The sequence below is a fragment of the Variovorax sp. Soil_C_26 genome (genome assembly GCF_057657075.1).
The window spans coordinates 115344-172058 of record NZ_JBDGJC010000009.1 but is presented as its reverse complement, the minus strand read 5'-3'; the positions used below and the strand labels follow the sequence as shown (position 1 = coordinate 172058).

52 protein-coding genes (2 of these 52 running past the window's edge) are annotated in these 56715 nt (G+C 67.9%); 27 read left to right on the top strand and 25 right to left on the bottom strand.

The genetic code is table 11. The features are described 5' to 3' along the window. From AC3A6G_RS22940 to AC3A6G_RS22880, 13 genes are all read left to right on the top strand, one after another. Positions 1-1523: the 3' portion of a 3-hydroxyacyl-CoA dehydrogenase NAD-binding domain-containing protein gene (locus AC3A6G_RS22940; RefSeq protein ID WP_487874648.1), read on the top strand. The gene continues 616 nt to the left of window position 1, outside the view; only the last 1523 of its 2139 coding nucleotides appear in the window; its start codon lies beyond the left edge, outside the window; its stop codon occupies positions 1521-1523. Between the two features lie 10 nt (positions 1524-1533). Then, positions 1534-2724, top strand: coding sequence for an acetyl-CoA C-acyltransferase (locus AC3A6G_RS22935; RefSeq protein WP_487874647.1), 1191 nt, complete (start codon positions 1534-1536; stop codon positions 2722-2724). A 12-nt stretch (positions 2725-2736) separates the two neighbouring features. Further along, entirely contained in the window at positions 2737-3945 is a 1209-nt protein-coding gene (locus AC3A6G_RS22930) for an acyl-CoA dehydrogenase family protein (protein WP_487874646.1), read from the top strand. Between the two features lie 9 nt (positions 3946-3954). Next, positions 3955-5094, top strand: coding sequence for an acyl-CoA dehydrogenase family protein (locus AC3A6G_RS22925; protein WP_487874645.1), 1140 nt, complete (start codon positions 3955-3957; stop codon positions 5092-5094). Next, on the top strand, positions 5091-5906 hold the full coding sequence (locus AC3A6G_RS22920; RefSeq protein WP_487861762.1) for an oxepin-CoA hydrolase, alternative type: 816 nt from the start codon (positions 5091-5093) through the stop codon (positions 5904-5906). Before AC3A6G_RS22925 ends, AC3A6G_RS22920 begins: the two co-directional genes overlap by 4 nt. A gap of 82 nt (positions 5907-5988) precedes the next feature. Further along, positions 5989-7197, top strand: a complete 1209-nt coding sequence (locus tag AC3A6G_RS22915; RefSeq protein ID WP_487861763.1) for a CaiB/BaiF CoA transferase family protein — start codon at positions 5989-5991, stop codon at positions 7195-7197. Positions 7198-7251: 54 nt separating this feature from the next. Next, positions 7252-8256 carry a Bug family tripartite tricarboxylate transporter substrate binding protein gene (locus tag AC3A6G_RS22910; protein WP_487861764.1) on the top strand — a complete coding sequence of 335 codons (1005 nt, stop codon included), beginning with the start codon at positions 7252-7254 and terminating at the stop codon, positions 8254-8256. A gap of 54 nt (positions 8257-8310) precedes the next feature. Next, the gene (locus AC3A6G_RS22905; protein WP_487874644.1) at positions 8311-10263 is read left to right on the top strand and encodes an acyl-CoA synthetase; all 1953 of its coding nucleotides are present in this window, start codon (positions 8311-8313) and stop codon (positions 10261-10263) included. 63 nt (positions 10264-10326) lie between these two features. Continuing rightward, on the top strand, positions 10327-11328 hold the full coding sequence (locus AC3A6G_RS22900; RefSeq protein WP_487874643.1) for a Bug family tripartite tricarboxylate transporter substrate binding protein: 1002 nt from the start codon (positions 10327-10329) through the stop codon (positions 11326-11328). A gap of 107 nt (positions 11329-11435) precedes the next feature. Beyond that, the gene (locus AC3A6G_RS22895; RefSeq protein WP_487861767.1) at positions 11436-12020 is read left to right on the top strand and encodes a TRAP transporter small permease; all 585 of its coding nucleotides are present in this window, start codon (positions 11436-11438) and stop codon (positions 12018-12020) included. Then, entirely contained in the window at positions 12017-13315 is a 1299-nt protein-coding gene (locus tag AC3A6G_RS22890; protein WP_487865371.1) for a TRAP transporter large permease, read from the top strand. Before AC3A6G_RS22895 ends, AC3A6G_RS22890 begins: the two co-directional genes overlap by 4 nt. Before the next feature lie 25 nt (positions 13316-13340). Continuing rightward, a complete protein-coding gene (locus tag AC3A6G_RS22885) occupies positions 13341-14378 on the top strand; it encodes a DctP family TRAP transporter solute-binding subunit (RefSeq protein WP_487874642.1) in 1038 nt (345 codons plus the stop codon). A 49-nt stretch (positions 14379-14427) separates the two neighbouring features. After that, positions 14428-15378, top strand: coding sequence for a nucleoside hydrolase (locus AC3A6G_RS22880; RefSeq protein WP_487865370.1), 951 nt, complete (start codon positions 14428-14430; stop codon positions 15376-15378). 49 nt (positions 15379-15427) lie between these two features. Here the strand turns inward: AC3A6G_RS22880 and AC3A6G_RS22875 are convergent, their stop codons facing one another. The 5 genes from AC3A6G_RS22875 to AC3A6G_RS22855 form a co-directional block, all read right to left on the bottom strand. Next, positions 15428-16165, bottom strand: coding sequence for an amino acid ABC transporter ATP-binding protein (locus tag AC3A6G_RS22875; protein ID WP_487861894.1), 738 nt, complete (start codon positions 16163-16165; stop codon positions 15428-15430). Positions 16166-16201: 36 nt separating this feature from the next. Continuing rightward, on the bottom strand, positions 16202-16867 hold the full coding sequence (locus AC3A6G_RS22870) for an amino acid ABC transporter permease (RefSeq protein WP_487861771.1): 666 nt from the start codon (positions 16865-16867) through the stop codon (positions 16202-16204). Between the two features lies 1 nt (position 16868). Then, positions 16869-17627: an amino acid ABC transporter permease gene (locus AC3A6G_RS22865; RefSeq protein WP_487861772.1), complete on the bottom strand. Its 759-nt coding sequence runs from the start codon at positions 17625-17627 to the stop codon at positions 16869-16871. A gap of 87 nt (positions 17628-17714) precedes the next feature. Beyond that, positions 17715-18608 carry a transporter substrate-binding domain-containing protein gene (locus AC3A6G_RS22860; RefSeq protein ID WP_487861773.1) on the bottom strand — a complete coding sequence of 298 codons (894 nt, stop codon included), beginning with the start codon at positions 18606-18608 and terminating at the stop codon, positions 17715-17717. Positions 18609-18920: 312 nt separating this feature from the next. Continuing rightward, positions 18921-19907 (bottom strand): LysR substrate-binding domain-containing protein, encoded by a 987-nt coding sequence (locus AC3A6G_RS22855; protein WP_487861774.1) that lies wholly within the window; start codon positions 19905-19907, stop codon positions 18921-18923. Between the two features lie 89 nt (positions 19908-19996). Here AC3A6G_RS22855 and AC3A6G_RS22850 point away from each other — a divergent pair, with 89 nt between their 5' ends. From AC3A6G_RS22850 to AC3A6G_RS22840, 3 genes are read left to right on the top strand one after another with little or no spacing between them, the layout of a single operon-like run. Next, the gene (locus AC3A6G_RS22850; RefSeq protein WP_487874641.1) at positions 19997-21448 is read left to right on the top strand and encodes an amidase; all 1452 of its coding nucleotides are present in this window, start codon (positions 19997-19999) and stop codon (positions 21446-21448) included. A gap of 45 nt (positions 21449-21493) precedes the next feature. Beyond that, positions 21494-22888, top strand: coding sequence for a Trk system potassium transporter TrkA (trkA, locus tag AC3A6G_RS22845; RefSeq protein WP_487874640.1), 1395 nt, complete (start codon positions 21494-21496; stop codon positions 22886-22888). A 22-nt stretch (positions 22889-22910) separates the two neighbouring features. Continuing rightward, positions 22911-24368, top strand: coding sequence for a TrkH family potassium uptake protein (locus AC3A6G_RS22840; RefSeq protein ID WP_487861777.1), 1458 nt, complete (start codon positions 22911-22913; stop codon positions 24366-24368). Positions 24369-24385: 17 nt separating this feature from the next. Here AC3A6G_RS22840 and AC3A6G_RS22835 read toward each other — a convergent pair whose 3' ends face one another. Together AC3A6G_RS22835 and AC3A6G_RS22830 are read right to left on the bottom strand one after the other, a co-directional pair. Then, a complete protein-coding gene (locus AC3A6G_RS22835; RefSeq protein ID WP_487874639.1) occupies positions 24386-25324 on the bottom strand; it encodes a 2-hydroxyacid dehydrogenase in 939 nt (312 codons plus the stop codon). A 43-nt stretch (positions 25325-25367) separates the two neighbouring features. Next, positions 25368-27209: an ABCB family ABC transporter ATP-binding protein/permease gene (locus tag AC3A6G_RS22830; RefSeq protein ID WP_487874638.1), complete on the bottom strand. Its 1842-nt coding sequence runs from the start codon at positions 27207-27209 to the stop codon at positions 25368-25370. A gap of 41 nt (positions 27210-27250) precedes the next feature. On the opposite strand from AC3A6G_RS22830, the gene AC3A6G_RS22825 reads away from it, so the two are divergent. After that, positions 27251-27679, top strand: a complete 429-nt coding sequence (locus AC3A6G_RS22825) for an acyl-CoA thioesterase (RefSeq protein WP_487861780.1) — start codon at positions 27251-27253, stop codon at positions 27677-27679. Between the two features lie 27 nt (positions 27680-27706). Here AC3A6G_RS22825 and AC3A6G_RS22820 read toward each other — a convergent pair whose 3' ends face one another. The 12 genes from AC3A6G_RS22820 to AC3A6G_RS22765 all read right to left on the bottom strand — a co-directional run bounded on the left by AC3A6G_RS22820 (position 27707) and on the right by AC3A6G_RS22765 (position 40184). After that, entirely contained in the window at positions 27707-28810 is a 1104-nt protein-coding gene (locus AC3A6G_RS22820) for an ABC transporter substrate-binding protein (RefSeq protein ID WP_487874652.1), read from the bottom strand. Positions 28811-29010: 200 nt separating this feature from the next. Beyond that, positions 29011-29775, bottom strand: a complete 765-nt coding sequence (locus AC3A6G_RS22815) for an enoyl-CoA hydratase (RefSeq protein WP_487874637.1) — start codon at positions 29773-29775, stop codon at positions 29011-29013. A gap of 50 nt (positions 29776-29825) precedes the next feature. Continuing rightward, positions 29826-30419, bottom strand: a complete 594-nt coding sequence (locus AC3A6G_RS22810) for a DsbA family protein (RefSeq protein ID WP_487874636.1) — start codon at positions 30417-30419, stop codon at positions 29826-29828. Positions 30420-30428: 9 nt separating this feature from the next. Beyond that, complete coding sequence (locus AC3A6G_RS22805; RefSeq protein WP_487874635.1) at positions 30429-31265, bottom strand: acyl-CoA thioesterase; 837 nt, start codon at positions 31263-31265, stop codon at positions 30429-30431. Positions 31266-31293: 28 nt separating this feature from the next. Beyond that, entirely contained in the window at positions 31294-32205 is a 912-nt protein-coding gene (locus AC3A6G_RS22800) for an alpha/beta hydrolase family protein (RefSeq protein WP_487874634.1), read from the bottom strand. Between the two features lie 5 nt (positions 32206-32210). Further along, positions 32211-33407: an acetyl-CoA C-acyltransferase gene (locus tag AC3A6G_RS22795; protein WP_487874633.1), complete on the bottom strand. Its 1197-nt coding sequence runs from the start codon at positions 33405-33407 to the stop codon at positions 32211-32213. Continuing rightward, complete coding sequence (locus tag AC3A6G_RS22790; RefSeq protein WP_487874632.1) at positions 33404-33853, bottom strand: endonuclease domain-containing protein; 450 nt, start codon at positions 33851-33853, stop codon at positions 33404-33406. The genes AC3A6G_RS22795 and AC3A6G_RS22790 overlap by 4 nt, the downstream gene beginning before the upstream one ends. A 13-nt stretch (positions 33854-33866) precedes the next feature. Then, a complete protein-coding gene (locus tag AC3A6G_RS22785) occupies positions 33867-36266 on the bottom strand; it encodes a 3-hydroxyacyl-CoA dehydrogenase/enoyl-CoA hydratase family protein (RefSeq protein WP_487874631.1) in 2400 nt (799 codons plus the stop codon). Between the two features lie 39 nt (positions 36267-36305). Next, positions 36306-36743 carry a DUF2147 domain-containing protein gene (locus tag AC3A6G_RS22780; protein WP_487874630.1) on the bottom strand — a complete coding sequence of 146 codons (438 nt, stop codon included), beginning with the start codon at positions 36741-36743 and terminating at the stop codon, positions 36306-36308. Positions 36744-36750: 7 nt separating this feature from the next. Beyond that, on the bottom strand, positions 36751-38547 hold the full coding sequence (locus AC3A6G_RS22775) for an acyl-CoA dehydrogenase C-terminal domain-containing protein (protein ID WP_487874629.1): 1797 nt from the start codon (positions 38545-38547) through the stop codon (positions 36751-36753). A gap of 69 nt (positions 38548-38616) precedes the next feature. Then, the gene (locus AC3A6G_RS22770; RefSeq protein ID WP_487874628.1) at positions 38617-39303 is read right to left on the bottom strand and encodes a TetR/AcrR family transcriptional regulator; all 687 of its coding nucleotides are present in this window, start codon (positions 39301-39303) and stop codon (positions 38617-38619) included. A gap of 122 nt (positions 39304-39425) precedes the next feature. After that, positions 39426-40184 carry an SDR family oxidoreductase gene (locus tag AC3A6G_RS22765; RefSeq protein ID WP_487861791.1) on the bottom strand — a complete coding sequence of 253 codons (759 nt, stop codon included), beginning with the start codon at positions 40182-40184 and terminating at the stop codon, positions 39426-39428. 106 nt (positions 40185-40290) lie between these two features. On the opposite strand from AC3A6G_RS22765, the gene AC3A6G_RS22760 reads away from it, so the two are divergent. Further along, complete coding sequence (locus tag AC3A6G_RS22760) at positions 40291-41178, top strand: LysR family transcriptional regulator (RefSeq protein ID WP_487874627.1); 888 nt, start codon at positions 40291-40293, stop codon at positions 41176-41178. 25 nt (positions 41179-41203) lie between these two features. Here AC3A6G_RS22760 and AC3A6G_RS22755 read toward each other — a convergent pair whose 3' ends face one another. Genes AC3A6G_RS22755 through AC3A6G_RS22745 form a run of 3 tightly spaced genes read right to left on the bottom strand, consistent with a single transcriptional unit; the run spans position 41204 to position 43561 of the window. Continuing rightward, positions 41204-42052 (bottom strand): fumarylacetoacetate hydrolase family protein, encoded by an 849-nt coding sequence (locus AC3A6G_RS22755; RefSeq protein ID WP_487861793.1) that lies wholly within the window; start codon positions 42050-42052, stop codon positions 41204-41206. Between the two features lie 31 nt (positions 42053-42083). Further along, positions 42084-42830, bottom strand: a complete 747-nt coding sequence (locus AC3A6G_RS22750) for an SDR family NAD(P)-dependent oxidoreductase (protein WP_487865367.1) — start codon at positions 42828-42830, stop codon at positions 42084-42086. Beyond that, the gene (locus AC3A6G_RS22745; RefSeq protein ID WP_487861795.1) at positions 42827-43561 is read right to left on the bottom strand and encodes an SDR family oxidoreductase; all 735 of its coding nucleotides are present in this window, start codon (positions 43559-43561) and stop codon (positions 42827-42829) included. The genes AC3A6G_RS22750 and AC3A6G_RS22745 overlap by 4 nt, the downstream gene beginning before the upstream one ends. Before the next feature lie 141 nt (positions 43562-43702). Between AC3A6G_RS22745 and AC3A6G_RS22740 the strand changes: the two genes are divergently transcribed. From AC3A6G_RS22740 to AC3A6G_RS22715, 6 genes are all read left to right on the top strand, one after another. Continuing rightward, on the top strand, positions 43703-44410 hold the full coding sequence (locus AC3A6G_RS22740; protein WP_487865366.1) for a FadR/GntR family transcriptional regulator: 708 nt from the start codon (positions 43703-43705) through the stop codon (positions 44408-44410). Positions 44411-44453: 43 nt separating this feature from the next. Beyond that, positions 44454-45449, top strand: coding sequence for a sialic acid TRAP transporter substrate-binding protein SiaP (locus AC3A6G_RS22735; RefSeq protein ID WP_487865365.1), 996 nt, complete (start codon positions 44454-44456; stop codon positions 45447-45449). Positions 45450-45581: 132 nt separating this feature from the next. Beyond that, complete coding sequence (locus AC3A6G_RS22730) at positions 45582-46139, top strand: TRAP transporter small permease (protein ID WP_487865364.1); 558 nt, start codon at positions 45582-45584, stop codon at positions 46137-46139. A 22-nt stretch (positions 46140-46161) separates the two neighbouring features. Then, positions 46162-47556, top strand: coding sequence for a TRAP transporter large permease (locus AC3A6G_RS22725; RefSeq protein ID WP_487865363.1), 1395 nt, complete (start codon positions 46162-46164; stop codon positions 47554-47556). 36 nt (positions 47557-47592) lie between these two features. Continuing rightward, positions 47593-49119, top strand: a complete 1527-nt coding sequence (locus AC3A6G_RS22720; protein ID WP_487874626.1) for a UxaA family hydrolase — start codon at positions 47593-47595, stop codon at positions 49117-49119. A gap of 149 nt (positions 49120-49268) precedes the next feature. Next, positions 49269-50330 (top strand): malate/lactate/ureidoglycolate dehydrogenase, encoded by a 1062-nt coding sequence (locus AC3A6G_RS22715; protein ID WP_487865361.1) that lies wholly within the window; start codon positions 49269-49271, stop codon positions 50328-50330. Positions 50331-50455: 125 nt separating this feature from the next. Here the strand turns inward: AC3A6G_RS22715 and AC3A6G_RS22710 are convergent, their stop codons facing one another. Both AC3A6G_RS22710 and slmA read right to left on the bottom strand, forming a co-directional pair. Beyond that, complete coding sequence (locus AC3A6G_RS22710; RefSeq protein WP_487874625.1) at positions 50456-51979, bottom strand: catalase; 1524 nt, start codon at positions 51977-51979, stop codon at positions 50456-50458. A gap of 101 nt (positions 51980-52080) precedes the next feature. Further along, positions 52081-52749, bottom strand: a complete 669-nt coding sequence (gene slmA, locus AC3A6G_RS22705; RefSeq protein WP_487874624.1) for a nucleoid occlusion factor SlmA — start codon at positions 52747-52749, stop codon at positions 52081-52083. 122 nt (positions 52750-52871) lie between these two features. On the opposite strand from slmA, the gene galE reads away from it, so the two are divergent. Next, positions 52872-53912 carry a UDP-glucose 4-epimerase GalE gene (galE, locus tag AC3A6G_RS22700; RefSeq protein ID WP_487861804.1) on the top strand — a complete coding sequence of 347 codons (1041 nt, stop codon included), beginning with the start codon at positions 52872-52874 and terminating at the stop codon, positions 53910-53912. 229 nt (positions 53913-54141) lie between these two features. Here the strand turns inward: galE and AC3A6G_RS22695 are convergent, their stop codons facing one another. Next, positions 54142-55002, bottom strand: coding sequence for a hypothetical protein (locus AC3A6G_RS22695; protein WP_487874623.1), 861 nt, complete (start codon positions 55000-55002; stop codon positions 54142-54144). Between the two features lie 112 nt (positions 55003-55114). On the opposite strand from AC3A6G_RS22695, the gene AC3A6G_RS22690 reads away from it, so the two are divergent. After that, the gene (locus tag AC3A6G_RS22690) at positions 55115-55891 is read left to right on the top strand and encodes a glycosyltransferase (RefSeq protein WP_487874651.1); all 777 of its coding nucleotides are present in this window, start codon (positions 55115-55117) and stop codon (positions 55889-55891) included. Positions 55892-55958: 67 nt separating this feature from the next. Next, a protein-coding gene (locus AC3A6G_RS22685) for a class I SAM-dependent methyltransferase (RefSeq protein WP_487874622.1) crosses the window boundary here: on the top strand, positions 55959-56715 show its start. 3638 nt of this gene lie beyond the right edge of the window; only the first 757 of its 4395 coding nucleotides appear in the window; it begins with the start codon at positions 55959-55961; its stop codon lies off the right edge, out of view.

Genomic DNA, 56715 nt, shown 5'->3' with positions numbered 1-56715 from the left:
CGCCGGTGCGCCGCACGCGCGAGGCCGCCGGCCTGGCCGACAAGGACGCCAGCCGCGCCGCGCTCGACGCCGCGCGCGCCGACACCGCCAAGAAGAGCCGCGGCCTGTTCTCGCCGATGAAGATCATCGAAGCCGTCGAGGCCGCGCTCACGCAGCCCTTCGACGAAGGCATGGCGCTCGAGCGCAAGCTGTTCATGCAGTGCATCGACAGCCCGCAGCGCGCCGGGCTGATCCATGCGTTCTTCGCCGAACGCGAAGTGCTCAAGGCGCCGGAGACCAAGGCTGCCAAGCCGCGCGCGCTCGACGCGGCCGGCATCGTTGGCGGCGGCACCATGGGCGCAGGCATCGCGGTGGCCATGCTCGACGCCGGCCTGCCGGTGACCATGATCGAGCGCGACGACACGCAGCTCGCGCGCGGCCGCGCCAATGTCGAGAAGGTCTACGACGGCCTGGTCAAGAAGGGCCGCATGACCGACGCAGCCAAGGTCGCCGTCATGGCACGCTTCAACGGTTCCACCAGCTACGACGCGCTCGCCCAGGTCGACATCGTGGTCGAGGCCGTGTTCGAGGACATGGCCGTGAAGAAGGCCGTGTTCGCCGAGCTCGACCGCGTCTGCAAGCCCGGCGCGGTGCTCGCCACCAACACCTCGTACCTCGACATCGACGAGATCGCGGCCAGCATCTCGCGGCCGCAGGACGTGGTGGGCCTGCACTTCTTCTCGCCGGCCAACATCATGAAGCTGCTCGAGATCGTGGTGCCCGCCAAGGTCAGCGCCGACGTGGTCGCGACGGGCTTCGAGCTCGCCAAGAAGCTCAAGAAGGTGCCGGTGCGCGCGGGCGTGTGCGACGGCTTCATCGGCAACCGCATCCTCGCGGTGTACCGCCAGGCGGCCGACCACATGATGGAAGACGGTGCCTCGCCCTACCAGATCGACGAGGCGGTGCGCAATTTCGGCTACCCGATGGGGCCGTTCCAGGTGTCGGACCTGGCGGGCGGCGACATCGGCTGGGCCACGCGCAAGCGCAAGGCCGCCACGCGCGACCCGAAGGCGCGCTACGTGCAGATCGCCGACCGCATCTGCGAGCGCGGCTGGTTCGGCCAGAAGACGCAGCGCGGCTACTACCTCTACCCCGAGGGCGCACGCACCGGCCAGCCCGACCCCGAAGTGCTGGCCATCATCGACGCCGAGCGCCAGCGTGCGGGCGTCACGCCGCGCGCCTTCACCGAGGACGAAATCATGCGCCGCTACATGGCCGCGATGGTCAACGAGGGCGCGAACGTGGTGCACCAGGGCATTGCGCTGCGTCCGCTCGACGTGGACGTGACCTTCCTCTACGGCTACGGCTTCCCGCGCCATCGCGGCGGCCCGATGAAATACGCCGACACGGTGGGCCTGGCGAAGGTGCTGGCCGACATCCGCGAGTTCGCCAAGGAAGACCCGCTGTTCTGGCAGCCCTCGCCGCTTTTGGTCGACCTGGTCGAGCGCGGCGCCGATTTTTCGAGTCTGAATCAATCCAACTAAGGACAACGCCATGCGCGAAGCCGTCATCGTTTCCACCGCCCGCACCCCGCTCACCAAGGCGCACCGCGGCGAGTTCAACATCACCCCGGGCCCGACGCTCGCGGCCTTCGCGGTGAAGGCCGCGGTCGAGCGCTCGGGCCTCGATCCGGCGCTGATCGAGGACGCGATCCTCGGCTGCGGCTACCCCGAGGGCACGACCGGGCGCAACATCGCGCGCCAGGCCATCATTCGCGCGGGCCTGCCGATCTCGATCGCCGGCACCACCGTCAACCGCTTCTGCGCTTCGGGCCTGCAGGCCATCGCGATGGCGGCGGGCCGCATCGTGGTGGACGGCGCGCCGGCCATGATCGCGGGCGGCGTCGAAAGCATCTCGCAGATCCGCGGCCGCAGCGCCACCGATGCGGGCGACAACGGCATGGACCCGTGGATCGTCGAGCACAAGCCCGCGCTCTACATGGCGATGATCGAGACCGCCGACATCGTGGCCCAGCGCTACGACATCAGCCGCGAGGCGCAGGACCGCTTCTCGGCCGAGAGCCAGCGCCGCACCGAAGAGGCGCAGCTCGCCGGGCGCTACAAGGACGAGATCGTGGCCTGCACCACCACCATGGCGGTGACCGACAAGGAAACGAAGGAAGTCAGCTACCGCGAAGTCACCGCCACCGAAGACAACTGCAACCGCCGCGGCACCACCTACGAGGCGCTCGCCAAGCTCAAGCCCGTGATGGGCGACGACAAGTTCATCACCGCGGGCAACGCCTCGCAGCTGTCCGACGGCGCCTCGGCCTGCGTGCTGATGGAAGCCAAGGACGCGGAGCGCGCCAACCTCCAGCCGCTGGGCGTCTTCCGCGGCCTCGCAGTGGCGGGCTGCGAGCCCGACCAGATGGGCATCGGCCCGGTGTTCGCGGTGCCCAAGCTGCTCGCGCGCCACGGCCTCAAGGTCGAGGACATCGACCTCTGGGAGCTCAACGAAGCCTTCGCCTCGCAGTCGATCTACTGCCAGGACAAGCTCGACATCCCCTCGGAGCGGCTGAACGTGAACGGCGGTGCGATCTCGATCGGCCACCCCTTCGGCATGACCGGCGCGCGCCTCACGGGCCATGTGCTGATCGAAGGCAAGCGCCGCGGCGCGAAGTACGCCGTGGTCACGATGTGCATCGCGGGTGGCATGGGCGCGGCGGGCCTCTTCGAGATTTACTGAGACCGAGAATTCATGGACCTGAACTTCACCCCCGAAGAAGAAGCCTTCCGCGCCGAAGTGCGCGCCTTCCTCGCCGACAAGCTGCCCGCGCGCCTTTCCGACAAGGTGAAGAGCGGCAAGATCCTCGAGAAGGCCGACATGGCCGAGTGGCACGCCATCCTCAATGCGCGCGGCTGGCTTGCCAACCACTGGCCCGAGCAGTACGGCGGCCCGGGCTGGAGCGCGATCGAGAAATTCATCTTCGAGAACGAATGCGCGCTCGCCTTCGCGCCGCGCATCGTGCCCTTCGGCGTGAACATGCTGGGCCCGGTGCTCATCAAGTACGGCAACGAGGCGCAGAAGCGCCATTGGCTGCCGCGCATCCTGAACGGCGACGACTGGTGGTGCCAGGGCTATTCGGAACCCGGCGCGGGCTCCGACCTCGCCGCGGTCAAGACCTCGGCCGTGCGCGGCATCGACGCCCAGGGCGACCACTTCATCGTCAACGGCCAGAAGACCTGGACCACGCTGGGCCAGCACGCCAACATGATCTTCTGCCTGGTGCGCACGAACCGCGAGGCGAAGAAGCAGGAAGGCATCAGCTTCCTGCTGATCGACATGGCCTCGCCCGGCGTGGAAGTGCGCCCGATCATCACGCTCGACGGCGAGCATGAAGTGAACGAGGTGTTCTTCTCCGACGTGCGCGTGCCGGCCGAGAACCTCGTCGGCGAAGAGAACAAGGGCTGGACCTGCGCCAAGTACCTACTGACCTACGAGCGCACCAACATCGCGGGCGTGGGCTTCTCGGTGGCCGCGCTCGAACAGCTCAAGGGCATCGCGGCGGCGCGCACCAAGAACGGCAAGCCGCTGGCCGACGACCCGGCCTTCGCGGCGCGCCTGGCGCGCGTGGAGATCGACCTCGAGAACATGAAGACCACCAACCTGCGCGTGATCGCGGCGGTGGCCGGCGGCGGCGTGCCGGGCGCCGAGAGCTCGATGCTGAAGATCCGCGGCACCGAGATCCGCCAGGAGATCTCGTCGCTCGCGCGCCGCGCGATGGGCGTGTACGGCCGGCCCTTCGTGGCCGAGGCACTGAAGGACGGCCATGACGGCGAGGCCTTCGGCCCCGACTACGCATCGGCCGCCGCCTCGCGCTACTTCAACAACCGCAAGCTGTCGATCTTCGGCGGCTCGAACGAAATCCAGAAGAACATCATCTCGAAGATGATCCTCGGTCTTTAAAGGAACGGCATGAACTTCGAACACACCGAAGACCGGCGCATGCTCGCCGACAGCCTGAACCGCTTCATCGCCGAGCAGTACGCCTTCGATGCGCGCGACCGCATCGCGCAATCCGAGCACGGGTTCAGCAAGGAGATCTTCCAGCAGTTCGCCGAACTCGGCGTGATCGGCGCGCTGTTCAGCGAGGCCGATGGCGGTTTCGGCGGCAGCGGCTTCGACATCGCCGTGGTCTTCGAGGCGCTCGGCCGCGGCCTCGTGGTCGAGCCGCTGCTCGGCGCGCTGATGGTCGGCGAGGCGATCAGCGCCGCCGGCAGCGGCACGCAGAAGGAGAAGCTCGGCGACATCATCAACGGCGCCCTCGTCGCGGCCTTTGCGCACGACGAGGCCGACACGCACCACGAACGCACGCGTGTCGCGACCCGCGCCGTAAAGAGCGGCGACGGCTGGGTGCTCCACGGCGCCAAGGCCGTGGTGCCGCAGGGCGAGCAGGCCGACCTGCTGCTGGTTTCGGCGCGCACCGCGGGCAATGTCGACGACGCGGCCGGCATCTCGCTGTTCCTCGTGCCTGCGAAGACCGCCGGTGTCGCGGTGCGCGGCTGCCCCGCGATCGACGGCGGCCGGGTCGCGGAGATCACGCTCGACGGCGTGAAGCTCGGCGCCGATGCGCTGCTCGGCAGCGAAGGCCAGGGCCATGCGGTGCTCGAACGCGCGATCGGCCGCGGCGTGCTTGCGCTGTGCGCCGAAGCGCTGGGCGCGATGGAAGCGGCCAAGACGGCCACGCTCGAGTACCTGCGCACGCGCAAGCAGTTCGGCCTGCTGATCGGCAGCTTCCAGGCCCTGCAGCACCGCATGGCCGACCTGCTGCTCGAGATCGAGCAGGCGCGCTCGGCGGTCATCAATGCCGCCGCCGCCATCGACGGCAGCGACCGCCTGGCGCGCGAGCGCGCACTGTCGGCCGCCAAGTTCAGCATCGGCCGCATCGGCGCGCTCGTGGCCGAAGAGAGCATCCAGATGCACGGCGGCATCGGCATGACCTGGGAGCTGCCGCTGCCGCACTACGCCAAGCGCCTCGTGATGATCGATCACCAGCTCGGCGACGAAGACCACCACCTGCAGCGCTACATCGCACTCGCAAAGGAACCGGCATGACCCCCCCCAAGACCGTCCTCGTCTCGCAGGAAGGCGCCGTGCGCATCCTGACCAACAGCAACCCCGGCGCGCGCAACGCGATCACGCCGACGCTGTATGCCGAGCTGTCGGCCGCGCTGACCGACGCCGAGCGCGACCCCGAAGTGGGCGCGGTGGTGTTCACCGGCGCGGGCGATTTCTTCTGCTCGGGCGGCGACCTGAACCTGCTCGCCACGCGGCGCGAACTGCCGGTCGCCGAGCGGCGCAAGATTCTCGAAGGCCTCAACAACCTGATCCGTGCGCTGCGCGACTGCAAGAAGCCGGTGATCGCGGCCGTCGAAGGCGGTGCCGCGGGCGCGGGGCTGTCGATGGCGCTGGCCTGCGACATGCTGGTGTCGGCGCGCGATGCCTTCTTCACCGTGGCCTATGTCAAGGTCGGCCTCACGCCCGACGGCGGCGCCACGGCGTTCCTGGCCGAGTTCGTCTCGCGCCAGGTGCTGACCGAGCTGTGCCTGACCGGCGACCGCATGACGGCCGAGCGCCTGAACGAGCTCGGCGCGGTCAACCGGCTGACCGACAAGGGCGCGGCGCTGGCCGAGGCCGTCGCGCTGGCGGCGCGCATCGCCACCGGTCCGCAGCGGGCCACCACGCGCATCAAGGCGCTGTGCCGCCAGGCGCACCATGCCACGCTCGAGGAACAGCTCGATGCCGAGGCGGTGTTCATGGTCGAGTCGCAGGGCGATGCCGAAGCGGCCGAAGGCATCGGTGCCTTCCTGGGCAAGCGAAAGGCCGATTTCGTGGCGCTGCGCCGCGGCGGCGGGAACGCCAGCTGACGCCAAGACTCCCACCGTTCCTCATGCCTGCCTCGCACGCCGTGCGGGGCTTTCCTGTTTTCCGAAAGACATCTTCTCTGCCATGGCTTCACTGAATTCATCCCTGCCGCTGGCCGGCGTGCGCGTGCTCGATCTGTCACGCATCCTGGCCGGCCCCTGGTGCGGCATGGTGCTGGCCGACATGGGCGCCGAGGTCATCAAGGTCGAGCACCCGGGCCGCGGCGACGACACGCGCGACTGGGGCCTGCGCGTCGGCGACACCGAGACGGCCTACTTCAACAGCGTGAACCGCAACAAGCGCTCGGTCACGCTCGACCTGCAGACGCCCGAGGGGCAGCAGATCGCGCGCGACCTCGCAAAGCAATGCGACGTGGTGCTGCAGAACTTCAAGTACGGCGGCATCGACAAGCTCGGCCTCGGCTACGCGCAGCTCAGCCAGGAGGACCCGCGCCTCATCTACTGCTCGATCTCGGGCTACGACCGCACCGGCCCCGAGGCGGCACGCCCGGGCTACGACCTCGTGGTGCAGGGCGAGGCCGGCCTGATGGCGATCAACGGCGAGGCGAACCAGCCGCCGCTGAAGTTCGGCGTGGCCGCGGTGGACCTGTTCACCGGCATGTACTCGGCGCAGGCCGTGCTCGCGGCGCTCTACCAGCGCGAGAAGACGGGCCGCGGCCGCCACGTCGAGATGGCGCTGTTCGACTGCGGGCTGATGATCACGGCCTACTACGGCCTCGAGGCGCTCCTGATGGGCGAGGACCCGCCGCGCTTCGGCAACTCGCATCCGTCGATCGTGCCCTACGGCGTGTTCGACGCGGCCGACGGCCCGGTGGTGATCACCGTGGGCAACAACGCGCAGTTCGCGCGCTTCTGCACCGAGGTGATCGAGCGGCCCGACCTCGCGGCCGACGAGCGCTTCAAGACCAACATCCTGCGCTCGGCAAACCGCGCGGTGCTGCTGCCCGAACTGCACGCCGAGCTGGCTAAGCGCCCGCGCGCGCTGCTGCTCGAGAAGCTCACGGCGGCGGGCATTCCCTGCGGCGAGGTGCTGGGCCTGCACGAGGCGCTGCGCAGCAAGCGCGCGACCGAGGCCGGGCTGGTCACCCAGCAGCCGCACCCGGTGGCCGGCACAGTCGACGTGCTTGCGCCGCCCTACCGTTTCGATGGCGAGCGCCTGCCGGTGCGCAGCGCGCCGCCCACCCTGGGCGAAGGCACGCGCGACGTGCTCACGTCCCTGCTCGGCCTGTCGGAAGAACGACTCGCCGCGCTGAAATCCAGCGGCGTCGTCTGAGAAGCTCGCGAACGACGCCTTTCCGTACATCCTGATCCCCTGAAACAGAACCCCATGGCTTTCTCCTCTTTCGCTTCCCTTCGCAACCCCTCGCGCCGCGCGCTGCTCGCACTGGCCGCCCTCCCGCTCGTGGCCGGCACCGCCTTCGCCCAGCAGGCCTGGCCGACCAAGCCCATCACCATCGTCGTGCCGTTCCCGCCGGGCGGCCCGACCGACGTCGCGACGCGCATCGTGGCGCAGAAGATGTCGCAGAGCCTGAAGCAGAACATCCTGATCGACAACCGCAGCGGCGCCTCGGGCACCATCGGCGCGGCCGTGGCGGCCAAGGCCGCGCCCGACGGCTACACCTTCGTGATGCTGGCCACGCCGACGCTTTTGGCCGACCACCTGTACGGCAAGACGCCCTACGACATCTTCAAGAGCTTCACGCCCGTGGGCACGGTGTACGACCTGCCGATCGTGATGGTGGTCAACCCGAAGTCGCTGCCTGAGGTCACGGACCTGCAGGGCCTGATCGCCAAGGCCAAGGCCGAAGGCGGCAAGCTCAACTACACGACGGCGGGCGCGGGCAGCTTCGGCCACCTGACGACCGAGCAGCTCAAGAACATCGGCAAGTTCGAGATGCAGCACGTGCCCTACCGCGGCAGCGCGCCCGCGGTGACCGATCTGATCGGCGGCCAGGTGCCCGCGATGTTCTCGGACCTGGTGGCGGTGATTTCGCACATCCGCGCGGGCACGCTGCGCGCCATCGCGGTCGGCTCGGGCAAGCGCGTGAGCCTGCTGCCCGACGTGAAGACGGTGGCCGAGCAGGGCTTTGCAGGCTTCGACGCCACCTCGTGGGGCGGCCTGCTCGCGCCGGCCGGCACGCCGAAGGACGTGGTCGAGCGCATGAGCGCCGAGCTCAAGACCGCGCTGGCCGACAAGGAGGTGCAGGACAAGCTGCAGGGCGTGGGCTCGTTCGCGGCCTACGGCACGCCCGCAAAGACCGGCGAGCGCATGCGCCAGGACTTCGAGCGCTGGGGCAAGGTCATTCGCGACAACAAGATCACGAACCAGTAAAAACAGGGCGCGCACCGCGCCCGCCGGAAATCAAAAAAAACCTCAGGAGACGACATGACAGGCGACGACCACAACAACACGCAGAACGCGGGCGGCGCCCCGTTCCGCCCCCGGTTCCCGGTCCGCAGCCTGGCCGACATCCGCCGGCTCGAAGAGACGCCGCTCGAACAGGCGCTCTCGGTGCGCAGCACCTACGAAATCTTCCGCAGCGCGGGGCATGCCTTCGGCAGCAAGACCGCGCTGACCTTCCTGCGCACCGGCAATCCGGCCGACGAACCGATCCGCTGGTCGTACGCCGAGCTGCTCGCGCGTATCCACCAGACGGCGAACATGCTGCATGCGCTCGGCGTCGGTCCCGACGACGCGGTGGCGGTGCTGCTGCCGGGCTGCCTCGAGTACCACCTGGCGCTCTGGGGCGGCGAGGCGGCCGGCATCGTGCAACCGCTCAATCCGCTCCTGACCGACGAGAAGCTCGTGGCGCTGATGACCGCGGCGCGCGCCAAGGTGCTGATCGCCTACGGCTCCGACGCCGAATCGGGCATGTGGTCGAAGGCGATGCGGCTGCGCGGCCAGGTGCCGACGCTCACGACCGTGCTGCGCGTGGCGCCGCACGACGAGCCACCCGGGGGCCCCGGCACGCTGCCCGACGGCGTGGCCGAGTTCGACGTGCTGCGCGCGGCCCAGCCCTCGGACCGCCTCGTGAGCGGCCGCGACATCGCGCCCACGGACATCGCAGCCTACTTTCACACCGGCGGCACCACGGGTGCGCCCAAGCTCGCCCGCCACAGCCACGGCGCGCAGGTGTTCACGGCCTGGGCCAGCGTGCAGGTGGCGGGCATGAACGAGAACGGCATCTCGATCAACGGCTATCCGCTGTTCCATGTGGCAGGCGTGCTGCCGGCCTCGCTGGCCTCGCTGTCGGCCGGGGTGGAAGTGATCGTTCCGACGCCTTCGCTGCTGCGCAACAAGGAGGTGATCGCCAATTACTGGAAGCTGGTCGAGAAGTACCGGCCGACCTCGCTGTCGGCGGTGCCGACGGTGCTCGCGGCGCTGGCCAACGTGCCGCTGGAAGGCGCCGACATCTCGTCGATCGTGTACTGCCGCACGGGTGCGGCGGTGCTGTCGCCCGAGCTCGCCGCGCGCTTCGAGCGCCTGTTCGGGCTGCATGTGCACGAGAGCCTCGGCATGACCGAGATGGCGGGCATCTCGACCATCACGCCGCCGGGCGTCGACGGGCCCGCGGGCTGCGTCGGCTTTGCGCTGCCCTACATGCAGATGCGCATCGTGGCGCTCGACGAGAACGGCAATGCGAGCGACCGCGACCTGCCGGCGGGCGAACAGGGCATGGTGCTGTTCAAGTCGCCGAACCTGTTCTCGGGCTTCGTCGATCCGGCCGACAACGCGAAGGCCTTCACGCCCGACGGCTGGCTCGCGACCGGCGACCTGGGCTGGATCGATGGCGAAGGCCGGCTCAACCTCAGCGGCCGCTCGAAGGACCTGATCATCCGCAGCGGCCACAACATCGACCCGAAGGTGATCGAGGACGCGATCGGCGCCCATCCGGCCGTGCAGCTGTGCGCGGCCGTGGGCGCACCCGACGCCTATGCGGGCGAACTGCCGGTGGTGTTCGCGACGCTGGTGCCCGGCGCCTCGGCCACCGAGGAGGAACTGCTGGCCTTCACGGCCGAGCGCGTGGACGAGGCGCCCGCCAGGCCGCGCTCGGTGGTGGTGATCGAGCAGATGCCGGTGACCAACGTGGGCAAGATCTACAAGCCCGAGCTGCGCGCGATGGCGGCGAGCCGCGTTGTGGCCGCCATGGTCGAACAGGCGTGCGGCGAGCTCGGCGTGGCGCCGGCCGCGCGGCCGCACGTGGCGCACGAGGGCGAGCGCCTGATCGAGGTGCGCATCGATGCCGCCGCGACCGGTTCGCTCGCCGTGCCGCTGCAGCAGCGCATCGAGGCCGACCTCCTGCCGCTGCCGTTCAAGACGCGCGTGCTGTCGGCATAGCGCCGGCGGCGGCAGCCCCTTGCACACCCAAGAACAATCAACCCTCGGAGACAAAGAGAAATCATGAACGCCGCATCCCCCACCCGCCGCCGCACCCTGCAAGGCGCCGTCGCCACGCTCGCGCTCGCCGCCACTTCCACCGCCGGCTGGGCGCAGCCGGCCTACCCCAGCAAGCCGATCCGCATGGTGGTGCCCTTCGCCGCGGGCGGCGCGACCGACGTGCTGGCCCGCATCATCGGCGAGAAGATGGCCGCAGGGCTGGGCCAGCCGGTCATCGTCGACAACAAGCCCGGCGCGGCCGGCATCATCGGCACCGACGCAGTGGCCAAGGCGCCGCCCGACGGCTACACGATGGTGCTGGCGCTCTCCAACTCGCTGCTCACCAACCAGTTCCTCTACCAGAAGCTGCCCTACGACACGCAGCGCGACCTTGCGCTGGTCTACCAGATCGCGGTGGCGCCGCTGGTGCTGGTGGTGCATCCGAGCGTGCCGGTCAAGACCGGGCCCGAGCTCTTGAAGTACGTCGCCGCCAACAAGGGCAAGATGGCCTACGGTTCGTACGGCGTCGGCGCCTATCCGCACCTCGCGGGCGCGCACATGAGCCTGGCGCAGAACGCCGAAATGAACCACGTCGCCTACAAGGGCGAGTCCCCGATGCTGCAGGACCTGATCGGCGGCCAGATCCAGATGTCGTTCGCGAGCGCGCTGGTGGCCAAGCCCCACATCGAGGCGGGAAAGCTCAGGGCGCTCGGCGTGACGGGCGAGCGGCGCATGGCCACGCTGCCCGACGTGCCCACGCTGGCCGAGCAGGGCCTGGACGACGAGGCCTACCGCGTGGCGGGCTGGCTGGCCATCGCCATGCCGGCCGGCACGCCGAAGCCGATCGTGGCGCGCATCGCCGAGGAAGTGCGCAAGGCCACGCGGCAGCCCGACGTGCAGACGCGCGTGGCCGCCATGGGCTTCGACCTGCAGGACAGCTCGCCCGAGGCGTTCGCGGCCGTCGTCAAGAAGGAAGCCCCGGTCTGGGAACGCCTGATCAAGGCGTCGGGCGCCAAGCTCGAATAGCGCCGGTTCGGGGGACGGCGTCGCGCGCGCGGATCGCATAGGAAAACCCCGATGGAGGAAAGGGCATGCACCGGTAACATCTGTCGCCGCTTCCCCTTTCCCCTTCGATGACCACTCCCAACGAGTCCGGCCCGGTGCTGGACGCTGCCAGCCCCCTTCCCCCCGACATCGAAGCCGCCGACGAGCCCGCGAAGGTGCCGCTCGCCATCGAGGACTGGCTCACCGTGATCATCATGGGCGCGCTCGCGCTCATCACGTTCGCGAACGTGCTGGTGCGCTACTTCACCGATTCGTCGTTCGCCTGGACCGAGGAGTTCTCGGTCTTCCTGATGATCATGCTCGCGCTCGTGGCCGGCTCGGCCGCCGTTGCGCGCGACCGGCACATCCGCATCGAGTTCTTTTCCGAGAGCGGCAGCATGGCGCGGCGCCGGCGGCTCGCGCAGTTCGGCGCGCTGATGATCGCGATCCTCTTCGCGCTGATCGGCACACTGAGCATCCGCATGGTCTGGGACGACTACCGCTATGAGGAGACCACGCCCGGCATCGGGCTGCCGGCCTGGTGGTATTCGATCTGGCTGCCGATCGTGTCGTTCGCGATCGCGCTGCGCGCGGTGGGCTTGATGATCCGGCGCGGCCGCAAGAACGCGCGCAGCGATGACGACACGGCCAATGGCCAGGGCGGCGCCCTGTGATCGCGACGCTGCTCTTCGTCGCCTTCGTGGCGATGATGCTGGTGGGCGTGCCCATCGGCGCGGCGCTGGGGCTGGCGGGCGCCGCCTGCATCGCGCTCGCCAACGCCGACGCGCAGTGGTTCGGCCTCCTGGCCGTGCCGCAGAACTTCTATGCCGGCCTGGGCAAGTACCCGCTGCTCGCGATTCCGATGTTCGTGCTGGTCGGCTCGATCTTCGACCGCTCGGGCGTGGCGCTCCGGCTGGTGAACTTCGCGGTGGCGATCGTCGGCCGCGGCCCGGGCATGCTGCCGCTGGTCGCCATTGCGGTCGCCATGTTCCTCGGCGGCATCTCGGGCTCGGGCCCGGCCAATGCCGCCGCCGTGGGCGCGGTGATGATCGCGGCGATGTCGCGCGCCGGCTACCCGCCCGCCTTCTCGGCCAGCGTGGTGGGCGCCGCCGCGGCCACCGACATCCTGATCCCGCCGTCGGTGGCCTTCATCGTGTATTCGGTGCTGGTGCCCGGCGCCTCGGTGCCGGCGCTGTTCGCGGCCGGCATGATCCCGGGCGTGATGGCCGGCCTGGCGCTGATGATCCCGGCCGTGCTGATGGCGCGCCGCCACAACATGGGCGCGCTCGAATCCACGCTGCCGCGCCCGCCGTTCTGGGCCAGCCTGCGCGACGCGAGCTGGGGCCTCGCGGCGCCGGTGCTCATTCTGGGCGGCATGCGCGCCGGCTGGTTCACGCCGACCGAGGCCGCGGTGGTGGCGGTGTTCTACGGCCTGTTCGTTGGCATGTGCGTGCACCGGACCATCAAGGTCCGCGACCTGTTCGTCATCCTGCGCGAATCGGGCGAGCTCTCGGCGGTGATCCTGCTCGTGGTGTCGCTCGCGGGCATCTTCGCGTACTCGCTCTCGACGCTGGGCGTGATCGACCCGGTGACGCGCGCGATCGTGGACTCGGGCCTCGGCGAATACGGCATCCTGGCGCTCTTGATCCTGCTGCTCATCACGGTCGGCATGTTCCTCGACGGCGTCTCGATCTTCCTGATCTTCGTGCCGCTCCTGCTGCCGATCGTTCAGCACTACAAGTGGGACCCGGTCTGGTTCGGCGTGATCCTCACGCTGAAGGTCGCGCTAGGGCAGTTCACGCCGCCGCTCGCGGTCAACCTCATGGTCTCCTGCCGCATCGCGAAGGTGCGCATGGAGGAAACCGTGCGCTGGGTCGGCTGGCTGCTGTTCTCGATGTTCATCGTGATGGTGCTCGTGATCGCGTTCCCCGAGCTGGCGCTGTGGCTGCCGCGCAAGCTCGGTTATTGACTTTGACAACTGGAGACTAGACAAAATGAAATTCCGTCGCACCCTTCTCGGCCTTGCCGCCGTCGCCACCGCCCTGGGCATGTTCTCGACCGGCGCCATGGCGCAGGCCGCCTACAAGGCCGAATACAAGATGTCGCTCGTGCTCGGCCCGCCGACCCCCTGGGGCCAGGCCGGGAAGATCTGGGCCGACCTCGTGAAGGAGCGCACCCAGGGCCGCATCAACATCAAGCTGTACCCGGGCGTGTCGCTGATCCAGGGCGACCAGACGCGCGAGTTCAGCGCACTGCGCCAGGGCGTGATCGACATGGCCGTGGGTTCGACCATCAACTGGTCGCCGCAGGTCAAGCAGCTCAACCTGTTCTCGATGCCCTTCCTGATGCCCGACTACGCGGCCATCGACGCGCTCACGCAGGGCGAGGTCGGCAAGGACATCTTCAAGACGCTCGACAAGGCCGGCGTGGTGCCGCTCGCATGGGGCGAGAACGGCTTCCGCGAGATCACCAACTCCAAGAAGCCGATCAAGTCGCCCGACGACCTGAAGGGCATGAAGATCCGCGTGGTCGGCTCGCCCATCTACTCCGACATGCTCACCGCGCTCGGCGCCAACCCGACGCAGATGAGCTGGGCCGATGCGCAGCCGGCACTCTCGAGTGGCGCCGTCGACGGCCAGGAGAACCCGCTGTTCCTGTTCACCGTGCTCAAGATGCAGAACGTGGGCCAGAAGTTCGTCACCACCTGGGGCTACGTGGCCGACCCGCTGGTGTTCGTGGTCAACAAGGAAATCTGGGCCTCGTGGACGCCGGCCGACCAAGCGATCGTGCGGCAAGCCGCCATCGACGCTGGCAAGCAGGAGATCGAGATCGCGCGCAAGGGCCTGGTCGAAGCCGACAAGCCCGTGCTCAAGGACATCGCCGCAATGGGCGTGACCGTCACGCAGCTCACGCCGGCCGAGCGCGAGGCCTTCGTCAAGGCCACGCGGCCGGTCTACGAGAAGTGGAAGTCGACCGTGGGTGCCGACCTCGTGGCGAAGGCCGAGAAGGCGATCGCGGCGCGCAAGAAGTAGGCGAAGCAGCGAGGCGGCGGGCAGCGGTGCCCGCCGCGACAATGGTGCGATGCACACCCTGATCATCGACACCGACCCCGGCGCGGACGACGTGATCGCGCTGCTGTTCGCGATGGCGGCGCCCGAGCAACTCGGCATCGAGGCGCTGACCGTGGTGGCCGGCAACGTGCCGCTGGCCAAGACCGCGCGCAATGCGCGCCTCGCCTGCGAATGGGCCGGCCGGCCCGGCATTCCGGTGTACGCCGGCGCCGAGCGCCCGCTGCGCCGTGCGCCGATCCACGCCGCCCATGTCCACGGCGAGGAAGGCATCACGGGCGTAGCAGTGCACGAGCCCGCCGCGCCGCTCGCCGAAGGCCATGCCGTCGACCACCTGGTGCGTAGGCTGCGCGCCGCGCCCGCCCGCAGCGTGACGCTCGCCATGCTCGGCCCGCAGACCAACCTGGCGCTGGCGCTCGAGCGGGCGCCCGACATCGTCGGCGGCCTGCGCGAACTGGTGCTGATGGCCGGCGCGCACTTCAACGGCGGCAACATCACGCCGGTCGCCGAGTTCAACGTGTTTGCCGATCCGCACGCGGCCGAACTGGTGCTCGACAAATGCGGCGCCAGCGGCGTGCCGATCACGATGCTGCCGCTCGACGTGACGCACCGGATCCTCACGAGCGAGGAACGCATCGCGCGGCTGCGCGGCATCGGCAACCGCGCCGGCCGCACCGTGGCCGACATCCTCGACGCCTATGCGCCGCAGGAAATGGCGCACTACGGCCTGCCGGGCGGGCCGGTGCACGACGCCACCGTCATCGGCTACCTGCTCGCGCCCGCGCTGTTCAAGGGACGGCAAATCCACGTCCAGGTCGACAGCCGCGAAGGCATGGGCTTCGGGCAGACCGTGGCCGACTGGCACGGCAGCCTGGGCCGGCCGGCGAACGTGAACTGGATCGTGGAGGGGGATGCAGCAGGCTTTTTCGACCTGCTGACGGCGCACGTGGCGCGACTACCCTGACGACGCGGGCCGGGGCAGTGCTGATGCTGCCCGCAGGGGCAGCCCGCCGTCAGTGCTGCAGGATCTTGTCCAGGAAGTCCTTGGTGCGCGGCTGACGGTTCTCGGGGTGGTTGAAGAACTCGTCCTTGGAGCAGTCTTCCAGGATGCGGCCGCCCACGTCGATGAAGATCACGCGGCTGGCGACCTTGCGCGCGAAGCCCATCTCGTGCGTGACCACCATCATGGTCATGCCTTCCTTGGCAAGCGCGACCATCACGTCGAGCACTTCACCGACCATTTCGGGGTCGAGTGCCGAGGTCGGTTCGTCGAACAGCATCACCACCGGGTCCATGCTGAGCGCGCGGGCGATCGCCACGCGCTGCTGCTGGCCGCCCGAGAGCTGGCCCGGGAACTTGTCCTTGTGTGCCATCAGGCCCACGCGGTCGAGCATCTTGAGCCCACGCACCTTGGCTTCGTCCTGCGAACGGCCCAGCACCTTGATCTGCGCGATGGTCAGATTTTCGGTGACCGACAGGTGCGGGAACAGCTCGAAGTGCTGGAACACCATGCCGACCTTGGAACGCAGTTTGGGCAGGTTGGTCTTGGGGTCGTGCAGCGGAATGCCGTTGACGATGATCTCGCCTTTCTGGAAAGGCTCGAGCGCGTTGACGGTCTTGATGAGGGTGGATTTGCCCGAACCCGACGGGCCGCACACCACCACCACGTCGCCCTTGGCGATGCTGACCGAGCAGTCGTTGAGCACCTGCACGGGTCCGTACCACTTGGAGACGTTGTTGATACTGATCATTTGTTCAGCCATGGCTTTTCCTCTTCGATTCTTTCACTAGCGAATGATGGCGATCTTCTTGTGCAGACGCTTGACGAGATACGACAGCGAATAGCAGATCACGAAGTAGACGACCGCTGCCAGCAGGTACGACTCGTAAGGCCGCCCGAAATTCTTGGCGACGTTGTCGAAACCCTTGAGCAGGTCGTATGCACCGATGGCGTACACCAGCGAGGTGTCCTGGAACAGGATGATGGTCTGCGTGAGCAGCACCGGCAGCATGTTGCGGAACGCCTGCGGCAGGATCACCAGCTTCATGTTCTGGCCGTAGGTCATGCCCACCGCCAGCCCGGCCGAGACCTGGCCGCGCGGAATCGACTGGATGCCGGCCCGCATGATCTCGCTGAAGTACGCCGCCTCGAAGGCGATGAAGGTGATCACCGCCGAATACTCCGGCCCGATGGGCCGTCCGATGACGAACGGCACCAGCAGGAAGAAGCCCAGGATGACCATCACCAGCGGAACGGAGCGCATGCCGTTGACGTAGAACGCGGCCGGCATGTCCAGCCACTTCTTTCCCGACAGGCGCATCAGCGCGAGGATGGTGCCGAAGAAGATGCCACCCAGGGTTGCGACGACGGTCAGGAAGATGCTGAAGTACAGACCATTGAGAACATAGTTCCGAATGACGTCCCAGGTGTAGACGGAGAATTGGAGATCCATGTCAGTGTCCTCCCGTTCCGCCGGCAACGACAAAGCCCGGGACGCGCGCCCGTTTCTCGATGAAGGCCATCAGGCGGTTGATCACCATGGCCGAGATGACGTAGAGCACCACCACGGCGATGTAGATCTCCGGGTTGCGCGCCGTCTCTTCGCCGGCCTGCAGGTAGAACTGGGTCAGTTCGGAGATGGACACCGCGAATGCCACCGAGGAGTTCTTGAAGATGTTCATCGACTCGCTGGTCAGCGGCGGCAGGATGATGCGGTAGGCCATGGGCAGCAGCACGTAGCGGTAGTACTGGACCGTGGTGAAGCCCACGGCCATGCCGGCATAGCGTTGGCCGCGTGGCAGCGCCTGGATGCCTGAGCGCAACTGCTCCGCGATACGTGCCGAGGTGAACAGGCCCAGCGCCAGCACCACCAGCACGAAGGGCGGAAAGTCGCGCATCGGCGGCACGAGCGCGGGCACCACGAAGTACCACAGGAAGATCTGCACCAGCAGCGGGATATTGCGGAACAGCTCCACCCACGCGTTGCCGAAACGCACCAGCCACGGGCTGTCGGGCAGCGTGCGCAGGATGCCGATGATCGAGCCGAACACCAGTGCGACGAGCAACGCCACGAGCGCGACGGCCACCGTCCACCCCCAGGCGTCGATCATCCAGTTCAGGTAGGTGTACGCACCGCCCGTTCCGTAACACGACGGCACCACCGTGCCGTCGATGGTGTCCTTGCAGAACACCTGCCAATCCCAATTTCCCATCGGGCACTCCTCGGTCTGTTTGCTTTGACTACGCACCAAACAAACGCCCGCCTCGATGGGCGGGCGTCTGTCGTTCATCCATGCAGATTACTTCTTGGCGTAGTCTTCCATCGGCTTGTTGTTGGGGCTGGCCCAGGCGGCCTTGGTGGCCTCCGACAGCGGCAGGTTCATGTTCACGTTGGCTGGCGGCACCGGCTGCATGAACCACTTGTCGTACAGCTTGGCGAGCGAGCCGTCCTTGATCTGGCGCTCGATGCTGGCATTGACGGCTTTCAGGAACGCGTCGTCGCCCTTGCGCACCATGCAGGCGATCGGCTCGACCGACAGCTCGGGACCGACGATGGCGAAATCAGCCGGGTTCTTCGACTTGGCGACGTTGGCCGCCAGGATCGAACCGTCCATCACGAAGGCGTCGGCACGGCCGGACTCGAGCAGCAGGAAGCTGTCGGCGTGGTCCTTGCCCAGCACTTCCTTGAAGTCGATGCCTTGGGCGCGCTCGTTCTTGCGCAGGGTCTGCACCGAGGTCGTGCCCGTGGTGGTGGCGATGGTCTTGCCGTTGAGGTCCTTCAGGTCCTTGATGCCCGAATTCTTCTTGATGACCATGCGCACCACTTCCACGTAGGTGGTGTGGGCGAAATCGACGTCCTTCTGGCGCGTGGCGTTGTTGGTGGTGGAGCCGCACTCCAGGTCGACCGTGCCGTTTTGCACCAGCGGAATCCGGTTCTGCGAGGTGACCGGGGTGTAGTTGACCGCCAGCTTCTTGCCGGCAGTCTTGCCGAGGTCTTCAGCGATGCGTTCGGCCATTTCAGTGTGGAAGCCACCGTACTTGCCGCCGCCGACGGAGAACGACAGCGCCGACGAATCGCGCACGCCGAGGCTGATGGCGCCGCTGTTCTTGATCTTGGCCAGCGTGCCATCCTGGGCGAAAGCGCTGCCGGTAGCGACTACTGCAACGGCCAATGCCAACACTTGTTTTTTCATACAGAGACTCCTGATGGTGACAGAAAGGGGAAATTGGAAACCAAACGAAATTCTAGACAGTTGGCAGGCCGGGAATACCCGGGCCATCCCGGTGCAGCGGCATTGTCGGACTGAAGTTAAGCAGCCTTTGTGCCTGTTCTCTCGCCGTGGACACGCGCATGTGGAGAATTGCACGGTCTGGGCTTCGTCGGTTCGTGTGGCAGCGTTGGAAAACTGCCGCGACTGTAGAGAACCCCCGGCCAGCACGCCAATGCCGTTTGCGGCGCCGGTTATGCATCGGGTTCATAGATTGTGCATCGCACAAATTCCGCCTCAACGCAGCGGCTCGGCGCTGACCAGGTACGACCACAAGGCGTCGGCCGTGCGCTTGGGCTGTAGGCCTTCCGAGGCCAGCGCCTTGGCCGAGCGGCTGCCGGCGGGCTTCGCCGGAACCGGCGCGCCAGGTCGCTCGCGGTAGGCGCGGATCTCCATCGTCGCCTCGAGGCTGTCGATCTCGGGCGGCAGCGCGCTCACGAGCTTGCGGGCCTTGATCTCCTTGCGCACCGCGCTCTGCGGCAGAAAGGCGATGCCGTGGCCTTCGAGCGCCATCACCTTGAGGCCTTCGGCCATGTCGGTCTCGTAGACCCGGTCGAGGTGGATGGCGGTGCCCGATTCCTTGAGCAGCTGGTCGACCACGCGCCCCAGGTAGGCGCCGGGTGCATAGCCCAGGTAAGGCAGCGGCTGGCCCGGACGCCCCGGCAGCCGGAAGCGCGGCGCGCCGTCGGCATCGGGCCGGACCCACGCGCTCACGACCTCCTCGCCCAGGCTGACCATCTCGTATTTGTTGGCGTCGAGCTGCAGCGGCTGCGAGGGGTGGTGGTAGGCGATCAGCAGGTCGCAGCTGCCTTCGACGAGGCGCAGCACCGCGTCGTGCACATTGAGTGCGATGAGCCGGCTCTTGATCGGCCCGAAGTGCTCGCGCAGGCTGGTCACCCACGAGGGGAAAAACGTAAACGCCAGCGTGTGCGGCACCGCGATCTCGATCACGTCCTGCCCGGCGGCCGAGTGGCCGCGCAGCATGGCGCGGGTGCTCTGCAGCGCCTGCAGCATCTCGATGGCCTGGCTGTAGAGCGTCTGGCCCGCTGGCGTGAGCCGCGTCGGGTACGAACTGCGGTCGACCAGGTCGGTGCCGGCCCAGCCCTCGAGCGCCTGGATGCGCCGCGAGAACGCAGGCTGTGTGACATGCCTCAGTTGGGCCGAGCGGCTGAAGCTGCGCGTTTCCGCCAGGCTGATGAAGTCTTCGAGCCACTTGGTTTCCATACGCGGCGATTATGTGCGCGCGCCGCCCGCTGCGGGGCCCCTGGCCGATACTGGCGTCCCGCGCTCGCCGCCATCCGCCCCGGACCGCCATGACGCCCACCGATATCCTCGACCTCAGTGCCACGGAACTCTCGCGCCGGATCGCCGCGCGCGGCGTGTCCTGCCATGAACTGATGCAGGCCGCACTGGCCCGCATCGAGGCGCTGAACCCGCGCTTCAATGCCATCGTGTCGCTGCGGCCGCCCGAGGACCTGCTGGCCAATGCACGCGAACGCGACGCCGAACTGGCGCGCGGCGAGCGGCGCGGCTGGATGCATGGCTTCCCGCTCGCGGTGAAGGACCTGAGCCATGCGGCCGGCTTGCCGACCTCGATGGGCTCGCCGCTGTCGCCGCGCTCGCCGGTGCGCACCGACAGCCTGCACGTCGCGCGCATGCGCGCGGCCGGCGCCATCGTGATCGGCAAGACCAACACGCCCGAATTCGGCCTCGGCTCGCACACCTACAACACGGTGTTCGGCATCACGCGCAACGCCCATGCGCCCGAGCGCAGCGCCGGCGGCAGCAGCGGCGGCGCGGCCGTGGCCCTGGCGCTCGGCATGCTGCCGGTGGCCGACGGCAGCGACATGATGGGGTCGCTGCGCAACCCGGCCGCGTTCAACAACGTCATCGGCATGCGGCCCTCGCGCGGGCGTGTGCCGGGCGATCCGGAGCAGGAGCTGTTCTTCCAGCAGCTCGGCATCGAAGGCCCGATGGCGCGCACCGTGGAAGACGCCGCGCGGCTGCTCGCGGTGCAGGCGGGCTTCGATGCGCGCGTGCCGCTCTCGTCGCCCGACGCGCTGCCCTCGCCCGACGCGTTGCAACTCGAAGGCGAGACACGCGGCCTGCGCATCGGCTGGCTCGGCAGCATCTGGCCCGACCTGCCGCTCGCGCCCGGCATCCGCGCGCTCGGGGAGCAGGCGCTCGGCATCTTCCGCAGCCTCGGCTGCGAGGTCGAAGCCTGCACGCTCGACGTGCCGCGCGAGCAGAACTGGAGCGCCTGGCTGCGCCTGCGCCAGCTGCTTGTGGGCGGCAAGCTCGGCGCCTTCATGAACGATCCGAAGCTGTTCGCCCAGCTCAAGCCCGAGGCGCAGTGGGAGGTCGAACAGAGCCGGCAGCTCGACGCAGCCTCGCTCTACCAGGCCTCGCTCTACCGCTCGAACGTGTACCGCGCGTTCGCACGCCTGTTCGAGCGCTTCGACTTCGTGGCGGCGCCGAGTGCGCAGGTGTTTCCGTTCGACGCCGAGCTGCACTGGCCTGCCGAGGCGAACGGCGTCGCAAGCGACACCTACCACCGCTGGATGGAGATCGTCACGCCGTTCACGCTGGCAGGGCTGCCGACGCTCAATCTGCGCGCCGGCTTCGGCGAAGGCGGCCTGCCGATGGGCATCTCGCTCGCGGGGCCGGTGAATGCCGACCTTGCCGTGCTGCGCGCCGGGCATGCCTACGACCGCGCATGCGCCTGGTCGGCGGTGCGTCCGCCGGCGCTGCTGAGCGCAGGCTGATCGCCGCCCGGTGCGCAACCCCTGCGACGCATGCAGAATGCGCGCATGAAAATGATCATCGTGGGAGCCGGCCGCGTCGGGGAAAGCGCGGCAGAGAGCCTGCTGTCGGAGCGCAACGACATCACCGTCATCGACACCGACGCCGGCCGCCTGGCCCGGCTGCAGGAGCAGTTCGACCTGCGCGGCGTGCTCGGCAGCGGCATCGAGCCCGAGGTGCTGCGCGAGGCCGGCGCTCCTGACGCCGACATGCTGATCGCCTGCGCGCCGCTCGACGAGACCAACCTGCTAGCCTGCAAGTTCGCACGCGATCTCTTCAACGTGCAGACCACCGTCGCGCGCATACGCTCGACCGCCTTCCACGACAACGCACTGCTGGAAAAGACCGGCTTCGCGGTGGACCAGGTGATCTGCCCCGAGCGCTCGGTGACCAACTACATCCACAAGCTGGTGGAATACCCCGAGGCGTTGCAGGTGATCCAGTTCGCGCAGGGGCTGGTCAGCCTGATCGCGGTGCGCGCGATCGAGGGCGGCTCGCTGGTGGGCCACAGCCTGGCTGAGATTCCGAGCCTGGTGCCCGATGCCGACATGCGCATCGTGGCGATCTACCGCAACGACCGCGCGCTGGGCGTGCTCCACGGCGACACCCGCATCCGCGCCGACGACGAAGTCTTCGTGCTCGCCGCCACGCAGCACATCCGCGGCGTGCTGGGCGGTTTGCGCCAGATGGACCGGCCCGTGTCCCGCATCATGATGGCCGGCGGCGGCCGCGTCGGCATGCGGCTGGCGCGGGAGCTGCACGGCAACTGCGCCATCAAGCTGATCGAGCGCGACCTGCCCCGCTGCGCGCTGCTGGCAGAGAGCCTGCCCAGCGATGTGCTGGTGCTCAACGGCGACGCCACCGATGCCGACCTGATGGCCACCGAGCAGGTGGCCGGCATGGACCTTTTCATGGCCGTCACCAACGACGACGAAGACAACATCATGGCCTGCCTGCTGGCCAAGCGCCTCGGCGCGCGCCGCGTGCTGGCCCTGATCAACCGCCGCGCCTACGCCGACCTGGTGCAGGGCACGCAGATCGACATCGCCATCTCGCCGGCACACACCATCATTGGGGAACTGCTGGCCTTCGTGCGGCGCGGCGACATCGAGGTGGTACACAGCCTGCGCCGCGGCGCCGCCGAAGCGCTGGAGCTGGTGGTGCGCGGCGACCGCAAGACCAGCAAGGTGGCGACGCGGACCGTCGGCGAGATCAAGCTGCCCGACGGCGCGCAGATCGGCGCCATCGTGCGCGGCCCCGACGAGGGACCGCGCGAGGTGATCATTCCGCACCGCGACACGGTGATTGCCAGCAACGACCACGTCGTCGTCTTCGTGCCGCACAAGGGCATGATCCGCGACATCGAGCGGCTGTTCCAGGTCAGCGCGATCTTCCTGTTCTGAACGCCGCCAGGCGCCGCCATCCATGTCTTCACCGCAGGCCATCGTTGCCCTGGTCGGACGCCTCGTCGTCCTGTTCTCACTGCTGATGCTGGCGCCGCTTTTTGCCAGCTGGCTCGACGGTGGCCGCGCGCTGCAGGCTTTTTCATGGTCGCTGCTCGCCACGCTGGCCAGCGGCCTCGCGATGGTTGTCCTGACGCGCGGCCATCTGGGCGAACTTCGCCCGCGGGATGGCTTCGTGATGGTCGGCGTGATCTGGTTCCTGCTGCCGACCTTTGCCGCCGTGCCGCTGCTGCTGGCCATTCCCGGCCTGAGCGTGACCGACGCCTACTTCGAAGCCATGAGCGGCTTCACCGCCACCGGCGCGACCGTGCTGGTCGGCCTCGACCACATGCCGATGGCAGTGAACGTGTGGCGCTGCCTGCTCAACCTGGTCGGTGGGCTCGGCATCGTGGTGCTGGCCGTGGCCGTGCTGCCGATGCTCGGCGTGGGCGGCTCGCAATTGTTTCGCACCGAGATCACGGGCCCGATGAAGGACCAGAAACTCACGCCGCGCATCTCGGACACGGCGCGCGGGTTGTGGACGGTCTACTTTCTCGCCTCGAGCGCCTGCCTGCTGGCCTACCGCTGGGCCGGCATGAGCTGGGCCGATGCCTTCATGCACATGTGTTCGACGATGAGCCTGGGCGGCTTCTCCTCCCACGACGCGAGCCTCGGCTACTTCAACTCGCCGCAGGTCGAGATGGTGGCGGTGGTCTTCATGCTGCTGGCCGGTGTCAACTTTGCGCTCTACTTCCTGGCCTGGAAGCGCCGCTCGCTCACCGTGCTGTGGCGCGACGCCGAACTGCGCACCTACGTGCTGGTGCTGGCGGGCAGCGTGGCGCTGATCACCGGCTACCTGCTGGCCAACGCGCCGGACGGCGACGTGCTGCGCACGCTGCGGCGCACCCTGTTCCATGTGGTCTCGGTCGCCACCACCACCGGCTACGCCACGCACGACTACGCGCTGTGGCCGACCTTCGTGCCGTTCCTGATGATGCTGCTGGGCTGCTTTGCCACCTGCGCGGGCTCGACCGGCGGCGGCGTGAAGATGCTGCGCGTGCTGCTGCTGCTCAAGCAGTCGCAGCGCGAGCTGGTGCGCATCATCCATCCGAACGTGGTCAACCCGGTGGTGCTCGGCGGCGTCACCGTGCCGCCGCGCGTGATGCACAGCGTGATCGCCTTCATGATGCTCTACGGCATGACCATCGTCGCGTTGACCATGGTGATGCTGTTCAGCGGGCTGGACGTGGTGACGGCTTTTACCGCCGTGATTGCCTGCCTGAACAACATCGGCCCGGGCCTCGGCGACGTCGGGCCGGCCGTGAACTACGCGGGGCTCACCAACTTCCAGACCTGGGTGCTGAGTTTCGCCATGCCGCTTGGGCGGCTCGAACTGCTGTCGCTGCTGGTGCTGCTGACGCCGCAGTTCTGGCGCCGCTGAGGCACGTCAGACCGGCGTCAGACCGGGGTGAGAACGCCGCGCCCCGCGAAGTGCCCTTCGGCATTCGCAAGGAAATGGTCGACCGACTTCTGCGTCGCCTCGGGCGACCAGCCCGCCATGTGCGGCGTGAGCAGCACGTTGTCGAGGCCGACCAGCAGCTCGGGCCGCTTCGGTTCGCTTTCGTACACGTCGAGCCCCGCGCCCGCAATGCGGTTCTCGCGCAGCGCCGCGGCCAGCGCCTCGGTGTCGACCACGCTGCCGCGGCCGATGTTCACCAGATAGCCCTGCGGCCCGAGCGCGTCGAGCACCTCGGCATTCACCAGGTGCTTCGTCGCGGCGCCGCCGGGCGCCGCCAGAATCAGGAAGTCGGCCCAGGCGGCGAGCGACTTCAGGTCGCCGAAGTAGCGGTGCGCCGCGCCTTCCTTGGGATTGCGGTTGTGGTAGCCGACTTCCATGTCGAAGCCGGCTGCGCGCTTCGCGATCTTCTGGCCGATGGTGCCGAGTCCGAGGATGCCGAGCTTCTTGCCCGAGACGTTCGGCGCCTGCGGGATCGCATCGCGCCACACGCCTTCGCGGCACAGCCGGTCGAGCTTGCGAAACTCGCGCACGATGCCGATCAGAAGGCCGAACGCATGGTCGGCCACGCAGTCGTCGTTGGTGCCCGCACCGTTGGCTGTGGCAATGCCGCGTGCGCGCGTGACCTCGAGCGGCAGGCCTTCGTAGCCCGCGCCCATGCAGCAGATCAGCTCGAGCGCCGGCATGGCCGCGATCTCCTCGGGAGTGATGCCGATCACGCCGATGGTCAGCACCGCGCGAAATTGCTCGCCGTGCGTCGCGATCGCGGCCGCGCGCTCGCGCTCCGTGGCGGCATAGGTCATCTCGTAGACCTGGGCAATCTGGGCCCGGTGTGCGCTCGAGAGGCTGTTGAGCACCAGCAGGGGTATCTTCGTCGACACGTCTGAACTCCTGGGAGAATCAATAAAAATAGGTGATCAGCCGCTACAGCAGCGGTGCGGCTTCGCTTTTCTGCAAGGCCCACATCTGCGCATAGCGGCCCTGCTTCGCGAGCAGTTCGGCATGCGTGCCGCGCTCGATGATCGTGCCGGCATCGAGCACCAGGATCTCGTGCGCGTCGACCACCGTCGACAGCCGGTGCGCGATGACCAGCGTGGTCTTGTCCTGCGCGGCGCTCTTGAGCTCCGACTGGATCGCGCGCTCGTTGGCCGAATCGAGCGCCGAAGTGGCTTCATCGAAGATCACGATGGGCGGGTTCTTGAGCAGCGTGCGCGCAATGGCCACGCGCTGCTTCTCGCCGCCCGAGAGCTTGAGCCCGCGCTCGCCGACCGTGGTCTCGTAGCCCTTCGGCGTGGCCGAGATGAAGTCGTGGATGCGCGCCGCGCGCGCAGCCGTCTCGACTTCTTCGCGCGACGCGCCGGGGCGGCCGTAGGCGATGTTGTATTCGATGGTGTCGTTGAACAGCACCGTGTCCTGCGGCACGATGCCGATGGCGCGGCGCAGGCTCGACTGCTGCACCTCGCGGATGTCCTGGCCGCCGATGGTGATAAGCCCATCCTGGACGTCGTAGAAGCGGTAGAGCAGGCGCGCGAGCGTCGACTTGCCCGAACCCGACGGGCCGACCACCGCCACCGTCTTGCCGGCCGGTATCTCGAAGCTCACATGCTTGAGGATCGGCCGCGCGGGCTCGTAGGCGAAGCTCACGTCCTCGAAGCGCACCGCCGAATCGGCGCCGCCGAGCGGCTGTGCGTCCGGTGCGTCGCGCACCTCGCGGTCTTTTTCCATCAGCACGAACATCTTGTCGAGATCGGTCAGGCTCTGCTTGATCTCGCGGTAGATCACGCCCAGGAAGTTGAGCGGGATGTAGAGCTGGATCATGAAGGCGTTGACCATGACCAGGTCGCCGAGCGTCATGCGCCCCTCGACCACGCCCGCGGTGGCACGCCACAGCATCAGCACCAGGCTCACGGCGATCAGCATTTGCTGGCCGATGTTGAGCATGCTCAGCGTGCGCTGGCTCTTGATCGCCGCCTTGCGGTAGCGGTCGAGGCTCGCGTCGTAGCGGCCGGCCTCGAAGTCTTCGTTGTTGAAGTACTTGACGGTCTCGTAGTTCAGCAGCGAATCGACCGCGCGGCTCTGCGCGACCGAGTCGAGCTCGTTCATGATCTTGCGGAACTGGGTGCGCCATTCGGTCACGGTGACCGTGAAGCCGATGTACAGCACCAGCGCGGCCAGCGTGATCCAGACGAACGCAGCGTCGAACTTGACGCCCAGGATGGTGAGCACCAGCACCAGTTCGATGAACGTCGGCACGATGCTGTAGAGCGACATCGAGACCAGCGAGTGCACGCCGCGCGTGCCGCGCTCGATGTCGCGCGTCATGCCGCCGGTCTGGCGCTCCAGGTGAAAGCGCAGGCTCAGCGAATGCAGGTGCCGAAACACTTCGAGCGCGATCTGCCGCGCCGTGCCCTCGGTGGCCTTGGCGAAGATCAGCTCGCGCAGCTCGCCGAACAGCGAGGTCGAGAAGCGCAGCAGGCCATAGGCCACCAGCAGCCCGATGGGAACCACGAGGATCGCCGCGGCCACGTCGGGCTTGGGCGTCATGGTGTCGACCAGGTCCTTCAGCAGCACCGGCACGCTGACGTTGGCCACCTTGGCGCCCACCATGAAGGCCAGCGCCGCGGCCACCCGCCACTTGTATTGCCACAGGTAGGGGAACAGCCGCCGCAGCGTGGCCCAGTCGGAACGGTCGCTGCGCGCCGGCGCGTGGCCCGGGGCGTGTGCGGAATGAGAAGGGGGTGGGAGGGCTTCGCCGCTGCGGCGCATGAAGGACAATCGTGGTTGCTTATTTGCTCCCGATTGTGCCCATGTCCGATATTTCCAGCAGCGCCGCTGCCGCCCCGTTGAAAAGCCTGCCCACCGACATGGAGCTGGTGCTCAAGGTCATCCCGATGCCGGCCGACTGCAATGCCAATGGCGACATCTTCGGCGGCTGGGTCATGGCGCAGTGCGACCTGGCCGGTTCGGTCATTCCGGCGCGCTATGCCAAGGGCCGGCAGGCCACGGTGGCGGTCAACGAGTTCATCTTCAAGCAGCCGGTGCGGCTCGGCGACATCCTCTCGTTCTATTCGAAGCTGGTGCGCATCGGGCGCACCTCGGTCACCGTGACGGTCGAGGTCTTTGCCGAGCGCTTTCGCGCGCAGGGCGAGTACATCAAGGTGACGCAGGCCACCTTCACCTACGTGGCCATCGACGACAACGGCCGGCCGCGGCCGATCGAGCAGCCGGCAGCCTGAAGGCCGAACGGGCCCCGCCGCGGCGGCTCAGCCGGCGGCGTCCCGCACCCGGTCGAAGCGCTCGAATTCGCGGTTGATCCAGCGCCCGTCCTGCCGCTCGGTGCGGCGGATGTACACCGCCTGCACGATGTCGCGGGTGTAGGCGTCGATCTCGATCGGCCCGCGCGGGCTCTCGAGCTTGAGCCCGCGGAAGGCGTCGACGAGCTTCTCGCCGCGGGCATTGCTGCCGCGTGCCGAGCGCATCGCGGCGTCGGTGGCCGCCAGCGCGTCGTGCGCCGCCACCGCGAAGTAGCCGGGCCGCAGGTGGCTGCCGTACTCGGCCTCGAAGGCGCCGGTGAAGGCCCGATTGGCCGCGGAATCATGCGCGAACGAATAGTGGTGGCTGGTCACGAGGCCGTCCGCCAGTTCGCCGATGCCCTCGAGGTAATGGTCGTCGGTCGCGTCGCCCGTGGCGAGCAGGCGGATGCCGGTGCCGGCCATGCCGCGGTCGCGCCAGAACTTGAGGAAGGTCGCGGGCATCTGTCCCGAGGGCAGGAAGAAGAACACCGCCTGCGGCTTGAGCTCGCGCAGCCGCAGCATGTAGGCCGAATAGTCGAGCGTGGCGAGCGGCACGCGCAGCATCGCGCCCACGCGCCCACCGCCCGCGCTGATGCCCGAGACGAACGCGGCCTCGGCGTCGACGCCCGCGGCATAGTCGGCCACCACCGTGCAGACATCGCGCAGCCCCTGCTGCAGCGCCCAGCGCGCAAGCGGCATCGTGACCTGCGAGATGGTGAACGACAGCCGCACCGCGAACGGGCAGCGCGCCGTGATGCCCGAGGAAGCCGCGTTCATCACCAGGAGCGGCACCTTGGCCTGCGTGGCGACGGCACCGACGGCATAGGCGTTGGAACTGAAGTCGAGTCCCGCCAGCAGGTCCACGCGCTCGCCCTCGACGAGGTCTTGTGCGTGGCGCCGCGCCTGCTCGGGTGCGCTGCCCGGCACGTCGCGCCGCAGCAGTTCGACCGGACGCCCCGCGATGGCCTGGTTGTGCGCGGCCAGCCAGGCCGACATGCCGGCATCGAACTGCCGCCCGCCCCCCGCATAGGGCCCGGACCACGAGCCGATGAGCCCGATGCGCAACGGACGCACGCGGGCCCGGACCACCGCGGGCGACGCCACCAGCGCCCCCGCGAGCAAGCCGAAAGTACGCCGGCGCGTGACGCCGGTTGCTACTTTTTCAGTAGCTGCACCGACATGCTGGCCGGGGACTGCGGCCGATCCTGACTGGAAGATGTGCACGCCGCCCAGTGTACGCATGCACCAGGGCGGGGCAATGCGTGGAACTACGATCAGACCTTCGAAAAGTCGGGCTTGCGCTTCTCCATGAAAGCGCCGAAAGCCTCGCGCGCAGCGGGTTCGCGCAGCATCCGGCCGAAGCTCGCGCCCTCCTCGTCCATGCGCTCGATCACCGCGGGCAACTGCGCCTTCTTGAGCAGGCGCTTGGTCTCGACCAGCGCGGAGAGCGGCTTGGCCGCAAGCTTGCGGGCCTGTCCCTGCGCGATGGCATTGGCCTCGGTCGGCGGCACGATGCGGTTGACCAGCCCCACCTCGAGCGCGGCCTCGGCCATGAAGGGTTCGCCGAGCAGCAGCGCCTCGGCGGCGCGGTGGTGGCCGAACATCTGCGGTACCAGCAGGCTGGACGCTGCCTCGGGGCACAGCCCCAGGTTCACGAAAGGCATCGAGAAGGCCGCGTTGTCGCCCGCATAGACCAGGTCGCAGTGGAACAGCATCGTGGTGCCGATGCCCACGGCCGGGCCGCAGACCGCCGCGACGATCGGCTTCGGAAAGGCCGCAATGCCGCGCAGGAAGCGGAACACCGGCGAGTTCCCGCCGGCCGGCGGCGCATTGAGGAAATCGCCGATGTCGTTGCCCGCGCTGAAGATCGTCGGGTCGCCCTGGATCAGCACGCAGCGCACCGCGGCATCGCCCTCGGCCGCGGCGAGCGCGTCGGCCAGCTCGGCGTACATGCCGCTGGTGATCGAGTTCTTCTTCTCGACGCGGTTGAAGGTCAGGGTCATCACGCCGGCTTCGGTGTGGACGAGGATGTCGCTCATGGAATGGATCCTTGGAGGAGAGAACTGGAAGGAATGGGCGACCGGGCCGCTCAGGCCGAGAGCGCCTCGCGCACGAAATCGAGCCGGTCCTGGCCCCAGAACATCTCGCTGCCGACGAACATGGTCGGTGCACCGAACACGCCACGCTCGACAGCTTCCTGCGTGACGGCCTTCAGCCGGTCCTTGGTTTCCTGCGCGCCGGCCAGCGCGAGCAGTTGCTGGGCGTCGAAGCCGGCGTTCTGCAGGACCGCCCCCACGGTGGCCGAGTCGTTCATGTTCTGCGGTGCAACCCACATGGCGTGGAACACGGCATCGACGTAGGCCCCGAAACGCTCGGGGTTCTTCATCTGCACGCCCGTGGCGCCGCGCATCAGCAGCAGCGTATTGACGGGGAAGTGCGGGTTGTGGACGAAAGGCACGCCATAGCGCTTCGCAAAGCGCTGCAGGTCGGTCGTCATGTAGGGCCCCTTGGGCCTGACCTCGGCTGGCGAGCGGTTACCGGTGGCCTGGAACACACCGCCGAGCAGGATCGGCTTCCACACCAGTGCGGCGCCGGTGTCGGCGCACACGTGCGGCAGCTGCGTGGCGGCGAGGTAGGCGGCGGGGCTGCCGAAGTCGAAATAGAAGTCGACGGATTTCGTCATGGGCGGTGTCTATTCCTTGTAGTAGACGATCTGGTTCGAGGTGGCGAGCAGCACGCCATTCTGGCTCCAGAGCTGCGCGGCCTGGTCGAAGAAGCCGTTGAAGAACTGCTGGCCCGTCGCGCGGCCCAGCAGGTAGCCGGTGCCGACCTCGGCGAACTGCGCGGCACCGGCATGGAAGTAGGTGGTGATCGACACCGTGCCCGCGGGCACATGCTTCGCGCGGCGCAGCCACACGCGCGGATAGAACACATCGCTCATCGCCGCGAGCGAGGCGAAGTCGAGCGGCCGCGGCTCGGCCTCGCGCAGCCAGTAGAGGCTTTCGCTGCGCTGCTCGCTGCCGTCCCACTGCGTGGGGATGAAGCCGCTGACCGGACGCATCTCGTACCGATCGAGCCAGGCGACGCCGGCCGGGCCGATGCTGAAGCGCTCGACCGACTCGGGCCGCGGCACATCTTTGGGCATCGGCAGGTCGCTTTGGCTCCAGGTCTCGCGCCGCGCGGCCGTGACCACGGTGGCGGTGGTCGTCATGTTCGGCGTGCCGTCGGCACCGGGCTGCGTGATCTGCACCGTCCAGTGTTGCGTCGAGCGGTTGGTGCGCACGGCCGTGGCCTGCACGTCGAACGGTCCGGCCACGAGGGCGGCCGCGAAGTTGACCGTCAGCGCGAGCGGAGTGCCGAGCAGGTCGGGATGCTGCAGCACCGACTGCAGCGCGATGGCCGCGGTGGCGCCGCCGAAGGGCCCCACCATGTTCCAGTATTCGGCGCTCGTGGCGCCGGTGAAGTGGCCGGCACGCAGGTCGCTGTGCTGCAGCGCCAGGGCCTTGTCGAAGGGATGGGTGCTCGTCATGGTCGCAGTGTGCCTCCGGTGGGTGGACTCATGCAGTCGTCTGCGGGACGCCCGCCAGCGACGGCGCAGTGATCGCCGCGAGCCGGTGCAGCTTGTCGACCGTGGTCGGCCAGAGCGTGGCGCTGAACTGCTCGCGGAAGAAACCGAAATGGCCGATGCGCGACGCCTGCACGTCGGCCGGCGCGATGCGCTCCATCGCCCGCGGCGCCTGGTCGTAGAAGCTCAGCAGGCTGCGCGTGCCGGCCAGCGTCATCAGTTCGTCGTCGGTCATCGACAGCGCCAGCACCGGGAAGCGCACGCGGCTGTAGCTGCGCGCCGCGCGCTCGCCCTCGGCGCCCACGCTGTAGCGCGGGTCGAGGCACCAGCGGCGCCATTGCAGGATCACGCCGCGCGGCAGGTCGCCCACCTTGCGCAGCCGGCGGCCCGGAAAGTAGCCCCAGAGCCGGGTCGCCAGCGGCACCAGCACGAACCAGAAATACAGGATGCTGCGCTTCAGGCGCGGCGCGTTCTCGCGCCAGTAGCCGCTGCCCGCGGCAATGCTCACCAGGCCGTCGACCTGCTCTGGCCGCTGCAGCAAGCCCGGCAGCTGCGCGCCGAGGCTGTGGCCGAGCAGGTAGAGCGGCTGCGAAGGCAGCGCGGCCTTGGCGGCATCGACCACCGCTTCGTAGTCGCGCGCCCAGTCGAAGAGGTCGGCGTCGAAGCCCCGCAGCGAAGCACCCGCGCGCGAATCGCCCGAGCCCCGGTAGTCGAAGGTCCAAACGCTGAACCCCTGCGCGGCGAGCCAGCGCGCGAACGGCTCGTAGAACGACTGGCGCACGCCCATCGCACCGCCGATGACGATGCTCGCGCGCGCCTCGGCCGCGGCCGTGGGCGCGTAGTGGCGCACCGCGATCTGCTGCCTGCCGCCGTCGACCGGGAGCTTGTGCGGGTGTGCCTGCATGGCCGTCAGACGCGTTCGAAGATGCCCGCGGCGCCCTGGCCCATGCCCACGCACATCGTGACCATGCCGTACTTGAGCTTCTCGCGCCGCAGCGCATGCACCACCGTCGCCGAGCGGATCGCCCCGGTCGCGCCGAGCGGATGCCCGAGCGCGATCGCGCCGCCCATCGGGTTGACCTTCGACGGGTCGAGCCCCAGCGTATCGATCACCGCGAGCGACTGCGCCGCAAAGGCCTCGTTGAGCTCGAACCAGTCGATGTCCTCGTGCTTCAGGCCGGCATAGCGCAGCGCGGCCGGAATGGCTTCGATCGGGCCGATGCCCATGATGTGCGGCGGCACGCCCTTGCTCGCGAAGCTCACGAAGCGCGCGAGCGGCACGAGTCCGAACTGCTTGACCGCCTTCTCGCTCGCGAGGATCAGCGCGCCTGCGCCGTCGGACGTCTGCGAGCTGTTGCCGGCCGTGACCGTGCCGCGCGCGGCGAACACGGTGCGCAGCTTCGCCAGGCCTTCGAGGCTCGTGTCGGGGCGCGCGCCTTCGTCGAGCGTCACCGTGCGCGTGGTCGCGACCGACTCGCCGGTCTCGAGGTTCGGCACCCGGTCGGTCACCTCGATCGGCGTGATCTCGTCGGCGAACTTGCCGGCCTTCTGCGCTGCCAGTGCCTTCTGGTGCGAGGCGAGCGCAAACGCGTCCTGCGCCTCGCGGCCGACCTTCCACTGCTGCGCGACCTTCTCGGCCGTGAGGCCCATGCCGTAGGCAATGCCGACGTCGCCGTCGCGTTCGAAGATCGACGGCGAAAGCGACGGCGCGTTGCCCATCATCGGCACCATGCTCATGCTCTCGACCCCGGCCGCGATCATCACGTCGGCCTCGCCCACGCGGATGCGGTCGGCCGCCATCTGCACGGCCGACAGCCCCGAGGCGCAGAAGCGGTTGACGGTGATGCCGCCGACGCTGGTCGGCAGGCCCGCCAGAACCGCGCCGATGCGCGCGACGTTGAGGCCCTGCTGCGCTTCTGGAATCGCGCAACCGCAGATGATGTCTTCGATGGCCTGCGGGTCGAGGCTGGGCACCGCGGCGAGTGCGGCCTTGAGCGTGGTCGCGAGCAGGTCGTCGGGGCGGTGGTTGCGGAAGTAGCCGCGGTGGGACTTGCCGATGGGGGTGCGGGTGGCGGCGACGATGTAGGCGTCTTGGGTTTGTTTCATGGCTTTTCAGTCCTTGTATCTTGTCTTGCCCCCTCTCCCGCTTGCGGGAGAGGGCTGGGGTGAGGGTTGCCGTCTTGGAGCGCCAGCAGGATCCGTTCGAGAACAGCATCGGTCTGCGTCAGCACTTCGTTGTTCCAGAAGCGAAGAACCCGGTAGCCTTGCGCTTCGATGAAGCGTGTACGACGCTCGTCGTAGGCAGCAGCTTCTGCATGCTGTCCGCCATCCAGTTCGACGACCAACTTCGTTTCGAGGCATGCGAAGTCGGCAAAGTAAGGGCCGATAGGTCGTTGGCGACGGAACTTGAAGCCGCCGAGGCGGCGATCGCGCAAATGAAACCAGAGTAGCGATTCGGCGTCGGTCGGGGCTCCGCGAAGCGCTCTCGCCCTCACCCTGGCCCTCTCCCGCAAGCGGGAGAGGGAACCGGACGGATCGAGGTCTTCGCTCATGGTCTTTGCCGACTCAGTTGCGCACCGGCTTCCCCGTGCTCAGCATCCCCATGATCCGCTCCTGCGTCTTGGGATGCACGATCAGCGAGCAGAACGCCTTGCGCTCCAGCGCCATCACATATTCCTCGGTCACCAGCGAACCGGCATCCACGTCGCCACCGGTGACCACGTGCGCGATCAGGCTCGCGATGTGGAAGTCGTGCGCGCTGATGAAGCCGCCGTCGCGCATGTTCACGAGCTGGCCCTTGATCGTCGCGGCGCCGCTGCGGCCCGCCACGCGGAAGCTGCGGCGCAGCGGCGGGCGCCAGCCGGCATCGGCCATGGCCTTGGCCTGCTGCAGCGCCACGTACAGCAGCTCGTCCTTGTTGGGCACGATCACGTCGCTGTCGAGCAGGTAGCCGAGCTTTTTCGAATCGAGCGCGCCGGTGCCGACCTTGGCCATCGCGGCGGCGGTGAAGCCTTCGGTCAGGAACGGCAGCAGGTCACTGCCGGTCGAGGCCGCGGCGTTCTCGGCCGCGCGGCGCGCGATGTAGGTCAGGCCGCCTGCGCCCGGGATCAGGCCCACGCCCACTTCGACCAAGCCGATGTAGCTTTCCATCGCCGCCACGCGCCTGGCCGAATACACCGCCAGCTCGCAGCCGCCGCCGAGCGCCATGCCGCGCACGGCCGACACCACCGGCACGCTGGCGTAGCGGATCTTGAGCATCACGTTCTGCAGCTCTTCCTCGGCCCCTTCGACCGCACCGATCCCGGCGACGACGAAGGCCGGCAGCATCGCCTGCAGGTCGGCGCCGACCGAGAACATCTCGTCGGGCGACCAGATCACGAGGCCCTTGTATTCGGCTTCGGCCAGTTCGACCGCGGCGCCGAGCGCCTCGGCCACGTCGGGACTGATCGCATGCATCTTCGACTGGATGCTGGCAATCAGCACCTCGCCGTCGAGCGTCCAGACGCGCACGTCGCCCTCTTCGCTGATCGTGGTGCCCGCGGTGTTCGCATCGGTCGCGTCGGCGCCGAGCACGCTCTCGGGGAACAGCTGGCGCGCGTGCACCGGCAGCTTGCGTTGGGGCACGAACTTGCCTTGCGACGCGCTCCACGAACCTTCGGGCGTGTGCACGCCGCCGGCCTCGGCGACCGGGCCCTCGAACACCCATTTCGGCAGCGGCGCGGTGCTCAATGCCTTGCCCGCATCGATGTCGTCCTGGATCCATCGCGCGACCTGTGCCCAGCCGGCTTCCTGCCAGAGCTCGAACGGGCCCTGCTTCATGCCGAAGCCCCAGCGCATCGCGAAGTCGATGTCGCGCGCGCTCTCGGCGATCTCGGCCAGGTGCACGGCGGCATAGTGAAAGCCGTCGCGCAGGATCGCCCAGAGGAACTGGCCCTGCGGCCCTTCGGCCTCGCGCAGCAGCTTCAGGCGCTGGCCCGCGGGCTTCTTGAGCATGCGGCCGTAGACCTCGTCGGCCTTGGCGCCCCCGGGCACGTACTCGCCGCTGGCCTGGTCGAAGCGCAGGATGTCGCGGCCGACCTTCTTGAAGAAGCCGGCCTTGGTCTTCTGGCCCAGGTGGCCGAGTTCGAGCAGCTTGGCGAGCACCGGCGGCGTCGCGAAGTTGGCGTAGAACGGATCGGTCTCGGCGCTCAGGTTGTCCTGCAGCGTCTTGACGACGTGGGCCATGGTGTCCAGGCCCACCACGTCGGCCGTGCGGAAGGTGCCCGAACTTGCGCGGCCCAGCTTCTTGCCCGTGAGGTCGTCCACCACGTCGGGCGTGAGGCCGAACTTCTCGACTTCCTTCAGCGTGGCCAGCATGCCGGCGATGCCGACGCGGTTGGCGATGAAGTTGGGTGTGTCGTGCGCCCGCACCACGCCCTTGCCGAGCGTGCTGGTGACGAAGGCCTCGAGGTCGTCGAGCACCTGCGGCTCGGTGGTGGGCGTGTTGATCAGCTCCACCAGGAACATGTAGCGCGGCGGGTTGAAGAAGTGGATGCCGCAGAAGCGTGGCTTCAACGTCTCGGGCAATGCCTCGCTGAGCTTGGTGATCGACAGCCCCGAGGTGTTCGAGGCCAGGATCGAATGCTTGGCCACGTGCGGCGCGATCTTCCTGTAGAGATCGAGCTTCCAGTCCATGCGCTCTGCAATCGCTTCGATGATGAGGTCGCACTCGCCGAGCTTGGCAAGGTCGTCGTCGTAGTTGGCCTGCTCGATCAGCACCGCGTCGCCGACGTCGCCGAGCGGCGCGGGCTTGAGCTTCTTGAGGTTGTCGATGGCGCGCGAGACGATGCCATTCTTCGGGCCTTCTTTAGCGGCCAGGTCGAACAGCACGACGGGCACGCGCACATTGACGAGGTGGGCGGCGATCTGCGCGCCCATCACGCCGGCGCCGAGCACGGCGACCTTTTTCACTTGAAATCGGGACATGTTGCTTCGTATTTCTTGGATGGGTTGCGTGCAGCAGGCTTACTGCACGCGGTTCCAGGTCTGGGTGCGCCAGAACGGACCGAGGTAGCCGCGCACCTCGAGCTTCTTGCCACCATCGATGGGCGTGAAGCTCGCGCGGTATTCCTTGCCGTTCTCGGGGTCGAGGATCCGGCCGCCTTCCCAGACGTCCTTGCCCTCGGCCTTCTGGCCGCCGCGGACGATCTCGAGACCCGCGATCGGCTTGCCCTTGCGGTCGTCGCTGCATTCGTCGCAGACCGCGTCGGGCTTCGCATCCTTCTTCAACGACTTCTCGATGCGCCCGACGAGTGCGCCGTTGGCTTCGGCGATTCGGATCTCGGCTTTGGCCTCACCGGTCTTGTCGTCAACGTTGCGCCACAGGCCCACGGGCGTGGCCTGGGCCATGGCCGCGGACGAGACCTCGGCGAGCACGACGGCTGCGAGCATTGCTTTTTTCATGGTCGGCTCAGGCCAGCGCGGCGTCGGTGTCCATCAGCACCTTGCTGCCGGCACGCGCGGTGCGCATCAGCGTCGCGGTCTCGGGGAACAGCTTGGCGAAGTAGAAGCGCGCGGTCTGCAGCTTGGCGACGTAGAAGGGATCAGCATTGCCTGCGGCGATCTCGCGCAGCGCGACCTGCGCCATGCGCGCGAACAGGTAGCCGAACACGAAATGCCCGGCCACGCGCAGGTAGTCCACCGCGGCGGCGCCCACTTCGTCGGGGTTCTGAAAGCCCTTGAAGCCGATCTCGGTCGTGAACTTGGTGAGCTGGTCGCCGAGGCCCGCGATCGGATTGATGAATTCGGCCATCTTCTCGTTCACGCCCTCTTCCTCGACCAGCTTCGCCACGAGCTTGCCGAACTTCTTGAGCGACGCGCCGTTGTTGCCGAGGATCTTGCGGCCCAGCAGGTCCAGCGACTGCACGGTGTTGGTGCCTTCGTAGATCATGTTGATGCGGTTGTCGCGCACGAACTGCTCCATGCCCCATTCCTTGATGAAGCCATGGCCGCCGAACACCTGCATGCAGGTGTTGGTCGCGATGTGGCCGTTGTCGGTGATGAAGGCCTTCACGATCGGCGTGAGCAGCGCCACGATCTCGTCGGAGTCCTTGCGCACCTTCTCGTCGGGATGGTGGTGCGCCTTGTCGAGCAGCAGCGTGCAGAAGATCTGCAGCGCGCGGCCGCCCTCGGCGTAGGCCTTGGCGGTGAGCAGCATCTTGCGCACATCGGGGTGCACGATGATCGGGTCGGCTTCCTTGTCCTTGGCTTTCACACCCGAGAGCGAGCGCATCTGCAGGCGGTCCTTGGCGTAGGCCAGTGCGTTCTGGTAGGCCACTTCGGTCAGGCCCAGCGACTGGTTGCCCACGCCAAGGCGCGCGGCGTTCATCATCACGAACATCGCGGCCAGGCCCTTGTGCGGTTCGCCCACCAGCGTGCCGGTGGCGCCTTCGATCACGATCTGCGCCGTGGCGTTGCCGTGGATGCCCATCTTGTGCTCCAGGCCGGCGCAGAAGATCGGGTTGCGATCACCGAGCGCGCCGTCGGCCTTGACGTGGAACTTCGGCACCACGAACAGGCTGATGCCCTTGCTGCCCTTGGGCGCGTCGGGCAGGCGGGCCAGCACCAGGTGGATGATGTTCTCGGCCATGTCGTGCTCGCCGGCCGAGATGAAGATCTTGCTGCCGGTGATGCGGTAGGTGCCATCGGGCTGGGGCTCGGCCTTGGTGCGCAGCAGGCCCAGGTCGGTGCCGCAATGCGGCTCGGTCAGGCACATGGTGCCGGTCCACTCGCCGCTCGTGAGCTTGGGCAGGTAGGTCTTCTTCTGTTCGGGCGTGCCGTAGGCATGCAGCGCCTCGTAGGCGCCGTGCGAGAGGCCCGGGTACATGGTCCAGGCCTGGTTGGCGCTGTTGAGCATTTCATACAGGCACTGGTTGACCACGTAGGGCAGGCCCTGGCCGCCATGTTCAGGGTCGCACGAGAGCGCCGGCCAGCCGCCTTCGACGAACTTGGCATAGGCCTCCTTGAAGCCGGTGGGCGTCTTCACCTCGTGCGTCGCCTTGTCGAGCGTGCAACCCTCTTCATCGCCGCTGATGTTGAGCGGAAAGGTCACCTCGGCCGCGAACTTGCCGGCTTCCTCGATCACCGCGTTGATGGTGTCGGCGTCGGTCTCGGCATGGGCCGGGAGTGCCTTGAGCTCGTCGGAAACGTTCAGCATCTCGTGCAGCACGAACTGCATGTCGCGCACGGGTGGGGTATAGGTCGGCATCCGGGACTCTCCTGGTCGAAGCTGGGTAAAAAAAGAAGGGGAAAAGCGAGAAAGCGAAATCGTGGCCGCTCAGCGCACCGTCTTGAGGCGGCGTGCGGCAGGCTTGGCGGCAGCAGCAGCGGGCGGCGCTTCGGGCGTGGCCGCGCGCGCGAGGATGTTGTCGAAGCCGACGTTGGCGCGCGCGATCGAGCCGGGCACCTGCAGAAAGCGCGCTTCGTAGTGCAGCGCAAGGATCAGGCCGTGGATCTCGAAGGCGATCTGCCGCTCGTCGGCATCGGCGCGCAGGTGGCCTTCGCTCTTGGCCTGCACGATGGCGCGCAGCACGGCGGCCTGCCAGATGCTGACGGACTCCACGAGGGCATCGCGCACGGGGCCCGGGCGATCGTCGAACTCGGAGGCGCCGCTGATGTAGATGCAGCCCGAGTCGATCTCGGCCGAGGTGCGCTTCATCCAGTTGGCGAACATCGCGCGCAGCCGGGGCAGGCCGCGCCGCGCCTCGAGCGCGGGATAGAACACCTCTTGCTCGAAACGTGCGTGATACTCGCGCACCACCGAGATCTGCAGCTCCTCGCGCGAGCCGAAGTGGGCGAACACGCCCGACTTGCTCATCTTGGTGATTTCGGCCACCGCGCCGATCGACAGGCCCTCGAGCCCGATCTGGGCCGCCAGCGCGAGCGCGGCGTCGACGATCACGGCCTTGGTCTGCTGGCCCTTCTGGGCGGCGCGCGGCTTGGCGGAGACTGCGGTGACGGACATCGGGAACCTCAAATAAAACGAACGGTCGTTCTATTTTGCAGGGGCTTCCCGGATTTGAGGCCGATTAACCTTCGGTTTTTCTAGGTTAATCGCAGTGGCCGGCGGGCGGTGGCCCGCGCCGCTCAGAACGCCTGCGATACCGGCCGCAGCACCACTTCGTTGATGTCCACGTCGGCAGGCTGCTCGACGGCGTAGACCACCGCGCGCGCCACCGAATCGGCCGGGATCTGGCTCGCCTCGTAGAAGGCCTGCACGCCGGCGGCGGTCTCGGCATCGGTGGTGCCGAACTTCAGCTCCGACTCGATCGCGCCGGGCGAGACGATGGTCACGCGGATGCCGCTGTCGCCCACCTCGACGCGCAGCCCCTCGGAGATCGCACGCACCGCATGCTTGGTGGCGCTGTAGACCGTGCCGATCGGCGTGAACACCTTGAGCCCCGCGATCGACGAGATGTTGACGATGTGGCCGCTGCCCTGCGCCTGCATGCGCGGCAGCACCGCGGCAATGCCGTAGAGCACGCCCTTGATGTTGACGTCGATGGTGCGGTTCCATTCGTCGACCTTCAGCCGCTCGATCGGCGACAGCGGCATCACGCCCGCGTTGTTGACCAGCACGTCGATACGGCCGAAGGCCTCGACCGTGGCGGCGGCCAGCCGCTCGAGATCGTCGCGCTTCGACACGTCGGTCGCCACCGCGATCGCCTCGCCGCCGGCCTCGCGGATCTCGGCCACGACCTTGTCGAGCCGGTCGGTGCGGCGGGCCGCGAGCACCACCCTGGCGCCGCGCTGCGCGAGGTGGCGCGCGGTGGATTCGCCGAGCCCGCTGCTCGCGCCGGTGACGATGGCGACCTTGCCGCGGATGTTGTCTTGAACGGATGTCATGGGAAATTCCTTGAAGAAGTTGAAGAGGTGCATGCAGTGTGGAAAATCCACGCATTCCCGTAAATGAAACTTGCACGACTTCAAAATTCCAGAATCAGGAACATTCATGAGCAACCGCCTCGAAGCCCTCCGCGTGTTCTGCGCCGCCGCCGATGCCGCCAATTTCCGCGAGGCCGCGGTGCGGCTGTCGGTCTCGCCGCAGGTCGTCACGCGGGCGGTGCGCGAGCTCGAGGACGAGCTCGGCGAGCCGCTGTTCCATCGCAGCACGCGCGGCGTGCAGCTCACCGACTTCGGCCGCCAGCTCGCGCAGCGTGCGCGCACGGCGGTCGGCGGGGTCGATGCGCTGTTCCACCGCACCGACCGGCGCGCCCTCTCGCAGCATGCGGGCACGGTGCGCGTGACCGCGCCGAACGTGTTCGGCCGCCGGCTGATCCCCGAGGCGCTGGCGCCGATGCTCGCGGACCACCCGGGGCTGGTGCTCGACCTGCGGCTGTCCGAGCAGCATGCCGACGTGGTGGACGAACAGATCGACATCGGCGTGCGCGCCGGTCCGGTGCGCGATGCGCGCTTCGTCACCCGCGTGGTGGGGAAGATGGCGCTCTACGTGGTGGCGGCGCCGGCCCTGGTGGCGCGCACCGGCGTGCCCGACACGCTCGAGGCGCTGTCGCGGCTGCCGCTCACGGGACTGATCGACCGCAGTGCGGGCCGGCCGTGGTCATGGTTCTTCAGCAAGGGGCGGCAGATGCCGATCACCGCACCCGCGTTCGTGACCGACGACGTCGATGCCGAATGCGCCGCGGTGCGCGCGGGCCTGGGCTTCGGCCAGCTCGTGGCGCCACTGGCCGAGCCGCTGATGGCGTCGGGCGAGCTGGTGGCGGTGCTCGAGGCCGAGGCGCCCGAGCCCTGGCCGATCCATGTCTACCGCTCGCAGCGCGCGCCGGTGCCGGCGCGCGTGCGGCTGGTGTACGACGCGCTGCTGCGCGCGCTGCGCTGATGAGGCGCGCGCAGCGGGTCGTGCGTCAGCGCTTGAACGGAATCACGTCCTGCCGCTGGTCGCCCAACCCTTCGATGCCCAGCGTCATCACGTCGCCCTTCTTCAGGTAGAGCGGCGGCTTCATGCCCAGGCCCACGCCGGGCGGCGTGCCGGTGGTGATGACGTCGCCGGGCATCAGCGTCATGAACTGGCTCAGGTAGCTCACGATCTTGGCGATGCTGAAGATCATGGTCTTGGTGCTGCCCGTCTGCATGCGCTTGCCGTTGAGGTCGAGCCACATCGACAGCTTCTGCGGGTTGGGCACTTCGTCGCGCGTGACGAGCCAGGGGCCGATCGGGCCGAAGGTGTCGCAGCCCTTGCCCTTGTCCCAGGTGCCGCCGCGCTCGATCTGGAACTCGCGTTCGCTCACGTCGTTGATGGTGCAGTAGCCGGCCACGTAGTCGAGCGCGTCCTTCTGCGACACGTAGCTGGCGCGCGCGCCGATGACCACGCCGAGCTCCACCTCCCAGTCGCTCTTGACCGAGTTCTTCGGCAGCATGACCGGATCGTTCGGGCCTTGGATGCAGCTGGTGGCCTTCATGAAGACCACGGGCTCCTTCGGGATCGGCAGGCCCGACTCGGCGGCGTGGTCGGCGTAGTTCAGGCCGATGGCGATGAACTTGCCGACGTTGGCAACCGGGCAGCCGAAGCGCGGCTTGCCGCGCACCAGCGGCAACTTGTCGATCTTCTGCCGGCGCAGCTTCGCCAGCGCGGCGTCGCCGAGCTGGTCGGGCCCGATGTCGGCGACCAGGGCGCTCAGGTCGCGCAGGCGGCCTTCGTCGTCGATGAGGCCGGGCTTCTCCTTGCCGGGGTTGCCATAGCGAACGAGTTTCATGCTGTCCTTTCTTGGGGAATCGAAAAAATACTCAATAGGTCGAACGGCCGCCGGAAAGGTCGAAGACCGCACCGGTGGCGAACGCGCAATCTTCGGTGCAAAGCCAGCCGACCATCGCGGCCACTTCCTCCACGGTGCCGAAGCGGCCCATGGGAATCTTCGAGAGCATGAACGCGATGTGCTCGGGCGTCATCTGGTCGAAGATGGCGGTCTTGACCGCAGCGGGCGTCACGCAGTTGACGCGGATGCCGGTGTCGGCCAGTTCCTTGCCGAGCGACTTGGTGAGCGCGATCACCGCGGCCTTGCTCGCGCTGTAGGCGCTGGCATTGGGGTTGCCCTCCTTGCCGGCCACCGAAGCGATGTTGACGATGCGGCCGTAGCCCTGTGTGCGCATCTGCGCGACCACTTCGCGGCAGCAGAGGAACACGCCGTTGATGTTGACCTCCATCACCTGGCGCCAGTCGTCCACGGGATAGTCCCACAGCTTGGTGTTGGGGCCGGTGATGCCGGCGCTGTTGACCAGCGCGTCGATGCGCGGCGACTGCGCGAGCGTGTCGGCCAACGCCCGAACCACGGAATCGTGCTGGGCCACGTCGACCTGCACGGCAAAGGCATTGGGGCCCAGCGCAGCGGCAGCCTTGGCGGCGGCGGCTTCGTCGCGGTCCCACAGCGTGACGCTGCCGCCCGAGGCGATGAGCCGCTCGGCGATGCCGTAGCCCAGGCCGGTGGCGCCGCCGGTCACCACCGCATGGCGGCCGTCGAAGTCGAGCCGGTTCATATCGTGATGCCGCCGTCGACGGTGAAGGCCTGGCCGGTGGCGAACACCGACTCGTCGCTCGCGAGGAACACCACCACGGGCGCGATCTCCTCGGCCTGCGCGAGCCGGCCCATCGGCTGGCGCGCGATGAATGCCAGGCGCGCGGCGTCGGGATCGGCATTGGCGTTGATGCGCTCGCCGAGCGAGGGCGTGTCGACCGTGCCGGGGCACACGGCATTGCAGCGGATGCCGCGCGCCACGAAGTCGGCCGCCACGCTCTTGGTGAGGCCGAGCACCGCGGCCTTGGTGGTGCCGTAGACGAAGCGGTTGGGCAGGCCCTTCATGCTCGAGCAGACGCTCGCCATGTTGATGATGCTGCCGCGGCCGGCCGCCAGCATGCCGGGCAGCGCCGCCTGGATGGTCCAGAACTGCGCGCGCACATTGAGGCTGAACGCGAATTCCAGGTCGCGGTCGGTAGCGTCGAGCACGGTGCCGTTGTGCACCACGCCCGCGCAGTTGAACAGCACGTCGAGTGTGGGCACGCGCGCGAAGAAGGCGTCGATCGCCGTCCGGTCGAGCACGTCGAGGCGGGCGGTGCGCACGTTGGCAACGCCCGCATAGCGTTCGAGCAGCTGCTCGTTGACGTCGGTCGCCCAGACTTCCGCGCCTTCGGCCGCCATCGCGAGCACGCTCGCGTGGCCGATGCCCTGCCCGGCGGCCGTGACCAGCGCGGTCTTGCCCTTGAGTCTCATGCATGTCTCCTTGAATGGAAAAAGTGGGGCACCTGCAAGGCGGTGTTCAGGGTTTGGCCCGATGGCGACGGCGCGGTGCGGATCGTATTCTGAATTGGTCTTACCACTTGTCCAATTCAGGACAACCCTTAACCGTCCACCGTGCCGCTCCAGACCGTCGAACCCCAGCGCCTGTACCGCCAGATTGCCGACCAGCTTCGCGCGCTGATCGGGCAGGGCGAGTTTGCCGTGGGCGCTCGGCTACCGGCCGAGCGCGACCTGGCCAAGCAGTTGGGCGTGAGCCGGCCGTCGGTGCGCGAGGCGCTGATCGCGCTCGAGGTCGAGGGCTGGGTCGAGGTGCGCACCGGTTCGGGCGTCTATGTGCTCGACCGCACGCACCGCGCGAGCAAGCCGGTGGCGCCCACCGAATGGGGCCCGCTCGAGCTGATCCGCGCGCGCCGCGTGATCGAGGGCGAGACCGCCGCCATCGCTGCCGTCCAGGGCAAGCGCAAGGATGTCGATGCAATGAGCCGCGCCATCAGGACGATGTGCGAGCTTGCCGATCGCGAGGTGCTGCCGCTCGATGGCGACCGTGCGTTCCACCTGGCCATCGTCGGCGCCAGCGGCAATGCGGTGCTGGTCGAAACGGTGCAGAGCTTCTGGGACTCGCGCAACGGCCCGATCTTCACGCGGCTGGGCGGGTATTTCGAGACGGTGGCCTCGTGGCGCTCGGCGATCGCCGAGCACGAGGCGATCCGCGACGCGATCGCCGCCCGCGACGCCGAGGCCGCGCGCGCCGCGATGCACGCCCACATGGACAACTCCCACCACCGATTCAGCGCGAGCTGGCGCCGCGCGAAAGCCTCCTGACCCGCCAGCATTTCTTTCTCATCCACACAACGGAGACAAACCGATGAACAGCAAACGCCACATCCTCAAAGCCATTGCCGCCTGCGCCCTGGCCGCCACCGCGCTGGGCACGGCCGGCATCGCCGCCGCGCAGACCAAGCTCAAGTGGGCCCACGTGTACGAAACCTCGGAGCCTTTCCACAAGTACTCGGTCTGGGCCGCCGAAGAGATCAAGAAGCGGACCAACGGCAAGTACGACATCCAGGTGTTCCCCGCCTCGAGCCTGGGCAAGGAAGCCGACATCAACCAGGGCCTAACGCTCGGCACGGTCGACATCATCCTGTCGGGCGCGAGCTTCGCGGGCCGCAGCTATCCGCCGCTGGCCGTGTCGTACTTTCCGTTTATCTTCCGCGACGCCGAGCACCAGCTGAAGTACGCCAAGAGCGACGTCTTCAAGGAACTCGCCAAGGGCTACGACGACAAGACAGGCAACCACATCACGGCGCTCAACTACTACGGCGCGCGCCACGTCACCTCGAACGCGGCCCGCCCGGTGGCCAAGCCCGAAGACATGAAGGGCCTGAAGATCCGCGTGCCCGATGCGCCTGCCTACCTGGCCTTCCCCAAGGCACTGGGCGCCAACGCCACGCCGATCGCGTTTGCCGAGGTCTACCTCGCGCTGCAGAACAACACGGTCGACGCGCAGGAGAACCCGCTGCCCACCATCGAGGCCAAGAAGTTCTTCGAGGTGCAGAAGAACATCTCGCTGACGGGCCACATCGTCGACTCGCTCCTGACCATTGTCTCGGGCCAGCTCTGGGGCAAGCTGTCGGCCGACGAGAAAAAGATCTTCACCGACGTGATGCAGGAGGCCGCCGAGAAGACGGGCCGCGAGGTCATCGCCTCGGAAGCGCGCCTGGTGGACGAGTTCAAGAAGAAGGGCCTCAACGTGATCACGGTCGACAAGGCCGCGTTCCGCGAAGCCGTGCTGAAGAACACCAAGCCGACCGACCACGGCTACCGCCAGCAGGACTACGACCGCATCACTGCAATCAAGTAACACCCCCGAAGCGGCTCACTGCGTGTAGCCGCCTCCCCCTCGAGGGGGCGACACCAGCGGCCCGGCAAAGCCGGTTCCGCGGTGTCTCCCGAAAAGACCTCGCTCCGCTCGCCGGGCGCTTAGGAGACTGTGTTGACCGAACAGAAGATCATCGACGACGACGGCCACTTCCATGCGGAAGACGAGGTCGTCGATCTTTCCGACACGATCGCAGAGGGCTGGATCGCCCTGGCGATCTTCTGGGCGCTCGGGCTCACCGTGTTCTACCAGTTCGTCACGCGCTACGTGCTGAACGACTCGGCCGCCTGGACCGAGGAGGTGGCGCGCTACATGCTGATCGGCGTGGTGTTCGTCGGCGCGGCAATCGGGGTGGCGAAGAACAACCAGATCCAGGTCGACTTCTTCTACCGCCACATGCCCGCGGCGATGGGACGCTGGCTCTCGCGCGCGGTCGATGTGCTGCGCACGGCCTTCTTCGCGGCCGCGGTCGTCATGACGGTGCAGATGATGCTGAAGATCGGCAACAACACGCGCATGACCATCGTCGATGCGCCGATGAACATCGTCTACGCGCTGTGCCTGTTCGGATTTGCGGCGATGACCTGGCGCTCGGTCCAGGTGATGCGCCTGCATTGGAAGCGCGGCTACAGCGTGCTCGAACGCCCCGAGTCCACGCTCGCGGACCGGTGAAACCTCCAACAAGAACAAGCGCATGCTGAAAATCTTCTTCCTGATCTTCATGGCGGGCGGCATTCCGGTGGCCGTGGCCATGGCCGGCGCCTCGCTGGCCTACATCCTCGTGAGCGGCAACCTGCCGCCGTTCGTGGTGATTCACCGCATGGTGAGCGGCATCGACAGCTTTCCGCTGCTCGCGGTGCCCTTCTTCATCCTGGCAGGCAACCTGATGAACAACGCGGGCATCACGACCCGCATCTACAACTTCGCGCTCGCGCTCGTGGGCTGGCTCAAAGGTGGCCTGGGCCATGTGAACGTGCTGGGCTCGGTGATCTTCGCGGGCATGAGCGGCACGGCCATCGCCGACGCCGCGGGCCTCGGCACGATCGAGATCAAGGCGATGAAGGAGCACGGCTACTCGACCGAGTTCGCGGTCGGCGTGACCGCGGCGTCGGCCACGCTCGGGCCGATCATTCCGCCGAGCCTGCCGTTCGTGATCTACGGAATGATGGCCAACGTGTCGGTGGGCGCGCTGTTCCTGGCGGGCATCCTTCCGGGCGTGCTGCTGGCCATTCTGATGATGCTGACGGTGGCCTACTTCGCGCACCGCAACGGCTGGGGCGGCGACATCAAGTTCTCGAGCACGCGCTTCTTCAAGGCGATGTGCGAGATGGCCGTGGTGGTCGGCTGGCCGCTCATGCTGTGGCTGCTGGTGGCCAAGCTCGGCACGCCGCCGCAGCTCACGGTGTTTGCGGGCCTGGCGTCGCTGTTCGTGCTCGACCGCATCTTCCGCTTCGAGGCGCTGCTTCCGATCATGACCCCCGTGCTGCTGATCGGCGGTATGAGCACGGGCCTGTTCACGCCCACCGAGGGCGCCATCGCGGCCTGCGTGTGGGCCATGATCCTCGGCTTCGCCTGGTACAAGACGCTGTCGTGGAAGATGTTCGTCAAGGTCTGCCTCGACACCGTCGAGACCACGTCGACCGTGCTGTTCATCGTGGCGGCCGCGTCGATCTTCGGCTGGATGCTCACCGCCACCGGCGTGACCACCGACATCGCGAGCTGGGTGCTGGGCTTCACCAAGGAAGCCTGGGTGTTCCTGCTGCTGGCCAACCTGCTGATGCTGTTCGTGGGCTGCTTCCTCGAGCCCACGGCCGCGATCACCATCCTGGTGCCGATCCTGCTGCCCATCGCCCTCCAGCTGGGCGTCGACCCGATCCACTTCGGCCTGGTGATGGTGCTGAACCTGATGATCGGGCTGCTGCATCCGCCGATGGGCATGGTGCTGTTCGTGCTGGCGCGCGTCGCGGGCCTGAGCTTCGAGCGCACGACGATGGCGATCCTGCCGTGGCTGATCCCGCTGCTGCTGGCACTGGCGGCGATCACCTACATGCCGTCGATGGTTCTCTGGCTGCCGAGAATGTTCTTCTGATCCCCACACCACAACGACATCACAACGAGTTCCACGATGAATCCCTTCATTCGCCTTCATGAGGCCGACGACGTCGTGATCGCGCGCAGCCAGCTGGTCGGCGGCGCCACGGTCGAGGGCCTGGCGGTGCGCGGCCTGATTCCGGCGGGCCACAAGGTAGCGACGCGCGCCATCGGCGCCGGCGAGCCGGTTCGCCGCTACAACCAGATCATCGGCTTCGCGAGCAGGCCCATCGCCCCCGGCGAGCATGTGCACACACACAACCTCGACATGGGCCCCGACAAGGGCGACTTCGAACGCGACTACGCCTTCGGCGCCGACGTGAAGCCCGCGCCCGCGCAGCGCGAGGCGACGTTCATGGGCATCCGGCGTGCGGACGGCCGCGTGGCCACGCGCAACTACATCGGCGTGCTCACGAGCGTGAACTGCTCGGCCACCGCGGCCCGCGCCATCGCCGACCATTTCTCGCGCCGGACCAACCCCGCGGCGCTGGCGGACTACCCGAACGTCGATGGCGTGGTGGCGCTCACGCACGGCACGGGCTGCGGCATGGACACGCAGGGCATGGGCATGCAGATCCTCGAGCGCACGCTCACGGGCTATGCCACGCACCCGAACTTCTCGGGCGTGCTGGTGGTGGGCCTGGGCTGCGAGGCGAACCAGATCAATGCCTGGCTCGCGACCGGCCACCTGGCCGAGGGCGAGAACTTTCGCACTTTCAACATCCAGGACACCGGCGGCACGCGCAAGACGGTCGAGAAGGGCATTGCGCTGATCAACGAGATGCTGCCGCGCGCCAACGCGGTGAAGCGAGAGCCCTGCAGCGCCGCGCACATCACGATCGGTCTGCAGTGCGGCGGCTCCGACGGCTATTCGGGCATCAGCGCCAACCCCGCGCTGGGCGCCGCGGTCGACCTGCTGGTGGCGCATGGCGGTACGGCCATCCTGAGCGAAACGCCCGAGGTCTACGGCGCCGAGCACCTGCTCACGCGCCGCGCGGTGCGGCGCGAAGTGGGGCAAAAGCTCGTCGACCGCATCAAGTGGTGGGAGCACTACACCGAGATCAACCAGGGCGAGATGAACAACAACCCCTCGCCGGGCAACAAGGCAGGCGGCCTCACGACCATTCTCGAGAAGTCGCTCGGCGCCGTGGCCAAGGGCGGCACCAGCAACCTCGAGGCGGTATACGAATACGCGGAGCCGGTCACGGCGCACGGCTTCGTCTACATGGACACGCCCGGCTACGACCCGGTAAGCGCCACCGGCCAGGTGGCGGGCGGCGCGAACGTCATCTGCTTCACCACGGGGCGCGGGTCGGCCTACGGCTGCGCGCCCTCGCCGTCGCTCAAGCTCGCGACCAACTCGGCGCTGTGGCAGCGGCAGGAAGAAGACATGGACATCAACTGCGGCGAGATCGTCGACGGCACGAGCTCGATCCAGGAAATGGGCCAGCGGATCTTCGAACTGGTGCTGGCGACGGCATCCGGTGAACCGTCGAAGAGCGAAAAACACGGCTACGGCCAAAACGAATTCGTCCCATGGCAAGTCGGCGCCGTGATGTAGCCCACCCCCGAAGCGGCGCACTTCGTGTCGCCGCCTCCCCCTCAAGGGGGCAACACCAGCGGCCCGGCAAAGCCGGTTCCGCGGTGTTTCCCGAACAGCCCTCGCTGGCGCGGGGCCTTGAATCAACCCACTGCACATAAGCTGATCTCATGCCTCGAACTCTCCAAGCCTCTTCGCTGCGTGCGGATTGCGCGCGCATCCTCGAAGCCGCCGGCAGCACGCCGGCCGAAGCTCAACAGGTGGCCGCCAACCTGGTGCTCGCCAACCTGAGCGGCCATGACTCGCACGGCGTGGGCATGCTGCCGCGCTATGTCGATGCGGTGGCCGAGGGCGGGCTGGTGCCGAACGCGGCCGTGAAGGTCAATGCGGACATCGGCACCCTGCTCGCGCTCGACGGCCTGCATGGCTACGGCCAGGTGGTCGGCGTGCAGGCCATGGCGCTGGGCATCGAGCGCGCGAAGCAGCACGGCAGCTGCATCTTCACGCTCGCGAATGCGCACCACCTGGGCCGCATCGGGCATTTCGCGGAAATGGCGACGGCCGAAGGGCTGGTCTCGATGCACTTCGTCAACGTGCTCTCGCGGCCCGTGGTGGCGCCCTGGGGTGGCGGCGACGGGCGCTTCGGCACCAACCCATGCTGCATCGGCATTCCGCTCGCGGGCGCTGAGCCGTTCCTGCTCGACTTCGCGACCAGCCGCGTTGCCCAGGGCAAGATGCGCGTCGCCCACAACAAGGGCGAACAGGTGCCCGACGGCTACCTGATCGACGAACGCGGCGCACCGACCAACAACCCGGGCGTGGTGGTGGTGCCGCAGTCCAACGGCCTGTTCGGCGCGCTGATGACCTTCGGCGAGCACAAGGGCTACGGCATGGCGATGGCCTGCGAGCTGCTGGGCGGTGCGCTCAGCGGCGGCGGTACCTGGCACCGGCCGGCCGATGCCGCGCGCACGGTGCTCAACGGCATGCTCACCATCCTGATCGACCCGACCCGGCTCGGCACCCAGCAAAGCTTCGCGCAGGAAGCGACGGCGTTCGTCGACTGGCTGCGCCAGAGCCCGCCCGGGGCCGGTTTCGACCAGGTGCAGATCGCCGGCGAACCCGAACGCGCCGCGCGCGTGGCACGCGAGCGCGACGGCATCTGGCTGGACGATGCGACCTGGGGCGAGATCGTGGCTGCGGGCGCCAAGGTGGGCGTGGCGGTCAGCGATTGATGTCTTGCTCCTTCCCCCGCTGGGGGAAGGTTGGGATAGGGGCACAGCGATGCGCCCTGTGGTGACGCCGCTGCCCCCCACCCCCGCCCTCCCCCAGCGGGGGAGGGAGAAAGGCACCTGCGCGCTCAGCTGTTGCTGCTGTCGTGCGCGGGCTTGCCGACCTGCACGCTGACTTCCTCGCCCTTGATCTTCGCCTGCACCGCACGGATGGCCTTCTCGAGCCGTGCGCCGTAGTCGGCATCCGCCTGTCGGAAGTAGCTCACGGCGCGGTCGATGATGTCCTGCCGCGTCACCGCGCCAAGGCCGCCAGCGATGTTGTTCACGAGTCGCTCCTTGGCGGTTTCGTCCATCAGGCGATAAAGGTCGCCGGCCTGCACGAAGTCGTTGTCGGCGGGGTGCTGCTGCCAGGCGTGGCTGCCGGTCCAGCCATGGATTTCGAGCGGCGCATACACCGGCTCGTTGCTCTGCTTGGGCGCGTCGCTGAAGCTGTTGGGCTCGTAGTTCGGGCCGCGGCCGCCATTGCCGTCGCCGCGCATCGCGCCGTCGCGGCCGTAGTTCTGCGCGGTGGTGGCGCGCGGGCGGTTCACCGGCAACTGCGTGTGGTTGATGCCGAGCCGGTAGCGCTGCGTGTCGCCGTAGCTGAACAGGCGCCCCTGCAGCATCTTGTCGGGCGAGGGGCCGATGCCGGGCACGAAGTTGGCGGGGTTGAACGCGGCCTGCTCGATCTCGGCGAAGTAGTTGTCGGGGTTGCGGTCGAGCGTGAGCACGCCGATGTCGATCTTCGGATAGTCCTTGTGCGGCCAGACCTTGGTCAGGTCGAAGGGATTGAAGCGGTAAGTGCGCGCCTCGGCCACCGGCATGATCTGCACCTGCACGCGCCAGCTCGGGAACTCGCCGCGCTCGATGGAATGCAGCAGGTCGAGGTGGTGGTGGTTCGGGTTCTCGCCACCCACGCGCTGCGCCTCTTCGGCGACGAAGGTCTCGATGCCCTGGTGGGTCTTGAAGTGGTACTTGACCCAGAAGGCCTCGCCCTGCGCATTGACCCACTGGAAGGTGTGCGAGCCGAAGCCGTCCATGTGGCGGTAGCTCTTCGGGATGCCGCGGTCGCCGAACAGCCACGTGAACTGGTGCGTGGCCTCGGGCGAATGCGAGAAGAAGTCCCAGGCGTTGTTGGGCTCCTGTACGTGGCTGTAGGGATCGCGCTTCTGCGAGTGGATGAAGTCGGGGAACTTCAGCGGATCGCGGATGAAGAAGATCGGCGTGTTGTTGCCGACGAGGTCGTAGTTGCCTTCTTCGGTGTAGAACTTGACAGCGAAGCCGCGCGGATCGCGAACCGTGTCGGCCGAGCCGAGCTCGAGCGCGACGGTCGAGAAACGCACCAGCACTTCGGTCTTCTTGCCGACCCCTGCGAGAAACTTGGCCTTGGTCCATTTCGACACATCGGCCGTGACCTCGAAGTGGCCGAAGGCGCCCGAGCCGCGCGCATGCACCACGCGCTCGGGAATGCGCTCGCGGTCGAAGCGCGCGAGCTTCTCGATCAGGTGGTGGTCCTGCATCAGCACCGGGCCCGTGGGGCCGGCGGTCTGCGATTGCTGGTTGTTCTCGACGGGCGCGCCGTTCTCGGTCGTGAGCGTGCGGGGATGGGTCATGTGGGCTTCCTCTCTGGGTTTGTAGCGACCCGATCGATTCTGCCAATGAACATGGCCCCGCTTGTTTACATTCGGCTATCGCCTCGATAGGCCGGGCAGCATCAGACGATCAGCGCGATCGTGGCTTCGAGGTGCTCTGATGGCGAACGGCGGAACCCCGAGCGCGCAAAGCACTGCAGCTGGCCGACGACGAAGGCGGTGAGCGCTGCGGCGCGCACCTGCGCATCGACGCTCGGCGTGGCCGAGCCCTCTGCCGCCGCCGCGCCGCGCAGCACCTGGCGCAGCGTGGCCTCGATCTTGTCGAAGAACTGGTTCATGCGCTGCTGCAGCCGCTCGTTCTCGAACACCAGCGCGTCGCCGACCATGACGCGCGTCATGCCCGGGTTGCGCTCGGCGAACTGCACCACGAGCGTGAGGATGCGCGCGGCCTGCTGCGCGCCCGAAACGCCCTCGCGCTCGAGCACCTGGTTGACCAAGGTGAAGACGCTCTGCTCGATGAAGTCGATCAGGCCTTCGAACATCTGCGCCTTGCTCGCGAAGTGGCGGTAGAGCGCGGCCTCGCTGACATCGAGCCGCGCCGCCAGCGCTGCCGTGGTCACGCGTTCGGCGCCGGGCTGCTCGAGCATGGCCGCGAGCGCCTGCAGGATCTGCACGCGCCGCTCGCCGGGCTTGGGCCGCTTGCGCACCGGCGCGGTGGGGGCGGCGGTCACGGTCGCGGGCGCCTCGGCGGGGGCATCGATGCCCGGGTAGCTTGTCTCTTCGTTTTGCATGGGAGCACGGCAAAGATGTAATCAATTGATTCTCGCACACGGGCGCGCAGTGAGCGCGTGCCAACCGGCTCGGGGAAAGCTCGTAGAGAATCGGCGCCATCCATATTCCGTAAAAGGTTCTCATGGCTTCCACCCACCACGTTCTGGTCACCGGCGGCGCGGGTTTCATCGGCAGCCACACCTGCGTGGCGCTCGCTGCGGCGGGGTACGTGCCGGTGATCCTCGACAACCTGGGCAACAGCGACATCCGCGTGCTCGACCGGCTGCAGCGCATCACGGGCACGCGGCCGGAGCTGATCGAGGGCGACGTGCGCGACCGCGCGCTGCTCGACCGGGTACTGGCCGGGAGGGACTTCTCGGCCGTGATTCACTTTGCCGGGCTCAAGGCGGTGGGCGACTCGGTCGCCGACCCGCTCACCTACTACGACAACAACGTGCACGGCAGCCTCGTGCTCGCCGCGGCGATGCGGCAGGCCGGCGTGCGGACCTTGGTCTTCTCGTCGTCCGCCACCGTTTACGGCGAGCCCGACCAATCGCCGATCCCCGAGGACGCTGCCTGCCGGCCCGCCAATCCCTACGGACGCTCGAAGCGCATGGTGGAAGAGGCGCTGATCGACCTGCACCAGGCGGAGCCCGATTGGCGCATTGCCCTGCTGCGCTACTTCAATCCCGTGGGCGCACACGAGAGCGGCCTGATCGGCGAGCATCCGCAAGGAAAGCCGAACAACCTGATGCCCTTCGTGTGCCAGGTGGCGGTGGGGCGGCGCGACCAGCTGGTGATCCACGGCAACGACTATCCGACGCCCGATGGCACCGGGGTGCGCGACTATGTGCATGTGATGGACCTCGCCGAAGGCCATGTCGCGGCGCTGCGGCACGCCGAACGCGGTGCCGGCCTGGTCACGCTGAACCTCGGCACCGGCCGCGGTGCCTCGGTGCTGGAGGTGGTGCACGCCTTCGAGCGCGCGAGCGGTCGCGCACTGGCCCACGAGATCGGGCCGCGCCGGCCTGGCGACGTGCCCGCCTACTGGGGCGATCCATCGCTTGCAGCGGCCACGCTGGGCTGGCGTGCGCAGCGCGGGCTCGACCAGATGTGCGCCGACAGTTGGCGCTGGCAGCAGGGCAATCCGAACGGGTACGACTCGCCGTCCGCGCCCGGCTGAGCGTCCGGCCGCACGGGGGCCGGCGAACTCCCCCGTTCAAGTAACGAATGGAACCGCTGCGCAACGACTGTTGCATGGCTTGTTACGCTTCCGCCTCCTCCGCGTCGCTATCCTGCATTAAGGGGGTGCGCACGCCGGGGCCCCTGTCTTGCCATCTCTTGCAGCGTTAGGGGGAATCTTGCCGATCGATCAAGCGCGATACGCCCATTGGGCCGCGGCGTGCCGGTTCTCACCGTTCACCGACGCCGCCTACCGCGCATGGACTGATGCAGAGGCATCCCGCCACGAGACCGAACAGCCAGCGCTGCGCGCAGACCTGGAAAGGCTTGCGTACGGGGACGGCATGACCTTCGCCATCGCCGACAGTGGCAGCGACGAGGCGCTGCGCGAGACGATGGCTTCGCTTGCCGCGCAGGCCTGTCGCCGGTTCGACGTGGTGGTCGCGTGCGCGGCGTCGCGCAGCGCCGCAGTCGCCCGCGCGCTGTCGTTCGTTCGCGATGCGGTCCCTGTCCGCATCGTCGCTGCGAGCGAGCCGCCAAGCGCTCTGGCGTTGCAGCAGCGCGCACTCGCGGATGCGGTCCAGACCTGGTTCGGGGTGATCGCCGCCGGCGACCGGCTCGCCCCGCACGCGGTGTCGTCGCTGCAGCTCACGCTCGCGAAATGGCCCGATGCCGCCGTCGTCTATGCGGACGAGGACTGGAGCGGCCATGACGGAGCGCGATGCAAGCCGCGCTTCAAGTCGGCCTGGGATCCCGAGGCCCAGCTCGGTTTCGATCTGCTGGACGGGCTGTGCGTGATGAAGCGCGCCCACATCCTCGAGGCCGGTGGGTTTCGCGCCGAATTCGAACCGGCCGCCCGCTACGACCTCCATTGCCGTGTGGCCCTCCCGCTGCACTGCAGCCAGGTCCGCCACATTCCGTCGGTGCTGTATCACCGGCGCGTGCCGCCGGTGGCCGATGCGGCCGAAGCCCATCGCGCCGTCGAGGCCTATGCCGCCGCGGCCCGGCAGGTGGCGGCGCAGGCAGCGTTCGCGCAGGCCGGCGTGGCGGTCGAGGTGCTGCCCTCGCCGATCGCGCAATTCGTCAACCATGTGCGCCGCCCCTTGCCGGAGCCCGCCCCGCGCGTGAGCGTCCTGGTCCCGACACGCGACCGCGCCTCTCTGGTGAGAGCCTGCATGGACGGCCTGTTGGGCAAGACCGACTATCCCGATTTTCGAAGTCATCATCCTGGACAACGACAGCGTCGAGCCGGCGACCTTTGCGCTCTTCGCCGAGCTCCGCGCCGACCCGCGTGTGCGCGTGCTTCGCGTGCCCGGCCCGTTCAATTTCTCGTCGATCAACAACGCGGGCGTGCAAGACGCGACGGGCGAGGTGCTGCTCTTCCTGAACAACGACATCGAGATCCTGGATGGCGGATGGCTCAGGGAGATGGTCGGCGAGGTCATGCGCCCGGACATCGGCTGCGTGGGCGCGAAGCTCCTCTATGGCGACGGCACGGTGCAGCACGCCGGCGTCATCCTGCAGCGCGGCCCGCTGGCGATGCACGTCTGCCGTACCGACGGCGCCACCGAGACCGGCATGGAAGGGCGGCTCGCGGGCACGCGCAACTACCTGGCGGTCACCGGGGCCTGCCTGGCGGTGCGTCGAACGGTGTTCGAGCAGGTGGGCGGATTCGACAGCGAGCACCTGCCGGTCGCCTACAACGACATCGACCTGTGCCTGAAGGTGAGCGACGCGGGCTACCGCAACATCTGCACGCCGTTTGCCTCGCTGCTGCACCTGGAAAGCGCCTCGCGCGGGCATGACCACGTGTCCGAGGAAAGGCAGCGCCGGGCGCGATCCGAGCAGGCGCACGCCGGCACCAAATGGATCGATCGCTTCGAGCACGACCCGTATCACAACCCGAACGTCCAGCTCGACTGGCTCACGGGTGCGCACCTCGCCACCAGTGTCGGCCAGCCGTGGCAGCTCGCGCGCTGACGTAGCGGCGCGCAGCGGCTTCATCGATTGATTCTCTCGCGGAGGTCCGGATGCGTCCGGCAGAAAAATGAAAGAACCCACCCTCATCCTTCCCACGGTCGACAAGTCGCTCGACGTGCTGACCCATCCGGTGCTCGACCCGCTCTTCTGGACACCCCACCTGCTCGGCAAGGCGAGCGCCTGGTGGACCCACACGCCGTTCGCGTTCTGGATCGTGGCCGCATGCAAGCCGGGCCTGCTGGTGGAACTGGGCACGCACAACGGGGTGTCGTATGCGGCATTCTGCGAGGCCGTGGCTCGCATCAAGTCGGCCACGCGCTGCTACGCCGTGGACACCTGGGCCGGCGACGCACATGCCGGGCACTTCGATGCGCAGGTCTACCACGAGCTTCGCGACTTTCACGACAAGCATTTCAGCGCCTTCTCCGAGCTGCTCAAGTCCACCTTCGATGATGCGCTGCCGTACTTCGCCGATGGCTCCGTCGACCTGCTGCACATCGACGGCTTCCATACCTACGAGGCGGTCAGGCACGACTTCGAGACCTGGCTTCCCAAGCTGTCGGACAAGGCCGTCGTGCTGTTCCACGACACCAATGTGCGCAGCGGCAATTTCGGCGTCTTCCGCTTCTTTGCCGAACAGGCGCGGCACTATCCCTCCTTCGAGTTCCTGCACGGCCACGGGCTCGGCGTGCTCGCGGTCGGCGATCGCGCACCGGCCGCGGCCATGGCGCTGTGCAACCTCGACCGCGAACGCGCGGACGCTGCCCGAACCCGCTTCTCGCACCTCGGGACGCGCTGGTTCGTCGCCACCCGCGAGCAGCTCG

Coding starts and splice junctions, on each gene's coding strand:
- AC3A6G_RS22935 (WP_487874647.1), top strand. CDS start 1,534: ATGCGCGAAGCCGTCATCGTTTCCACCGCCCGCACCCCGCTCACCAAG.
- AC3A6G_RS22930 (WP_487874646.1), top strand. CDS start 2,737: ATGGACCTGAACTTCACCCCCGAAGAAGAAGCCTTCCGCGCCGAAGTG.
- AC3A6G_RS22925 (WP_487874645.1), top strand. CDS start 3,955: ATGAACTTCGAACACACCGAAGACCGGCGCATGCTCGCCGACAGCCTG.
- AC3A6G_RS22920 (WP_487861762.1), top strand. CDS start 5,091: ATGACCCCCCCCAAGACCGTCCTCGTCTCGCAGGAAGGCGCCGTGCGC.
- AC3A6G_RS22915 (WP_487861763.1), top strand. CDS start 5,989: ATGGCTTCACTGAATTCATCCCTGCCGCTGGCCGGCGTGCGCGTGCTC.
- AC3A6G_RS22910 (WP_487861764.1), top strand. CDS start 7,252: ATGGCTTTCTCCTCTTTCGCTTCCCTTCGCAACCCCTCGCGCCGCGCG.
- AC3A6G_RS22905 (WP_487874644.1), top strand. CDS start 8,311: ATGACAGGCGACGACCACAACAACACGCAGAACGCGGGCGGCGCCCCG.
- AC3A6G_RS22900 (WP_487874643.1), top strand. CDS start 10,327: ATGAACGCCGCATCCCCCACCCGCCGCCGCACCCTGCAAGGCGCCGTC.
- AC3A6G_RS22895 (WP_487861767.1), top strand. CDS start 11,436: ATGACCACTCCCAACGAGTCCGGCCCGGTGCTGGACGCTGCCAGCCCC.
- AC3A6G_RS22885 (WP_487874642.1), top strand. CDS start 13,341: ATGAAATTCCGTCGCACCCTTCTCGGCCTTGCCGCCGTCGCCACCGCC.
- AC3A6G_RS22880 (WP_487865370.1), top strand. CDS start 14,428: ATGCACACCCTGATCATCGACACCGACCCCGGCGCGGACGACGTGATC.
- AC3A6G_RS22875 (WP_487861894.1), bottom strand. CDS start 16,165: ATGATCAGTATCAACAACGTCTCCAAGTGGTACGGACCCGTGCAGGTG.
- AC3A6G_RS22870 (WP_487861771.1), bottom strand. CDS start 16,867: ATGGATCTCCAATTCTCCGTCTACACCTGGGACGTCATTCGGAACTAT.
- AC3A6G_RS22865 (WP_487861772.1), bottom strand. CDS start 17,627: ATGGGAAATTGGGATTGGCAGGTGTTCTGCAAGGACACCATCGACGGC.
- AC3A6G_RS22860 (WP_487861773.1), bottom strand. CDS start 18,608: ATGAAAAAACAAGTGTTGGCATTGGCCGTTGCAGTAGTCGCTACCGGC.
- AC3A6G_RS22855 (WP_487861774.1), bottom strand. CDS start 19,907: ATGGAAACCAAGTGGCTCGAAGACTTCATCAGCCTGGCGGAAACGCGC.
- AC3A6G_RS22850 (WP_487874641.1), top strand. CDS start 19,997: ATGACGCCCACCGATATCCTCGACCTCAGTGCCACGGAACTCTCGCGC.
- trkA (WP_487874640.1), top strand. CDS start 21,494: ATGAAAATGATCATCGTGGGAGCCGGCCGCGTCGGGGAAAGCGCGGCA.
- AC3A6G_RS22840 (WP_487861777.1), top strand. CDS start 22,911: ATGTCTTCACCGCAGGCCATCGTTGCCCTGGTCGGACGCCTCGTCGTC.
- AC3A6G_RS22830 (WP_487874638.1), bottom strand. CDS start 27,209: ATGCGCCGCAGCGGCGAAGCCCTCCCACCCCCTTCTCATTCCGCACAC.
- AC3A6G_RS22825 (WP_487861780.1), top strand. CDS start 27,251: ATGTCCGATATTTCCAGCAGCGCCGCTGCCGCCCCGTTGAAAAGCCTG.
- AC3A6G_RS22815 (WP_487874637.1), bottom strand. CDS start 29,775: ATGAGCGACATCCTCGTCCACACCGAAGCCGGCGTGATGACCCTGACC.
- AC3A6G_RS22810 (WP_487874636.1), bottom strand. CDS start 30,419: ATGACGAAATCCGTCGACTTCTATTTCGACTTCGGCAGCCCCGCCGCC.
- AC3A6G_RS22805 (WP_487874635.1), bottom strand. CDS start 31,265: ATGACGAGCACCCATCCCTTCGACAAGGCCCTGGCGCTGCAGCACAGC.
- AC3A6G_RS22800 (WP_487874634.1), bottom strand. CDS start 32,205: ATGCAGGCACACCCGCACAAGCTCCCGGTCGACGGCGGCAGGCAGCAG.
- AC3A6G_RS22795 (WP_487874633.1), bottom strand. CDS start 33,407: ATGAAACAAACCCAAGACGCCTACATCGTCGCCGCCACCCGCACCCCC.
- AC3A6G_RS22790 (WP_487874632.1), bottom strand. CDS start 33,853: ATGAGCGAAGACCTCGATCCGTCCGGTTCCCTCTCCCGCTTGCGGGAG.
- AC3A6G_RS22785 (WP_487874631.1), bottom strand. CDS start 36,266: ATGTCCCGATTTCAAGTGAAAAAGGTCGCCGTGCTCGGCGCCGGCGTG.
- AC3A6G_RS22780 (WP_487874630.1), bottom strand. CDS start 36,743: ATGAAAAAAGCAATGCTCGCAGCCGTCGTGCTCGCCGAGGTCTCGTCC.
- AC3A6G_RS22775 (WP_487874629.1), bottom strand. CDS start 38,547: ATGCCGACCTATACCCCACCCGTGCGCGACATGCAGTTCGTGCTGCAC.
- AC3A6G_RS22770 (WP_487874628.1), bottom strand. CDS start 39,303: ATGTCCGTCACCGCAGTCTCCGCCAAGCCGCGCGCCGCCCAGAAGGGC.
- AC3A6G_RS22765 (WP_487861791.1), bottom strand. CDS start 40,184: ATGACATCCGTTCAAGACAACATCCGCGGCAAGGTCGCCATCGTCACC.
- AC3A6G_RS22760 (WP_487874627.1), top strand. CDS start 40,291: ATGAGCAACCGCCTCGAAGCCCTCCGCGTGTTCTGCGCCGCCGCCGAT.
- AC3A6G_RS22755 (WP_487861793.1), bottom strand. CDS start 42,052: ATGAAACTCGTTCGCTATGGCAACCCCGGCAAGGAGAAGCCCGGCCTC.
- AC3A6G_RS22750 (WP_487865367.1), bottom strand. CDS start 42,830: ATGAACCGGCTCGACTTCGACGGCCGCCATGCGGTGGTGACCGGCGGC.
- AC3A6G_RS22745 (WP_487861795.1), bottom strand. CDS start 43,561: ATGAGACTCAAGGGCAAGACCGCGCTGGTCACGGCCGCCGGGCAGGGC.
- AC3A6G_RS22735 (WP_487865365.1), top strand. CDS start 44,454: ATGAACAGCAAACGCCACATCCTCAAAGCCATTGCCGCCTGCGCCCTG.
- AC3A6G_RS22725 (WP_487865363.1), top strand. CDS start 46,162: ATGCTGAAAATCTTCTTCCTGATCTTCATGGCGGGCGGCATTCCGGTG.
- AC3A6G_RS22720 (WP_487874626.1), top strand. CDS start 47,593: ATGAATCCCTTCATTCGCCTTCATGAGGCCGACGACGTCGTGATCGCG.
- AC3A6G_RS22715 (WP_487865361.1), top strand. CDS start 49,269: ATGCCTCGAACTCTCCAAGCCTCTTCGCTGCGTGCGGATTGCGCGCGC.
- AC3A6G_RS22710 (WP_487874625.1), bottom strand. CDS start 51,979: ATGACCCATCCCCGCACGCTCACGACCGAGAACGGCGCGCCCGTCGAG.
- slmA (WP_487874624.1), bottom strand. CDS start 52,749: ATGCAAAACGAAGAGACAAGCTACCCGGGCATCGATGCCCCCGCCGAG.
- galE (WP_487861804.1), top strand. CDS start 52,872: ATGGCTTCCACCCACCACGTTCTGGTCACCGGCGGCGCGGGTTTCATC.
- AC3A6G_RS22695 (WP_487874623.1), bottom strand. CDS start 55,002: ATGGTTGACGAATTGCGCGATCGGCGAGGGCAGCACCTCGACCGCCAC.